This is a genomic window from Rhodococcus sp. IEGM 1351 (assembly GCF_030056875.1).
Taxonomy (GTDB): domain Bacteria; phylum Actinomycetota; class Actinomycetes; order Mycobacteriales; family Mycobacteriaceae; genus Rhodococcus_F; species Rhodococcus_F opacus.
Window position 1 is genome coordinate 1 of the sequence record NZ_JASHKU010000020.1, and the last position, 57,671, is coordinate 57,671.

General features: G+C 68.3%; 55 protein-coding genes, 2 tRNA genes, 1 pseudogene and 1 riboswitch. Of the genes and pseudogenes, 38 read left to right on the forward strand and 20 right to left on the reverse strand.

Translation table 11 applies throughout. From position 1 onward, the window contains the following. The first annotated feature begins 100 nt into the window (after window positions 1-100). The 18 genes from QM806_RS28970 to QM806_RS29055 all read left to right on the forward strand — a co-directional run bounded on the left by QM806_RS28970 (window position 101) and on the right by QM806_RS29055 (window position 17,713). The gene (locus tag QM806_RS28970; protein ID WP_210460742.1) at window positions 101-1,117 is read left to right on the forward strand and encodes a tetratricopeptide repeat protein; all 1,017 of its coding nucleotides are present in this window, start codon (window positions 101-103) and stop codon (window positions 1,115-1,117) included. Beyond that, on the forward strand, window positions 1,114-2,109 hold the full coding sequence (locus QM806_RS28975) for an HAD-IIA family hydrolase (protein WP_054246658.1): 996 nt from the start codon (window positions 1,114-1,116) through the stop codon (window positions 2,107-2,109). Before QM806_RS28970 ends, QM806_RS28975 begins: the two co-directional genes overlap by 4 nt. Window positions 2,110-2,186: 77 nt before the next feature. After that, window positions 2,187-2,414: a hypothetical protein gene (locus tag QM806_RS28980; protein ID WP_043943807.1), complete on the forward strand. Its 228-nt coding sequence runs from the start codon at window positions 2,187-2,189 to the stop codon at window positions 2,412-2,414. A gap of 1 nt (window position 2,415) precedes the next feature. Beyond that, window positions 2,416-3,246 carry a TlyA family RNA methyltransferase gene (locus QM806_RS28985; protein WP_054246659.1) on the forward strand — a complete coding sequence of 277 codons (831 nt, stop codon included), beginning with the start codon at window positions 2,416-2,418 and terminating at the stop codon, window positions 3,244-3,246. Beyond that, on the forward strand, window positions 3,243-4,205 hold the full coding sequence (locus QM806_RS28990; RefSeq protein ID WP_005560437.1) for an NAD kinase: 963 nt from the start codon (window positions 3,243-3,245) through the stop codon (window positions 4,203-4,205). The genes QM806_RS28985 and QM806_RS28990 overlap by 4 nt, the downstream gene beginning before the upstream one ends. Before the next feature lie 2 nt (window positions 4,206-4,207). Continuing rightward, window positions 4,208-5,980, forward strand: coding sequence for a DNA repair protein RecN (gene recN / locus QM806_RS28995; protein WP_005560439.1), 1,773 nt, complete (start codon window positions 4,208-4,210; stop codon window positions 5,978-5,980). Window positions 5,981-6,090: 110 nt separating this feature from the next. Then, window positions 6,091-7,275 carry a putative cytokinetic ring protein SteA gene (gene steA / locus QM806_RS29000; RefSeq protein WP_005243185.1) on the forward strand — a complete coding sequence of 395 codons (1,185 nt, stop codon included), beginning with the start codon at window positions 6,091-6,093 and terminating at the stop codon, window positions 7,273-7,275. Next, window positions 7,272-8,222 (forward strand): copper transporter, encoded by a 951-nt coding sequence (locus QM806_RS29005; RefSeq protein ID WP_043786794.1) that lies wholly within the window; start codon window positions 7,272-7,274, stop codon window positions 8,220-8,222. Before steA ends, QM806_RS29005 begins: the two co-directional genes overlap by 4 nt. A gap of 141 nt (window positions 8,223-8,363) precedes the next feature. Next, window positions 8,364-10,142 carry a CTP synthase gene (gene pyrG, locus QM806_RS29010; RefSeq protein ID WP_283293684.1) on the forward strand — a complete coding sequence of 593 codons (1,779 nt, stop codon included), beginning with the start codon at window positions 8,364-8,366 and terminating at the stop codon, window positions 10,140-10,142. Window positions 10,143-10,155: 13 nt separating this feature from the next. Continuing rightward, entirely contained in the window at window positions 10,156-10,824 is a 669-nt protein-coding gene (locus tag QM806_RS29015) for an NUDIX domain-containing protein (RefSeq protein WP_167119165.1), read from the forward strand. A 1-nt stretch (window position 10,825) separates the two neighbouring features. Then, a complete protein-coding gene (gene xerD, locus QM806_RS29020; RefSeq protein ID WP_167119161.1) occupies window positions 10,826-11,752 on the forward strand; it encodes a site-specific tyrosine recombinase XerD in 927 nt (308 codons plus the stop codon). Between the two features lie 160 nt (window positions 11,753-11,912). After that, entirely contained in the window at window positions 11,913-12,812 is a 900-nt protein-coding gene (locus tag QM806_RS29025; RefSeq protein ID WP_007295573.1) for a ParA family protein, read from the forward strand. Next, complete coding sequence (locus tag QM806_RS29030; protein ID WP_120660725.1) at window positions 12,813-13,673, forward strand: segregation and condensation protein A; 861 nt, start codon at window positions 12,813-12,815, stop codon at window positions 13,671-13,673. Next, window positions 13,670-14,362: an SMC-Scp complex subunit ScpB gene (gene scpB, locus QM806_RS29035; RefSeq protein WP_005264174.1), complete on the forward strand. Its 693-nt coding sequence runs from the start codon at window positions 13,670-13,672 to the stop codon at window positions 14,360-14,362. Before QM806_RS29030 ends, scpB begins: the two co-directional genes overlap by 4 nt. A 16-nt stretch (window positions 14,363-14,378) precedes the next feature. After that, window positions 14,379-15,440, forward strand: coding sequence for a pseudouridine synthase (locus tag QM806_RS29040; RefSeq protein ID WP_005562872.1), 1,062 nt, complete (start codon window positions 14,379-14,381; stop codon window positions 15,438-15,440). Next, the gene (gene cmk, locus QM806_RS29045) at window positions 15,437-16,126 is read left to right on the forward strand and encodes a (d)CMP kinase (RefSeq protein ID WP_005562874.1); all 690 of its coding nucleotides are present in this window, start codon (window positions 15,437-15,439) and stop codon (window positions 16,124-16,126) included. Before QM806_RS29040 ends, cmk begins: the two co-directional genes overlap by 4 nt. Next, the gene (gene der, locus QM806_RS29050) at window positions 16,123-17,550 is read left to right on the forward strand and encodes a ribosome biogenesis GTPase Der (protein WP_005243157.1); all 1,428 of its coding nucleotides are present in this window, start codon (window positions 16,123-16,125) and stop codon (window positions 17,548-17,550) included. The genes cmk and der overlap by 4 nt, the downstream gene beginning before the upstream one ends. Before the next feature lie 86 nt (window positions 17,551-17,636). After that, window positions 17,637-17,713: transfer RNA gene (locus QM806_RS29055), tRNA-Pro, on the forward strand. Window positions 17,714-17,807: 94 nt separating this feature from the next. Here QM806_RS29055 and QM806_RS29060 read toward each other — a convergent pair. After that, window positions 17,808-18,569: a L,D-transpeptidase gene (locus tag QM806_RS29060; protein ID WP_133986723.1), complete on the reverse strand. Its 762-nt coding sequence runs from the start codon at window positions 18,567-18,569 to the stop codon at window positions 17,808-17,810. 183 nt (window positions 18,570-18,752) lie between these two features. Here QM806_RS29060 and QM806_RS29065 point away from each other — a divergent pair, with 183 nt between their 5' ends. Further along, window positions 18,753-19,631, forward strand: a complete 879-nt coding sequence (locus QM806_RS29065) for a sigma-70 family RNA polymerase sigma factor (protein ID WP_054246662.1) — start codon at window positions 18,753-18,755, stop codon at window positions 19,629-19,631. A gap of 266 nt (window positions 19,632-19,897) precedes the next feature. On the opposite strand, the pseudogene QM806_RS29070 reads toward QM806_RS29065, so the two are convergent. Further along, window positions 19,898-21,118: pseudogene (locus tag QM806_RS29070) on the reverse strand (MFS transporter); the annotation flags it as partial. A gap of 154 nt (window positions 21,119-21,272) precedes the next feature. Between QM806_RS29070 and QM806_RS29075 the strand changes: the two are divergent. Next, complete coding sequence (locus QM806_RS29075) at window positions 21,273-21,713, forward strand: SRPBCC family protein (RefSeq protein ID WP_283293689.1); 441 nt, start codon at window positions 21,273-21,275, stop codon at window positions 21,711-21,713. Window positions 21,714-21,719: 6 nt separating this feature from the next. On the opposite strand, the gene QM806_RS29080 is transcribed toward QM806_RS29075, so the two are convergent. Continuing rightward, window positions 21,720-22,355, reverse strand: coding sequence for a TetR/AcrR family transcriptional regulator (locus tag QM806_RS29080; protein ID WP_005562883.1), 636 nt, complete (start codon window positions 22,353-22,355; stop codon window positions 21,720-21,722). 208 nt (window positions 22,356-22,563) lie between these two features. Between QM806_RS29080 and QM806_RS29085 the strand changes: the two genes are divergently transcribed. The 15 genes from QM806_RS29085 (at window position 22,564) to gcvP (ending at window position 37,372) form a co-directional block, all read left to right on the forward strand. Beyond that, window positions 22,564-23,367 (forward strand): SDR family NAD(P)-dependent oxidoreductase, encoded by an 804-nt coding sequence (locus QM806_RS29085; RefSeq protein ID WP_005562885.1) that lies wholly within the window; start codon window positions 22,564-22,566, stop codon window positions 23,365-23,367. A gap of 41 nt (window positions 23,368-23,408) precedes the next feature. Further along, window positions 23,409-24,530, forward strand: a complete 1,122-nt coding sequence (locus QM806_RS29090) for a DUF5938 domain-containing protein (RefSeq protein WP_054246663.1) — start codon at window positions 23,409-23,411, stop codon at window positions 24,528-24,530. A gap of 34 nt (window positions 24,531-24,564) precedes the next feature. Continuing rightward, window positions 24,565-26,085 carry an AMP-binding protein gene (locus tag QM806_RS29095; protein WP_283293691.1) on the forward strand — a complete coding sequence of 507 codons (1,521 nt, stop codon included), beginning with the start codon at window positions 24,565-24,567 and terminating at the stop codon, window positions 26,083-26,085. Window positions 26,086-26,157: 72 nt separating this feature from the next. Further along, entirely contained in the window at window positions 26,158-26,775 is a 618-nt protein-coding gene (locus QM806_RS29100) for an NUDIX hydrolase (RefSeq protein ID WP_005264193.1), read from the forward strand. 40 nt (window positions 26,776-26,815) lie between these two features. After that, complete coding sequence (locus QM806_RS29105; protein ID WP_054246665.1) at window positions 26,816-27,874, forward strand: SMP-30/gluconolactonase/LRE family protein; 1,059 nt, start codon at window positions 26,816-26,818, stop codon at window positions 27,872-27,874. A 115-nt stretch (window positions 27,875-27,989) separates the two neighbouring features. Further along, window positions 27,990-28,613, forward strand: coding sequence for a CDP-alcohol phosphatidyltransferase family protein (locus tag QM806_RS29110; protein WP_005562894.1), 624 nt, complete (start codon window positions 27,990-27,992; stop codon window positions 28,611-28,613). Further along, entirely contained in the window at window positions 28,613-29,476 is an 864-nt protein-coding gene (locus QM806_RS29115; protein ID WP_005264196.1) for a DUF881 domain-containing protein, read from the forward strand. The genes QM806_RS29110 and QM806_RS29115 overlap by 1 nt, the downstream gene beginning before the upstream one ends. A 32-nt stretch (window positions 29,477-29,508) precedes the next feature. Continuing rightward, entirely contained in the window at window positions 29,509-29,871 is a 363-nt protein-coding gene (locus QM806_RS29120) for a small basic family protein (protein ID WP_005264197.1), read from the forward strand. Window positions 29,872-29,878: 7 nt separating this feature from the next. Further along, window positions 29,879-30,625, forward strand: a complete 747-nt coding sequence (locus QM806_RS29125) for a DUF881 domain-containing protein (protein ID WP_005562896.1) — start codon at window positions 29,879-29,881, stop codon at window positions 30,623-30,625. A 42-nt stretch (window positions 30,626-30,667) separates the two neighbouring features. Next, window positions 30,668-31,072, forward strand: a complete 405-nt coding sequence (gcvH, locus tag QM806_RS29130; RefSeq protein WP_283293694.1) for a glycine cleavage system protein GcvH — start codon at window positions 30,668-30,670, stop codon at window positions 31,070-31,072. 297 nt (window positions 31,073-31,369) lie between these two features. Further along, on the forward strand, window positions 31,370-31,894 hold the full coding sequence (odhI, locus tag QM806_RS29135) for an oxoglutarate dehydrogenase inhibitor Odhl (RefSeq protein WP_206032940.1): 525 nt from the start codon (window positions 31,370-31,372) through the stop codon (window positions 31,892-31,894). After that, the gene (gene ftsR, locus QM806_RS29140; RefSeq protein ID WP_120660727.1) at window positions 31,891-32,631 is read left to right on the forward strand and encodes a transcriptional regulator FtsR; all 741 of its coding nucleotides are present in this window, start codon (window positions 31,891-31,893) and stop codon (window positions 32,629-32,631) included. Before odhI ends, ftsR begins: the two co-directional genes overlap by 4 nt. A gap of 142 nt (window positions 32,632-32,773) precedes the next feature. Beyond that, window positions 32,774-33,247 carry a bifunctional nuclease family protein gene (locus QM806_RS29145; RefSeq protein WP_005264201.1) on the forward strand — a complete coding sequence of 158 codons (474 nt, stop codon included), beginning with the start codon at window positions 32,774-32,776 and terminating at the stop codon, window positions 33,245-33,247. Window positions 33,248-33,531: 284 nt separating this feature from the next. Next, a complete protein-coding gene (locus QM806_RS29150; protein ID WP_005243116.1) occupies window positions 33,532-34,152 on the forward strand; it encodes a MerR family transcriptional regulator in 621 nt (206 codons plus the stop codon). Between the two features lie 69 nt (window positions 34,153-34,221). After that, window positions 34,222-34,345, forward strand: a riboswitch (glycine riboswitch). Between the two features lie 174 nt (window positions 34,346-34,519). Then, the gene (gene gcvP / locus QM806_RS29155; protein ID WP_265146155.1) at window positions 34,520-37,372 is read left to right on the forward strand and encodes an aminomethyl-transferring glycine dehydrogenase; all 2,853 of its coding nucleotides are present in this window, start codon (window positions 34,520-34,522) and stop codon (window positions 37,370-37,372) included. 45 nt (window positions 37,373-37,417) lie between these two features. Here the strand turns inward: gcvP and QM806_RS29160 are convergent, their stop codons facing one another. The 9 genes from QM806_RS29160 to QM806_RS29200 form a co-directional block, all read right to left on the reverse strand. After that, complete coding sequence (locus QM806_RS29160; protein ID WP_283293697.1) at window positions 37,418-38,572, reverse strand: metallophosphoesterase; 1,155 nt, start codon at window positions 38,570-38,572, stop codon at window positions 37,418-37,420. Beyond that, window positions 38,569-40,299, reverse strand: a complete 1,731-nt coding sequence (locus tag QM806_RS29165) for a substrate-binding domain-containing protein (RefSeq protein ID WP_259465784.1) — start codon at window positions 40,297-40,299, stop codon at window positions 38,569-38,571. Before QM806_RS29165 ends, QM806_RS29160 begins: the two co-directional genes overlap by 4 nt. Before the next feature lie 191 nt (window positions 40,300-40,490). Continuing rightward, a complete protein-coding gene (locus QM806_RS29170) occupies window positions 40,491-42,674 on the reverse strand; it encodes a malate synthase G (RefSeq protein ID WP_283293699.1) in 2,184 nt (727 codons plus the stop codon). A 131-nt stretch (window positions 42,675-42,805) separates the two neighbouring features. Further along, window positions 42,806-43,771: a sulfite exporter TauE/SafE family protein gene (locus tag QM806_RS29175; protein ID WP_005243104.1), complete on the reverse strand. Its 966-nt coding sequence runs from the start codon at window positions 43,769-43,771 to the stop codon at window positions 42,806-42,808. 262 nt (window positions 43,772-44,033) lie between these two features. Next, window positions 44,034-45,278, reverse strand: coding sequence for a saccharopine dehydrogenase family protein (locus tag QM806_RS29180; protein WP_120660732.1), 1,245 nt, complete (start codon window positions 45,276-45,278; stop codon window positions 44,034-44,036). 35 nt (window positions 45,279-45,313) lie between these two features. After that, a complete protein-coding gene (locus QM806_RS29185) occupies window positions 45,314-45,718 on the reverse strand; it encodes a DUF2784 domain-containing protein (protein WP_005256373.1) in 405 nt (134 codons plus the stop codon). Window positions 45,719-45,795: 77 nt separating this feature from the next. Beyond that, on the reverse strand, window positions 45,796-46,212 hold the full coding sequence (locus QM806_RS29190) for a universal stress protein (RefSeq protein WP_005243098.1): 417 nt from the start codon (window positions 46,210-46,212) through the stop codon (window positions 45,796-45,798). Window positions 46,213-46,317: 105 nt separating this feature from the next. Continuing rightward, on the reverse strand, window positions 46,318-47,772 hold the full coding sequence (locus QM806_RS29195; RefSeq protein ID WP_007299021.1) for an SDR family NAD(P)-dependent oxidoreductase: 1,455 nt from the start codon (window positions 47,770-47,772) through the stop codon (window positions 46,318-46,320). A 72-nt stretch (window positions 47,773-47,844) separates the two neighbouring features. Then, window positions 47,845-47,930, reverse strand: a tRNA-Leu gene (locus tag QM806_RS29200). A 111-nt stretch (window positions 47,931-48,041) separates the two neighbouring features. Here QM806_RS29200 and QM806_RS29205 point away from each other — a divergent pair. Further along, a complete protein-coding gene (locus QM806_RS29205) occupies window positions 48,042-49,394 on the forward strand; it encodes a M20/M25/M40 family metallo-hydrolase (protein WP_120660733.1) in 1,353 nt (450 codons plus the stop codon). Window positions 49,395-49,428: 34 nt separating this feature from the next. Further along, window positions 49,429-49,959 carry a YbhB/YbcL family Raf kinase inhibitor-like protein gene (locus QM806_RS29210; RefSeq protein WP_005243092.1) on the forward strand — a complete coding sequence of 177 codons (531 nt, stop codon included), beginning with the start codon at window positions 49,429-49,431 and terminating at the stop codon, window positions 49,957-49,959. A gap of 76 nt (window positions 49,960-50,035) precedes the next feature. On the opposite strand, the gene QM806_RS29215 is transcribed toward QM806_RS29210, so the two are convergent. From QM806_RS29215 to QM806_RS29225, 3 genes are read right to left on the reverse strand one after another with little or no spacing between them, the layout of a single operon-like run. After that, window positions 50,036-51,106 (reverse strand): quinone-dependent dihydroorotate dehydrogenase, encoded by a 1,071-nt coding sequence (locus QM806_RS29215; RefSeq protein ID WP_005256369.1) that lies wholly within the window; start codon window positions 51,104-51,106, stop codon window positions 50,036-50,038. A gap of 10 nt (window positions 51,107-51,116) precedes the next feature. Beyond that, window positions 51,117-51,356, reverse strand: a complete 240-nt coding sequence (locus QM806_RS29220) for a DUF5703 family protein (RefSeq protein WP_005243088.1) — start codon at window positions 51,354-51,356, stop codon at window positions 51,117-51,119. Next, complete coding sequence (locus QM806_RS29225; protein ID WP_043787368.1) at window positions 51,357-52,367, reverse strand: YncE family protein; 1,011 nt, start codon at window positions 52,365-52,367, stop codon at window positions 51,357-51,359. 184 nt (window positions 52,368-52,551) lie between these two features. Here QM806_RS29225 and QM806_RS29230 point away from each other — a divergent pair, with 184 nt between their 5' ends. After that, window positions 52,552-52,905, forward strand: coding sequence for a hypothetical protein (locus QM806_RS29230; protein WP_005243085.1), 354 nt, complete (start codon window positions 52,552-52,554; stop codon window positions 52,903-52,905). A 10-nt stretch (window positions 52,906-52,915) separates the two neighbouring features. On the opposite strand, the gene QM806_RS29235 is transcribed toward QM806_RS29230, so the two are convergent. The 5 genes from QM806_RS29235 to QM806_RS29255 all read right to left on the reverse strand — a co-directional run bounded on the left by QM806_RS29235 (window position 52,916) and on the right by QM806_RS29255 (window position 57,612). Continuing rightward, window positions 52,916-53,794, reverse strand: a complete 879-nt coding sequence (locus QM806_RS29235; RefSeq protein WP_283293705.1) for a heme ABC transporter ATP-binding protein — start codon at window positions 53,792-53,794, stop codon at window positions 52,916-52,918. Next, window positions 53,791-54,864, reverse strand: coding sequence for a FecCD family ABC transporter permease (locus QM806_RS29240; protein ID WP_005256362.1), 1,074 nt, complete (start codon window positions 54,862-54,864; stop codon window positions 53,791-53,793). Before QM806_RS29240 ends, QM806_RS29235 begins: the two co-directional genes overlap by 4 nt. After that, complete coding sequence (locus QM806_RS29245; protein WP_222820981.1) at window positions 54,861-55,901, reverse strand: heme/hemin ABC transporter substrate-binding protein; 1,041 nt, start codon at window positions 55,899-55,901, stop codon at window positions 54,861-54,863. The genes QM806_RS29240 and QM806_RS29245 overlap by 4 nt, the downstream gene beginning before the upstream one ends. Next, complete coding sequence (locus QM806_RS29250; RefSeq protein ID WP_120660734.1) at window positions 55,898-56,584, reverse strand: biliverdin-producing heme oxygenase; 687 nt, start codon at window positions 56,582-56,584, stop codon at window positions 55,898-55,900. The genes QM806_RS29245 and QM806_RS29250 overlap by 4 nt, the downstream gene beginning before the upstream one ends. Window positions 56,585-56,682: 98 nt before the next feature. After that, window positions 56,683-57,612: an aldo/keto reductase gene (locus tag QM806_RS29255; protein WP_039952119.1), complete on the reverse strand. Its 930-nt coding sequence runs from the start codon at window positions 57,610-57,612 to the stop codon at window positions 56,683-56,685. Between the last annotated feature and the right edge of the window lie 59 nt (window positions 57,613-57,671).

A 57,671-nucleotide genomic window follows, 5' to 3' on the forward strand; every position in this document is an offset into this window, starting at 1 on the left:
TGCACCCGACAGGGTGTGGGAGAGTAGGACACCGCCGAACATCCGTTACCGAAAGGGGACCCAATATACTGGGTCCCCTTTCGTGGTTTGTGTGAAAGGAATGACTGTGTCGGAGAGTGACGACGGACGTCGGTCCTTCCGCGGAGGCGGCGCCTCCAACAGCAATCGTGGCGGCGCCTCCAACAGCAATCGTGGCGGCGCCTCCAACAGCAATCGTGGCGGTCCGTCCAGCAGCAATCGTGGCGGTGCGTCCAGCAGCGACCGCGGCGGCGCCGGAGGTTCGGGTCGTGGTGGCTCGACCGGTGGTCCCCGTCGCGATTCGCGCGACAACCGTGGCGGTGCCGGTGGTGATCGTCGCGGTGGCGGACCCCGTCGTGGTGGCGAGGGCGGCTTCGCGCCTCGCGGACGTGACGGTGACCGTCCGCAGCGGCAGCAGGCCCGTCCGGACGAACCGGATCTGCCCGAGAACGTCGAGGCCGGCGAGCTCGATCCCGCTGTGCGCCGCGACCTGCTGAGCCTGGACAAGACGAATGCGAACACGGTGGCGCGTCACCTGGTGATGGCCGGCAAGCTCGTCGACGACGATCCGCGACTTGCGCTCGCGCATGCCCGCGCCGCACGCCAGCGTGCGGGCCGAATCGCCATCGTCCGTGAGGCCGCGGGTATCACCGCGTATCACGCCGGCGAATGGGCGGAGGCGCTGTCGGAACTGCGCGCCGCTCGTCGCATGGCCGGTGGTCCCGGACTGCTCGCGGTGATGGCGGACTGCGAACGCGGACTGGGCCGCCCGGAGCGGGCAATCGAACTCGGGCGGAGCGACGAAGCTGCTGCGCTGTCCGGTGACGAGGCAGCCGAACTGCGCATCGTGGTCGCCGGAGCGCGCATGGACCTCGGTCAGTTCGACCAGGCCGTGGTCACACTGCAGACCCCCGATCTCGACGCCTCGCGAACCGGTCCCGGCGCCGCTCGCCTGTTCTACGCGTACGCGGATGCCTTGGTGGCGGCCGGTCGCATCGAGGACGGACTCAAGTGGTTCCTCAATTCCGCCGCGGCGGATCTCGAGGGTGACACCGACGCGGAGGAGCGTGTGGCCGAGCTGACCGGAGACGATCAGTGACGGCTCTGCGCGACGGCTACGACGCACTGCTGCTCGACCTCGACGGCACCCTGTACCAGGGGCCGCAGGAAATCCCCGGTGCGCGAGAGGCTTTGGCGGCCGGGGAGCAGTCCTGCTATTACGTGACCAACAACGCCAGTCGCAGGCCGGGTGAGGTCGCGGAACACCTCACGGAACTCGGTTTCGACGCTGACGAGTCGACGGTGGTGACGAGTTCACAGACCGCGGCCAGGCTGCTCGCGGAGAACGTCGCCCCCGGTTCGCCGGTGCTCATCGTGGGCACCGAAGCGCTTGCCGACGAAATCCGACACGTCGGACTGCGTCCGGTGCGGTCGTTCGAGGACGCGCCCGCGGCTGTCGTCCAAGGACATTCGCCGGCGACGGACTGGGCGATACTCGCCGAGGCGACCCTCGCGATCCGGGCCGGCGCGGTCTGGGTGGCGGCGAACCTGGACACGACCCTCCCCACCGAACGCGGACTCGTCCTCGGCAACGGATCGATGGTCGCAGCGCTCCGCACGGCGACGTCCCGCGAACCACTGGTGGCGGGTAAACCGGCCGCGCCGCTGATGGAAGACGCGATGCGCCGCAGCAAGTGTGTGCGCCCGCTCGTCGTGGGCGACAGGCTGGACACCGACATCGAAGGCGCCAACAACGTCGGCCTCGATTCGCTGCTGGTGCTCACCGGAGTGAGCACCGCGGTCGACGTGCTGCGCGCCGCCCCGGAGCAACGGCCCACCTACCTGGCGTCCGAACTGGACGCGCTCAACCGGCCCGCCGAGGAATCCCTCATCGGCGAGGACAACCGGTGGTCCGTCGAGTTCGACGGCAGCGATCTGGTGATCGAACCGACAAGCGAATCCGCTGCGCCGGTGGATTCGGCTGCGCTGCTGCGGGCTGTGACCGCCGGCGCCTGGAAGTTCCCCGACTTCTCGCGGATCACGTCGACGACGCCCACGGTGAGTGCGGTCGTCTCCGGCTGGGGTGCCTGAAACCCGGCAGACCCGCGTTGTCCGTCACGCGATTCGCTGTATGCGTATCGGAACGCGATGGACTAGCGTTGTGCCCGATGAGCACGCCAATACCGCGCCCGGGAGCCCATCTACCTGGGCCTCCTCAGAGTGTCGACCCCGAGAAGATTCACACGGAGGTCGACGGATTGTTGTCGCGGCTCGGAGCCGTCGAACCTGATCCTGACGACGAGCACGGCGTCGGGGTCATCCCGCGCAAAGCCCATCTTCTCGAGAAGGCGCACGACGTGCTGGTGGAGGCGCTTGCCACCGTGGACAAGATCTGACGTGGCCCGTCGAGCACGGGTGGATGCCGAACTCGTTCGGCGGGGGCTGGCCCGGTCCCGCGAACACGCGCAAGAACTCATCGCCTCCGGCCGAGTACTGATCTCGGGAGCGGCAGCGACCAAACCGGCCACCGCAATCGAAGCGGGAACTCCGCTGCGGGTGGTCGAGGTCGACAACGAAGTGACCTGGGCATCGCGCGGGGCGCACAAACTCCTCGGTGCGCTCGAGGCGTTCGGCCCCCGCGGACTCGAGATCGAGGCCAAGCGCTGCCTCGACGCCGGCGCGTCCACCGGCGGCTTCACCGACGTGCTGCTTCACCACGGCGCGCGAGAAGTCGTGGCGGTGGACGTCGGATACGGCCAGCTGGTGTGGCGGCTGCAGTCCGACGACCGCGTCCACGTCGTCGACCGGACCAACGTGCGATCCATCGACGCCGAGCAGATCGGCGGCCCGGTCGATCTGGTGGTCGCGGACCTCTCGTTCATCTCCCTGAAGCTCGTCCTCCCGGCGTTCGTCGCCTGCGTGGCCGACGGCGCAGATCTGATTCCGATGGTGAAGCCGCAGTTCGAGGTCGGCAAGGACCACGTGGGCTCCGGTGGTGTGGTGCGTGACCCGGAGCTGCGCGTCGCCGCGGTACTGGACGTCGCGAAGACCGCAGAGTCGCTGGGACTGCGTACCGTCGGTGCAGTGGCCAGTCCGCTGCCGGGACCGTCGGGGAACGTCGAATACTTCCTGTGGCTCCGCGCGGATGTCACACCCGGGACGGATGATGTACCGGTCGAGTCGGTTGAAGAGTTGATCCGCACCGCGGTGCAGGAGGGACCACAGTGAGCGGGGGAAGCAGCGGCGCCCAGCAACGCGAGCGGGAGATCCTGCTCGTCGCGCACCCGGGCCGCGCCGAGATCACGGAGACGGCGCGGCGCGTTGGCAAGATCTTCGAGCGGGCCGGGATCGGACTGCGCGTCCTCGTCGACGAGGTCGACAGCACCCGCATCGAACCGATGGACGGCATGGCGGCCGACGAATTCCTGGTTCCCGGGCTGGAAGTCACCATCGTGCAGGCCGGCCCGGACGCCGCCGTCGGTTGCGAGATGGTGCTCGTCCTCGGCGGAGACGGAACGTTCCTCCGGGCAGCGGAACTCGCCCAGGCCGCGTCCATTCCGGTACTGGGCATCAATCTGGGCCGCATCGGGTTCCTCGCGGAAACGGAGGCCGAGCACCTCGACGAGGCGCTCGCCCAGGTCGTGCGTCGTGAATACCGCATCGAACACCGTATGACGCTGGACGTGCTGGTCCGCGTGGACGACGAGATCATCGAACGCGGCTGGGCGCTCAACGAGGCGAGCATCGAGAACCGGTCCCGGCTCGGTGTCCTCGAGGTGGTGCTCGAGGTGGACGGCCGCCCCGTGTCGGCCTTCGGCTGCGACGGCGTCCTCATCTCCACCCCGACCGGGTCGACGGCATACGCGTTCTCGGCCGGCGGGCCCGTGGTGTGGCCGGAACTGGAGGCCCTGCTGGTGGTCCCGAGCAATGCGCACGCGCTGTTCGCGCGCCCCCTCGTGACGAGCCCGAATTCGCTGATCGCGGTCGAGACGGTGGCAGGCAGCCACGACGGCCTGGTGTTCTGTGACGGTCGCCGGACCCTCGAGCTGCCCGCGGGCGCCCGCGTCGAAGTGGTGCGTGGCAAGGAACCCGTTCGTTGGATACGACTGGATTCGGCGCCGTTCGCGGACCGGATGGTGCGAAAGTTCGAGCTGCCCGTCACCGGGTGGCGAGGAAGGAAGCCCTAGACGTGCTGGCAGAGATCAGGATCGACAACCTCGGTGTGATCTCCGAGGCGTCGGCGCAATTCCACGAAGGTTTGACGGTGCTCACCGGTGAGACCGGTGCGGGCAAGACGATGGTGGTGACGAGCCTGCACCTGCTCAGCGGTGCGCGAGCGGACGCCGGCCGGGTGCGTCTGGGCGCGCCCCGTGCCGTGGTCGAGGGCCGGTTCATGACGGACGAGGGCTCGGAGCACGTCGAACGTGCCGTGTCTCGGCTGCTCGAATCGACCGGCGCGGAGCGGGACGAGGACGGCACCATCATCGCGGTGCGGACCGTCGGCAGCGACGGACGGTCCCGCGCCCACCTCGGTGGGCGCAGCGTTCCGGCGGGCGTGCTGTCCGAGTTCACCGATCCACTGCTCACCGTTCACGGTCAGAACGATCAGCTGCGGCTCCTCCGGCCCGACCAGCAGTGCGCCGCCCTGGACAGGTTCGCGGACAAGACGGTCGGCCCGCTGCTGGCGCGGTACCGCAAGCACCGCGACGAATGGGTGACCGCACGGTCCGAACTGATCGAACGCACCGGCCGTACCCGGGAACTCGCGCAGGAGGCCGACCAACTGACGTTCGCCCTCAACGAGATCGATGGCATCGCGCCCACTCCGGGTGAGGACGAGTCGATCGTGTCGGAGGTCCGCAGGCTCAGCGAACTCGACTCGCTGCGCTCGGCGGCCGAGGAAGCGCACGCCGCGCTCACCGGCGGCGACGACATGGACGGCGACGGTGTGGGCGCACCCGCGCTGGATCTGTTGTCCGAGGCGCGGGCCCGGATCGAATCGGCGACCGACCCCGAACTCGACGGGCTCGGACCGCGTCTCGCCGACGCGATCGCGGTGGTCACCGACGTCTCCGCCGACCTGACCACGTATCTCGCCGGGCTTCCGGCGGATCCGGGGGCACTGGACTCCTTGCTGTCGCGGCAGGCGGAACTGAAGAACCTCACCCGCAAATACGCCGCCGATGTCGACGGCGTACTGGAATGGGCAGACAACGCCCGTGCGAGGCTCGAGAAGATCGACGTGTCCTCCGATGCTCTGGCGGCGCTGACGAAGCAGGTCGAGGAGTCGGCGGCGTCCACCGCGGAGGCCGCGTCGAAGCTGACCGCGGCGCGCGTCAAGGCGGCGGCCAAACTCGCCAAGGCAGTCAGTTCCGAACTCGCAGGTCTGGCGATGGGCCGGGCCGCTCTCGAGGTGTCGGTCCGCCCCCGGATCGCCGGACCTCAGGACACGGCACCGCTCACCATCGACGGGACGGAACTGCACGCGGGATCGTCCGGCGTCGACGAAGTGGAATTTCGGCTGTCGGCGCACAGCGGCGCTCAGTCGCTGCCCATCAGCAAGAGCGCGTCCGGCGGTGAACTCTCGCGCGTGATGCTGGCCCTCGAGGTCGTGCTCGCCGGGTCCGATTCGGGCGCGACGATGGTGTTCGACGAGGTCGACGCCGGCGTCGGCGGTCGGGCCGCGGTCGAGATCGGCCGGCGGCTGGCCCGGCTCGCCCGGACACACCAGGTCATCGTCGTGACGCACCTGCCGCAGGTCGCGGCATTCGCGGACACCCACCTGGTGGTCGACAAGGTCGACGACACGGACGGGGTCGTCAGCAGCGGTGTGCACGCACTCACCGACGACGAACGGGTGGTGGAACTGGCGCGCATGCTCGCCGGACTCGACGACACCGAGACCGGTCGGGCGCACGCGGAGGAACTGTTGGCCACCGCCAACGCCGAGCGTTCCGTCTGAACCGGCCCGGCGGACCGTCAGCCGCACGCGTGGTAATGGTGTGACTGATGTGGTAAACGGTTCGGCGCGCCTCCACAGGTCGGTCCTGCTTCCGGTCCATCATCGAACTCATGAAGATGCCGGCACTGCTGTCACGTAACACCGAAACTTTGCCTGGGGTCAGCGGCATCGCCAGGGTGGATCGCAACACGGCCAAGTTGCTGCGACGCGTCGGACCCGGTGACATCGTCGTTCTCGACGAGCTCGACCTCGATCGCGGGACCGCGGACGCCCTGGTGAAGGCCGGCGTTCTCGCAGTGATCAACGCATCGCCCTCGATCTCGGGGCGTTATCCCAACCTCGGTCCGGAGGTGATCGTCGCCAACGGCATCCTCCTGGTGGATTCGGCCGGCGCCGAGATCTTCAAGAGCATCAAGGACGGCAGCAAGGTCCGGGTGAACGGGGGAGGTGTCTACTCCGGGGAACGGCGCATCGCCAAGGGTGACGAACAGACCGAGGCGGAGATCTCCGACCGGATGATCGAGGCGAAGACCGGGCTGGTCGACCACCTCGAGGCGTTCTCCGGCAACACCATCGAGTTCATCCGCACCGAGAGTCCACTGCTGATCGACGGCGTCGGAGTCCCCGACGTGGACGTCGACATGAAGGAACGGCACGTCGTGATCGTGTCCGACGGCCCGGATCACGCCTCCGACCTGAAGAACCTCAAGCCGTTCATCAAGGAGTACTCGCCGATCCTCATCGGCGTCGGGGCAGGCGCCGACGTCCTGAAGTCGGCGGGCTATCGCCCGGATCTCATCGTCGGCGACCCCGAGGACATCACGAGCGCGACGCTCAAGTCGGGCGCCGAGGTTGTACTTCCCGCCGACCAGGACGGTCACGCACCCGGCCTGTCACGGATCCAGGACCTCGGCATCGGAGCGATGACGTTCCCCGCCTCCGGATCCCCGTCCGACCTGGCGCTGCTACTGGCCGATCATCACGGCGCGTCGCTGATCGTCACGGTCGGGAGCACTGTCTCCCTCGACGAATTCTTCGACCGCGGCCGCCGCGACAGCAACCCGTCGGCGTTCATGACCCGCCTGAAGGTCGGGCCGAAACTGGTGGACGCGAAGGCCGTGGCGACCCTGTACCGGAGCCGGGTGTCGGGCGGCGCGATCGCGCTGCTCGTACTGGCCGCACTGGTCGCGGTGATCGTGGCCCTGGTGGTGTCGAACATCGGTGGTGAGGCACTGGACTGGGCCGTCGCGACATGGAACAGCTTCGCGTTATGGGTCCAGGGGTTCTTCAAGTGATTTCTCTGCGTCAACATGCCATTTCCATAGCGGCGATCTTCCTGGCTCTGGCAATCGGCGTGGTGATGGGTTCCGGCCTGTTGTCGAGCGGTCTCGTGTCGGGGTTGCGCGACGACAAGGCCGACCTGCAGACCGACGTGGAGAAGGCGAACGAACGCAACAACCAGCTGACCGAGCAGTTGAACTCGGCGGACGGCTTCGATTCCGCGGTCGGCGGCCGGGTGGTGGCCGACTCTCTCGCGCAACGCACCGTGATGGTCGTGACGACCCCGGATGCCGACCCCGCCGACCTCGACGGGGTCAACCGCATGATCGCGCAGGCCGGTGGATCGGTGACCGGCCGGGTGTCGTTGACCGATTCGTTCGTGGATGCCACGGGCGGTGACCGGCTGCGGACAGTCGTCAACAACGTGATCCCCGCGGGTATCACGCTGAAGACCGGGGCCGTCGACCAGGGCAGCCTGGCCGGTGACCTGCTGGGCTCGGTCCTCATGCTCGGCAAGGAGACGGGCCAGCCGCAGAGTTCCGCGCAGGAGATGGCGCTCGCCCTCGAGACCCTCCGCGGGGCGGGATTCGTCAGCTACGACGACGGTGCGGTCCAACCGGCGCAGGTCGCGGTGGTGCTGACCGGCGATCGCGACGTGGAGGACGGCGTCAGCGGCAACCGCGGTGCCGTGGTGGCCAGGTTCGCGGGTGCGCTGGATTCGCGCGGTGCCGGGGCGGTTCTCGCCGGGCGTCCGGCCTCGGCGCAGGGCAACGGTGCGGTCGCCGTGGCGCGGGCCGATGCCGCCCTCTCCGCGGCGCTGACCACGATCGACAACATCGACCGGGAAGCGGGCAAGATCACCGTCCCGCTCGCGCTGCAGGAGCAACTGAACGGCGGCGCCGGCCGGTACGGCACCGGGCCCGGTACCACCGGAGTCACCGTGGGGGCCATCCCGGCGTAGCGCGCGTCACATCGGGGCGGGCAATCGCGACGCGTTGTTTCCGGGACGTACGTCAAGGTGTTACCGTGAAGTCCCGTGGGTCGGCAGGCCCCAGCATTGCTCGAACAGACCAAGCCCTGCACAGTCGTCACGGGAGCCCCTTTGCCACAGTCACGCACTCATTCGCGTACCGCTACCAAGCACATCTTCGTGAGCGGCGGCGTCGCCTCCTCACTCGGCAAGGGCCTCACAGCCTCGAGCCTCGGGCAATTGCTCACCGCGCGGGGAATGCGCGTGACCATGCAGAAACTGGATCCGTATCTCAACGTCGATCCGGGCACGATGAACCCCTTCCAGCACGGTGAGGTGTTCGTCACCGAGGACGGCGCCGAGACCGACCTCGACGTCGGTCACTACGAGCGCTTCCTCGACCGCGACCTGTCCGGTCAGGCGAATGTGACCACCGGCCAGGTGTATTCGACGGTCATCGCCAAGGAGCGGCGCGGCGAATACCTCGGCGACACCGTCCAGGTCATCCCGCACATCACGGACGAGATCAAGAGCCGGATCCTCGCCATGAGCGGACCGGACCTCCAGGGACACCGGCCCGACGTCGTCATCACGGAGATCGGTGGCACCGTCGGTGACATCGAGTCGCAGCCGTTCCTCGAGGCCGCCCGTCAGGTGCGCCACGACGTCGGTCGCGACAACGTCTTCTTCCTCCACGTCTCCCTGGTGCCGTACCTGGCGCCGTCGGGCGAGCTCAAGACGAAGCCCACCCAGCACTCGGTCGCGGCCCTGCGGAACATCGGTATCCAGCCCGACGCGCTGATCCTGCGCTGCGACCGCGAGGTTCCCCCGGCGCTGAAGAACAAGATCGCGCTCATGTGCGACGTCGACGTCGACGGCTGCATCTCGACCCCCGACGCGCCCTCGATCTACGACATCCCGAAGGTGCTGCACAGCGAGGGCCTCGACGCGTACGTGGTGCGGCAGCTGGGTCTGCCGTTCCGCGACGTGGACTGGACCGTGTGGGGCAACCTGCTCGAGCGCGTCCACCAGCCGCGCGAGACCGTGCGGATCGCCCTCGTCGGAAAGTACGTCGACCTGCCGGACGCCTACCTGTCCGTCACCGAGGCGCTGCGTGCCGGTGGGTTCGCGAACCGCTCGAAGGTGGAAATCTCCTGGGTGCCGTCCGACACGTGTGAGACGGAGGCGGGCGCGCAGGCCGCCCTGGGCGACGTCGACGGCGTGCTGATTCCCGGTGGCTTCGGAATCCGCGGTATCGAGGGCAAGCTCGGCGCGATCAGGTACGCGCGCCACCGGAAGATCCCGCTGCTCGGACTGTGCCTCGGCCTGCAGTGCGTCGTGATCGAGGCCGCGCGCAGCGTGGGTCTCGACGACGCCAACTCCGCCGAGTTCGAGCCCGAGACCACGCACCCCGTGATCTCCACGATGGCCGACCAGGAAGACGTCATCGCCGGCGAGGCGGACCTCGGTGGCACGATGCGCCTCGGCGCGTACCCCGCCGTCCTGGCGAAGGGGTCCGTCGTCGCCCGGGCGTACGGCAGCGAAGAGGTGTCGGAGCGCCACCGTCACCGCTACGAGGTCAACAACGCGTACCGCGACCGGATCGCGAAGAGCGGACTCCGGTTCAGCGGGACCTCGCCGGACGGTCACCTCGTCGAGTTCGTCGAGTACCCGGCCGACCAGCACCCGTTCTTCGTCGCGACGCAGGCGCACCCCGAGCTGAAGAGCCGTCCGACGCGCCCGCACCCGCTGTTCGCGGCGTTCGTCGACGCGGCGTTGAAGCACAAGCTCGAAGAGCGGCTTCCCGTCGACGTGCACGGCGAGGAGCGGGCCGCCACCGTCGCCACCGATGACGAGCTCGCCGACTCCGCCGACCGCGACGAGGTCGCGTCCGTCGACAGCGCGGGATAGGGCGAGACCGACCATGACCGACACCGGCCGGCACGAATTCGAGACTCTCGACTCGCGCACCGTCTACAGCGGCGCGATCCTCGCCCTGCGGGTGGATCACGTCGCGATGCCGGACGGCCGGACCGCCGAACGTGAGGTCGTCGAGCACCACGGCGCCGTCGCCGTCGTGGTGCTCGACGACGAGGACCGGGTCGTCCTGATCCATCAGTACCGGCACCCGGTGGGGCGCCGCTTGTGGGAGATCCCGGCGGGCCTGCTGGACGAGCCGGGGGAGGACCCCGTCGACGCCGCCGGGCGCGAGCTGGCGGAGGAGACCGGACTCGGAGCCCGTCGCTGGTCCGTTCTCGTGGACGTCGTTCTCTCGCCCGGATTCACGGACGAGTCGGTGCGCGTGTTCCTCGCCGAGGACCTGTACGACGTGGACCGGCCCGACCCGGAGGACGAGGAAGCCGACCTCGAGATCGAGCGGATTCCACTCGACGAGGTCGTGTCGATGGTGCTGAACGGGACAATCGTGAACGCCACGGCCGTAGCCGGTGTGATGGCACTGGCGGCCGCCCGGTCCCGGCCGGGCGGTCGCGGCGAACTCCGCGACGTGACCGCGCCCTGGGTCGATCGCCCCGACAGGTTCAGCGAGAGAAAACGCTCGCGCGCGGCCGGGGACGAGGCCGCGCGGGCATGACATGGTGATTGCGCGGCAGGTGGATTCGTACCTCGACCACCTGGCCGTCGAGCGCGGAGCTGCGCGCAACACCCTCGGTTCGTATCGCCGCGACCTCGAGCGGTACACGCAGTTCCTCGCGGACCGGGAGGTCACCGACATCGGGCGCATCCGCCAACAGGATGTCAGTGACTTCGTGATCGCTCTGCGAACCGGCGATCCGGCTCGCGAACTGTCGCCGCTGGCCGCGAGCTCGGCGGCCCGTGCCCTGATCGCGGTGCGCGGATTCCACCGCTTCGCCGCGGCCGAGGGGATGACCGCCGTCGACGTCGCCCGGGACGTGCGGCCGCCGTCGCCGGCGAAACGGCTCCCCAAATCCCTGCCGGTCAACGAGGTGCTGGCGCTGTTGGAGGCGGTCGGAGGCAGCGGACCCGCAGACGGACCGCGGGCGGTCCGCGACCGCGCGCTGCTCGAGTTGCTGTACTCGACGGGCGCCCGCATCTCCGAAGCCGTCGGCCTGGACGTCGACGACGTCGACACCGAGACCCGGTCGGTGCTGCTGCGGGGCAAGGGCGGCAAGCAGCGGGTGGTGCCGGTGGGCCGGCCCGCCGTCGAATCCCTCGACGCCTACCTGATCCGGGGCCGGCCGGCACTGGCGTCACGCGGAACACCCGCACTGTTCCTCAATGTCCGCGGCGGACGGCTGTCCCGCCAGAGTGCGTGGAAGGTACTGCAGGCCGCGGCGGACGCGGCGGGCATCTCGTCGGCGGTGTCACCGCACACACTCCGTCACTCGTTTGCGACGCACCTGCTCGACGGCGGCGCCGACGTCCGTGTCGTCCAGGAGCTGCTGGGACATGCCTCGGTGACGACCACCCAGATATATACGCTGGTGACAGTGGGTGCGCTACGCGAGGTGTGGGCCGGAGCGCACCCTCGGGCGAGGTGACGGAAAGCGTGTCGAGGGGAAAATTCACGGTACGAGGCGGTAGCGTTCGTATAACGATGTGGGATCGGCAGCGATCATCGAGAGAACAGGGGATCATCGGACCGTGGTGACACCGCAGCCGCCAGCGGCGGAGTCAGAGCACTCGCAACAGGAGGGCGACATGTTCGTGCGGCAAACCGAATCCGCAGCCTTGTTCGAGGACACTGCCGTGGTCGTGGAGGAAGAGCTCGGCCCCACGGGGCGGCCGACGCGCGAGGTGCCGGAACCGGCCCCGTTGCCCTCGCACGGCCCGGCAAAGATCATCGCGATGTGCAACCAGAAGGGTGGCGTCGGCAAGACGACGTCGACGATCAACCTGGGAGCGTCGCTGGCCGAGTTCGGCCGCCGTGTCCTGCTCGTCGACCTCGATCCCCAGGGGGCGCTGTCCGCGGGCCTCGGCGTCGCCCACCACGACCTCGAACTGACCGTCCACAATCTGCTCGTCGAGCCCCGTGTCGCGATCGATGACGTCCTGATGCGGACACGTGTCGAGGGCCTCGACCTCCTGCCGAGTAACATCGACCTGTCGGCGGCGGAGATCCAGCTCGTCACCGAGGTCGGGCGGGAACAGACGCTCGGACGTGTGCTGCATCCGGTGCTCGACCGGTACGACTACGTCCTGATCGACTGCCAGCCTTCCCTCGGTCTGCTCACGGTGAACGCGCTTGCCTGCGCGGACTCGGTGATCATCCCGATGGAATGCGAGTACTTCAGCCTGCGCGGCCTGGCGCTGCTCAACGACACGGTCGAGAAGGTTCACGACCGGCTCAACCCGCGGCTCGAACTCGCCGGCATCGTCGTCACGATGTTCGACTCGCGCACCCTGCACGCGCGTGAGGTGATGGCCCGTGTGGTGGAGGTGTTCGGGGATCTCGTCTACGACACCGTGATCAACCGCACCGTGCGCTTCCCGGAGACCTCGGTCGCCGGGGAGCCGATCACCACCTGGGCGCCGAAATCGACCGGCGCCGAGGCGTACCGTGCTCTGGCACGCGAGGTCATACACCGGTCCGGCCGGTAAGTGGTGAATACGCAAGACATTTCGGCTCCACCGCAGACCCAGGTATCGCATGCCGACGATCAGCAGGCGCCCGCGGTCAAGCCCGGCTTCCGGGTGACGCTGCGGAATTTCGAGGGACCGTTCGACCTGCTCCTCACCCTGATCAACCAGCGACAGCTGGACGTCACGGAAGTCGCGTTGCACCAGGTGACGGACGACTTCATCGCCTACACCCGCACGCTGGGCGCGGAGATGGGTCTCGATCAGACCACCGAATTCCTGGTGGTCGCGGCGACGCTGCTCGACCTGAAGGCGGCCCGTCTGCTCCCCGCGGGGCAGGTGGAGGACGCCGAGGATCTCGCGCTCCTCGAGGCGCGCGACCTGCTGTTCGCCCGGCTGCTGCAGTACCGCGCGTACAAGCAGGTGGCGCAACTGTTCGGCGAGCTCGAGGCGGCCGCGCTGCGCCGGTACCCGCGGTCGGCGGCACTGGAGGACCAGTTCACCCAGTTGCTGCCGGAAGTGCTGCTCGGTGTCGACCCGCAGCGGTTCGCGGAGATCGCCGCGACCGTGTTCACACCCCGCCCGAAGCCCACCGTGGGACTGGACCATCTGCACGACATGCACGCGGTGTCGGTGCCGGAACAGGCGGCGCGGATGCTGGAACTGCTCCGCGAACGCGGGGCCGGGGAGTGGGCGACCTTCGGCGACCTGGTTTCGGAGTGCGAAGTGACCACCCTGATCGTGGCAAGATTCCTCGCGCTGCTCGAGCTGTATCGCGAGCAGGCGGTGTTGTTCGAACAGCCCGAGCCGCTCGGGGAATTGCTGGTGAGCTGGACCGGGGAGGGCACACACGCCCCGGTGACCGAGGAGGATTACGGATGAGTTCGGCCCCGTTCGACGAGTCGGACGACCAGGGCGCCGTCGACGCAGAACCCGAGCTGTCGGACACCGAACTCGAAGCCGTTCTCGAGTCGCTGCTGCTGATCGTCGACTCTCCCGCCGGAGCCGAACAGCTCGCCTCCGCGACCGGCGCTTCTGTGAATCGCATCACGGACGTGCTGAACCGCATGTCCGCCGAGCTCACCGCCCGTGGAAGCGGGATGGACCTCCGATATGCCGGTGACGGTTGGCGTCTCTACACGCGCACCGCGTACGCGCCCTACGTGGAACGTCTCCTGCTCGACGGTGCCCGGTCCAGACTGACGAGGGCGGCTTTGGAAACTCTGGCCGTGGTGGCATACCGTCAACCGTTGACCCGCGCACGGATCAGTGCGGTGCGCGGCGTCAACGTGGATGGTGTGGTGCGCACACTTCTCGCTCGCGGATTGATCGCCGAAGCCGGCGTCGATCCCGATACCAACGCCACGCAGTATTCGACGACGGAGCTCTTCCTGGAACGGCTCGGCTTGGCGTCTCTCGCCGATCTTCCCGCCTTGGCCCCGCTGTTGCCGGACGTGGATCTGATAGATGACATCAGTGACAGTCTGGAATCTGACCCACGATTTGCGAGAATGAATAAAGCTACGGCTTCCACAGAAGAGTTGGACACCGGGCTGGACACCGAAGACTGACAGGGATAGTACAAAAGTGAAGAAACCCGCTCGCCGAGATGGCACACCGGATCGCAACAACAAGAAGCAGCGCCCCACCAGGTCGGAGACCGGGGGTCGCTCGGACAGGTCGGAGGCCGGAGGGCGACCGAGCCGCTCCGAGACCGATCGGCGTCCGACCAGGTCGGACGCCGTCAAGGGCAAGTCGGGCAGGCCCGACTCCGCGGCTGCGAAGAACAAACGCGGCAAGCCCAAGTCGGCCAAGCCGCAGCGCGCCCAGGCCCACGCGCCCAAGATCAGCAACGCCAAGCCGGCCCGGCACCAGTACGCCGACGCCGCCGATCGGCCCGCCGGCCCGCCGCAGGGCGACGGCATGCGACTGCAGAAGGTTCTCGCCCAGGCCGGCGTCGCGTCGCGCCGTGCGGCCGAGGAACTGATCTCGCAGGGTCGCGTCGAGGTCGACGGCCGCATCGTCATCGAGCAGGGCCTGCGCATCGACCCCGAGAACGCGGTGGTGCGCGTGGACGGGGTCCGCGTCGTGGTGCAGAAGGACCTGGTCCACCTCGCGCTGAACAAGCCCCGCGGCTGGCAGTCGACGATGTCGGACGACCTGGGTCGCCCGTGCGTCGGCGACATCGTCTCCGAGCGGGTCGCCGCAGGTCAGCGGTTGTTCCACGTCGGTCGACTGGACGCCGACACCGAGGGACTGCTGCTGCTCACCAACGACGGTGACCTGGCGCACCGGCTGATGCACCCGTCCTTCGAGGTGTCGAAGACATACCTGGCGACCGTGTCGGGTGCCCTCGAACGCGGTGTCGGCAAGAAGCTCAAGGAGGGTGTCGAGCTCGACGACGGACCGGCGAAGGTCGACACGTTTACGCTCCTCGACATCAACGAGGGCAAGTCCCTCGTCCGCGTCACCCTGCACGAAGGCCGCAAGCACATCGTGCGCCGCCTGTTCGAGGCCGTGGGACACCCCGTCATCCGGCTCGTCCGGACGGACATCGGCGCCGTCGCTCTCGGCGACCAGCGTCCCGGCACGCTCCGCGTACTCGGTCGAGGCGAGGTCGGCGGTCTCTACGGGGCGGTGGGCCTGTGAGTACGTCGTCGCTGGTCGTCGCGATGGACGGCCCGTCCGGAACCGGGAAGTCGAGCGTCTCGCGGATGCTCGCGCAGCGGCTCGATGCCCGGTACCTCGACACCGGCGCCATGTACCGGATCGCGACGCTGCATGCGCTGCGCAAGGGCGTGGACCTCACCGATCCCGCAGCGATCGCCGACGCGACCGCCGGTCTGCCGTGGTCGATCGGCACCGACCCGTCGGGCGAGCAGGTCCTGCTCGACGGGGAGGACGTGGGGGAGGAGATCCGCGGCGACGCGGTGACCAAGGCCGTCTCGGCGGTCTCCGCCGTTCCCGCCGTGCGTGAACTGCTCGTCGCGGCGCAGCGCCGTCTCGCGGGCGAGGCCGAACGGATCGTCGTCGAGGGCCGGGACATCGGCACCGTCGTGATCCCGGACGCCGACGTGAAGATTTACCTGACCGCCTCGGCGGAAGCCCGGGCCCAGCGCAGGAATGCGCAGAATCTCGCGGAAGGACGAGGCGACGACTACGCGGCCGTGCTGGCCGACGTGCAGCGTCGTGACCACCTCGACTCCACGCGCGCCGTGTCGCCGCTGCGGCCGGCCGACGATTCCGTGCTGGTCGACACCAGCGAACTCGGAATCGACGACGTGATCGGCAGGTTGCTGCTGGTGGTAAGCGAAAGAACTGGAGCAGGGCAGTGACCGAACAATTCACCACCGAGTTCGCAGGCGACGGCACCTGGAGTGAGGAATCCGACTGGGAGGTCCTGGACCTCGAAGACGGCGGCGACGGAGAGTCCCACGTCCCGGTTCCCACCCTCGCAGTGGTCGGGCGCCCGAACGTCGGCAAGTCGACGCTCGTCAACCGGATCATCGGCCGACGCGAGGCCGTGGTCGAGGACATTCCCGGTGTCACCCGGGACCGCGTCTCGTACGAGGCGAACTGGAGTGGCCGCCGCTTCATGGTGCAGGACACCGGCGGCTGGGAACCCGACGCCAAGGGCCTGCAGCAATCGGTGGCCCGGCAGGCGGAACTGGCGATGCAGACCGCGGACGCGATCCTCCTCGTCGTCGACGCCGTCGTCGGCGCCACCGCAACGGACGAGGCCGTGGCCAAGGTGCTGCGCCGGTCCAAGACCCCGGTTCTGCTGGTGGCCAACAAGGTGGACGACGGCCGCACCGAATCCGAGGTGGCCGCACTGTGGTCGCTCGGTCTCGGACAGCCGCACTCGGTGAGCGCCACGCACGGCCGCGGTACCGGCGATCTCCTCGACGAGGTGCTCGCCGCACTCCCGGAGACCCCGCGTGAAGGCATTCCTGGCGGTGGGCCGCGACGCGTGGCTCTGGTCGGGAAGCCGAACGTCGGGAAGTCGAGCCTGCTGAACAAGCTGTCGGGCGACGAGCGTTCGGTGGTCCACAACGTCGCGGGCACCACCGTCGATCCGGTCGACTCGATCGTGGAGCTCGGCGGCAGGCCGTGGCGTTTCGTGGACACCGCCGGTCTGCGCAAGCGGGTCAGCCACGCCAGCGGCGCCGAGTTCTACGCGTCGCTGCGGACGAAGAGCGCGATCGAGGCCGCCGAGGTCGCGATTCTGCTGATCGACGCATCCGAGCCGATCTCGGAGCAGGACCTGCGCGTGCTGAGCATGGTGGCCGACGCCGGCCGGGCCCTCGTCATCGCGTTCAACAAGTGGGATCTCGTCGACGAGGACCGGCGCCTCCAGCTCGACCGGGAAGTCGATCGGGACCTGGTGCGGGTGCCGTGGGCGCAGCGCGTCAACATCTCGGCGCAGACGGGGCGCGCGGTGCAGAAGCTCGTCCCCGCCCTGGACACCGCACTGGAGTCCTGGGACAAGCGCATTCCCACGGGCCGGCTCAATACCTGGCTCAAGGAAGTCGTCGCCGCGACGCCGCCGCCGATGCGCGGTGGTCGGCTGCCTCGCGTGATGTTCGCCACGCAGGCCGGAACACGTCCGCCGACGTTCGTGCTGTTCACGACTGGGTTCCTGGAGGCGGGCTACCGCCGGTTCCTGGAGCGGCGTCTGCGCGAGGAGTTCAATTTCGACGGCAGCCCCGTCCGCATCTCGGTGCGGGTGCGGGAAAAGCGTGAGCGGCGAAATCGTTGATCCGACAGAATGCGCTCTGACCAGGCGATTAGCTTTACGGACTGCCCCTGATGTAATCTCATCGAGCACCTGAACGAGGGTGTGGACGGGCTGTGGCGCAGCTTGGTAGCGCACTTGACTGGGGGTCAAGTGGTCGCAGGTTCAAATCCTGTCAGCCCGACCAGATGATCAGAAAAGGCGGTTTCCCGGAAACGGGAAACCGCCTTTTCTGTGTCTTCGGCCCCGCGCATTCGGGTGTCTCTGACCCCGTGCGGGACTCAATCCGTGACGATGACCGGATCGCCGATCTTGGCGTTGTCGTAGAACCACCGTGCGTTCTCGGTGCTGAGATTGATGCAGCCGTGGCTGACGTTCTCGAAGCCCTGCGAGTTCACCGACCATGGTGCGGCATGCACGAAGATCCCGCCCCACGTGATGCGGGTGGCGTACTCGACGTAGAGGCGGTAGCCCTCCTCGTCATCGATCGGGACGCCGTACGTCGACGAATCCATGATCATGTCGCGGAACTGCTCGATGACGGGGAACGTCCCGAGCGGTGTCTCGTATCCGGGTTTGCCCATCGACGCCGGCATGGTCTGCACGACTTGATCGTTGATGCTGACCGTGAACTGGTGCGTCGTCGTGTTCGCGACGGCGACGAGTGCGTCACCGACCTGGAACTGCGTCCTCGTGCCCGCCGCCTCGACGGTCACCCGGGTGTCGGCCGGCCAGAACCGGTCCGGGGTCCACTGCACGGTGCGGTCGTCGATCCAGGAGAACTGCCCGGGCACGGGTTTCGAGGGGGTGATCTGGACACCACGCTCGGCGAGCGCGCGATCGGACACCGGTGACGCGAACCGGACGACGACAGGATGCGCGATGCCGACGACCTGCCCGCTCGCGGGGGAGAAAGTCGGCGCGACGACCTTCCCCGTCACTGTCGGGGAATGCGCCGACGCGGTGGCGCTTACTCCGCACACGGCCAGAGCCGCGAGCACCGAGACGAGAAACAGACGTCCGACCTGCTGTGCTTTCCACATGCCGTCCAGCCCTTCAGAGACTGTGAGCGTCATTTCAGTTAACCACGGCGATATCGGACAGCGGAACCAGGGAAACTGGATGCACTACGCGCATCACAGGGCGACGGACGACGCATCCGCCGTCACATCGGCTGCGTTTCGCCGGTCACACAGTTGACAGACCGCGACGGAAGGACGTGACCGATGAACGAGAACGACATGCTGGCGCAGCAGTTCGAGGCCCATCGCACACACCTGCGGGCGGTGGCCTACCGGATGCTCGGCTCGATCGGCGAGGCCGAGGACGCCGTGCAGGAATCCTGGCTGCGACTGAGCCGCACCGACGCCGGCACCGTCGAGAACCTGGGCGGCTGGCTGACGACGGTGGTGGCACGAGTGTGCCTGAACATGCTGCAGTCCCGCAGGTCACGGCGGGAAGATCCCCTGGATGCGGCAGTGCCCGACCCGATCGTGACCCGGGCGGACGGCAGTGACCCCGAACACGAGGCGGTGCTCGCCGATTCGGTCGGTCTCGCGCTGCTCGTGGTCCTCGGCACGCTCACTCCTGCGGAGCGACTGGCATTCGTGCTGCACGACATGTTCGCGGTGCCCTTCGAGGACATCGCCCCGATCGTGGAGCGAACCCCGGCGGCCGCCCGGCAACTGGCCAGCCGCGCACGCCGGCGTCTGCAGGGAGCCCCCGTTCCCGACACCGATCCGGTCCGCCAGCGTGCGGTCGTCGACGCGTTCCTGGCGGCCGCGAGGAGCGGCGACTTCGACGCGCTCGTGGCCGTGCTCGATCCGGATGTCGTGCTCCGCGCCGATACCGGAGCGTTGCCGGCGGGAGCCTCCACGATGGTGCGCGGCTCGGAGACGGTCGCGGGCCGGGTCCTCGGGTTCGCCCGGCTGGCTCGATTCGCGCATCCGGCGCTCGTCAACGGTGCCGCAGGAGTGGTCGCGATCTCCGACGGGCAGCTGCTGTCGGTCATGGGCGTCACGATCCGGCGCGGCAAGATCGTCGAGATCGACATCCTCGCCGACCGCGAGCGCCTCGCCGGGCTCGTCGTCGAGAACCTCGACTGACGAGCCCACCGGGGTCAGTTCGTGCGGTGCTCGACGTCTCCGTGTGCGTTGCCGGTGCGCAGGCCGATCAGGGCCGCGGCGACGAGGAAGATGCTGCCGGTCAGCAGCGCTCGCTGGAAGCCGAGGGTGAGTGCCTCGGGCACAGGCGAATTCGCTGCGAGCAGATGCTGTGAATGTGACGTGGCGATCGCGGCGAAGATCGCGAGACCGAGTGCGCTGCCGACTTGCTGTGAGGCGTTCAGCAACGCTGCCGCGAGCCCTGCCTCGCCGGCAGGCACACCGGCGTTGGCTGCGGTCGTGACGCCGACGAAGACGGCGCCGAGACCGAACGACACGATCATCAGCCCGGGCAGTAGATCGCTGAGATAGGAGCCGTCGACGGGGATCCGGGACAGGAGGTAGAGGCCGGCGGAGGCCACCAGCGCTCCCGCGACGACGACGGGACGGGTTCCGGTCCGGGTGAGCACCTGGGAGGAAATCCCGGCGGCGACACCGACACCCAGGCAGAGCGGGAGGTAGGCCGCACCGGTCTGGATGGGGGAGTAGCCGAGAACGTTCTGCATGTAGAGAGTCAGGAAGAAGAACATCGCGATGAGACCCGCAAAGGCGATCAGCCCCGTGACATTCGCGGCGGCCAGACCTTTGACGCGGAAGATCGACAGCGGCAGCAGGGGGTGCGGGCTGCGCTGCTCGTTGATCACGAACGCCACGATCAGCACGAAGGCACCGACGAACCCGGCGATCGTGCGGGCGGTGCCCCATCCCTGGTCGGGTGCCGTCACCAGGGCGTAGACGAGCAACAGCATCCCGCCGGTGCCGAGCACACTGCCCGCGACGTCGAAGTCCGCGAACCGGGCGCGGCGCCGGTCGCCGGGAATGAGCGCGAAGACCGCCGGAAGCACGAGCGCGCACGCGACAGGGTTGACGAACAGCACCCATCGCCAGCCCGGCCCCTCGGTGAGCACGCCGCCGAGAAAAACACCGACGGCGGAAGCGAGACCACCCACTCCGGCCCAGACGCCGAGCGCGGTATGCCGTTCGGGGCCCTCCTCGAATGTCGTCGTCAGAATCGACAGCGCAGCCGGAAGCATCAGTGCCGCACCGACACCCTGGGCGAGTCGCGCCCCGATCAGGACTTCCGCGCTCCCGGCGAACCCGCCGATCAACGACGACAGCCCGATCACGACGGTGCCGGTGACGAGCACACGACGGCGACCGAGCAGGTCGGCCAGGCGGCCGCCGAGCAGCATGAATCCGCCGTAGGTGAGGAGGTACGCGCTCGGGACCCATTGCAGTTCCTGAACCGAGATGTCCAGGTCGCTGCGCATGTCGGGCAGGGCGATGTTGACGATGGATGCGTCGACGAAGTCGAGAAATGCCACGGCGCACAACAGCGTCAGCGTGAGTGTGCCGCGAGCGGTGGAGAGAAACGGGCGTGCCGGGGTCGATCGCCCGACCCGGGAGGTGTCGCTGACCGGGATGTTCATGTCCAAGCCTTCCTGTGCTCAGGGTCCGTGTGGGAAGACGCCGCGTTGCGCGCCGTCACTTCTATGACCGTCAGCCCGGCGGCGATGTGACCGCGCCGCGACTGCGTCGCGAGTACTGTCGGAACCCGGCAGATCACGGAAACGGGAGGCTGGCATGGCTGGACGGTTCGAAGGCACTGTTGTGATCAACCGCTCCGTCGAGGAAGTGTTCGAGTACCTCGCTGCCGGGGTCAACGACCGGGACTTCAGTCCCCGGGTGCAGGAGATCGTGAAGAAGACGGACGGTCCGCCGGGTGTCGGCACCATCTTCGTCAGCACCGTCAAGGACGCCGGGATGACCACGAAGCGGGAGTTCGAGATCACCGAATTCGAGGTGCCACGGAAGATTCGCTGGGCGGAGCGTTCGAAGAATTCCATCACCGCGAAAGAGGGTGGTTACGACCTCGAACCCTCGGGCGCAGGCACCAAGGTGACGATCTTCAACGTGCTGGAGGGTCACGGAATCGGAAAGCTGATCGCACCTCTCGCCCTTCGAGCGGCCCGGAAGGACGCACCCGCTTTCGCACAGCGGATCAAGGCCGCCGCGGAAAGGTGACCTGCCCTACCGTGCCGGAATGACGAGCGCCAGTACCTGATCGACGTTGTCCGCGAGGCTGTCCGCCGCGGTGTCGTCGCCCGACAGATGCCGTCCGAGGCTCTGCTGGAACAGTCCGTCGAAGACCGCGTACATGGTGGCCGGGGCGATGGTGATCGTGCGCCCCGCCAATTCCGCGTACCGGGACACGATGCGCCAGATCATGTCTTCGAGACTCTTGTCGATCGCCGCGACGTCTGCGCGGAACGACTCCTCGAACAGCGACTGCGAGCGCAGGTCGTACCAGAGGCGATGCATGGTGGCCTCGTCGCGGAGCGAATCCACCAGCACCCGGCCGAATCCTGCCTTCAACTCCTCGGGAGTGTGCGCTGTGGCGACCACGCCGTCGTATCGCGTGACGCACCGGGCCTTGTAGTGCCGCACGCAGTGCGTGATCAGATCGACCTTGTCGCTGAAGTAGTAGTGCAGGACGCCGTGGGAGAACTCGGAGTTCTGGGCGATCTCCCGGAGGCTGGTGCGGGCGTAGCCGAGTTCCGAGAGCGTCTGCAACGCGGCCTCGGCGAGCTGATCCCGGCGCTCGGCGAATTTGTCGACCTGGCGGCGCGAGACCCGATCGGCGTTCTTCTCGGCGACGGGTGTCACGGCTTCTTCCTGTTCGGCTCACATGGTCCAGCACGGTGTGCATCAGTCTAGCCCGCGTTCCTTGACGACTGTGTAACAAAAACTTGACAGTCGTCAAGAGAATTCTTGACAGTCGTCCAAACTCGAATACTCTGTGATCCACACCACATTGCGGACTCGATCTCGTGACGTGGTTTCCGCGAATCGTCTCGTACGAAGGCAGGTCGGAATGAGCGTGAGTGATCTTGCAGGACGGAAAGCGCTGGTCACCGGTGGTGCGAAGGGGTTGGGCGCCGGTATGGCTGCCGCCCTCGCCGACGCCGGTGCGGCGGTCGTGATCGGCGACGTCCTCGAGGAGGAAGGTCGCGCGACTGCCGACTCCGTCGGGAAGTCCGGTGCCGCCACCGGATTCGTGAAACTCGACGTCACCGACGACGGCAACTGGGAGCGTGCCGTCGCTGCGACCGTGGAGCAACTCGGCGGATTCGACCTCCTCGTCAACAACGCGGGCATCGAGATCTCGTCCCTCGTGGTCGACATCGACCCCGCCGACATTCGCCGGATGTGCGACGTCAACATTCTCGGTGTCGCACTCGGCCTGAAACACGGTCTGCGCGCCATGCGTCCCGGAGGCGCGGCGGGAGCGGGCGGGGCGATCGTCAACGTCTCCTCGGTGGCCGCGACGATCCCGTTCCCGGGCATCGCCGGGTACTCCGCCACCAAGTCGGCCGTCGACCGGCTGACCAGGGTCGCGGCCCAGGAGGCCGGCAAGCTGGGGTACGGCGTCCGCGTGAACTGCGTGTACCCCGGGCTGGTCGCCACGGAGATGGGACTCGGGCTGGCTGCCGACATGGAGAGGCTCGGGCTGTGGCCCAGCGCCGACGCCGCGGTCGCCGACGTGATCGGCCTGACTCCGCTCGGGCGGCTCGGCGAGGTCGCGGACATCGCCGACACCGTCGTCTTCCTGGCCTCCGACGCCGCTCGCTTCGTCACCGGGATCGGCCTGCCGGTCGACGGTGGCATGGGCATGTAACCGATCTCCCCGGACTTTTCTCCCATTCTGAAAGGCGCGTCATGACCGACAAGAAGCCCGTCATCGTCTACGGAGTCTCCGGTTACACCGGGCGGCTCGTGTGTGAATACCTGCGCGAGTTCAACATTCCGTTCATCGCTGCGGGACGGGACAAGAAGCGGATCCAGGAAGTGCTCGACCGCATTCCCGGGCTGGACACCGTCGACCACGAGGTGGTCGAGGTGGAGCACACCGTCCCGGCGCTGACCGAACTGTTCAGCGGTGCACGGGTTGTCAGCAACATGGTCGGCCCGTTCATCAAGCACGGTGCCGTCGTCGTCGAGGCGGCTCTTGCCGCGGGTTGTCACTACACCGACACGACCGGTGAGCAGGACTGGGTTCTGGACGTGCAGGCGAAGTTCGGCGACAAGTTCGCGGAGAAGGAGCTGCTGCTGTCTCCGGGCGTCGCGCAGATGTACACCACGGGTGAGATCGCCGCGAACATCGCGCTGGAAACGCCGGGGTTGGACACTCTCGACATCCTGGTGTTGTGGAAGGGTTTTCCCACCTACGCGTCCACGCAGACGATCTTCACGATCCTCAAGGCCGACTGGTACTACCTGGAACAGAACCGATACCAGAAGTGGGACCCTGGTACCACATTCGAGGTCGTGGTGCCGGGGCAGCACCAGATGGCCCTCGCGCTGCCGTGGGGCGGCACCTGTCATCCCGTGTGGTTCAAGGACGATCCGCGGGTGGCGAACGTGAAGGCGGCAGGCGGCGTGTTCGACCGTTCCGTGATGGAGGGTGTCGTCGCGACGCAGAAGATGGTCGAGGAGCAGATCAAGACCCTTCCCGCGGACGAGCAGGACGCGGCGCTCGCGGAGATCGCCGGCTCCGTGCAGGCGGGAATGCCGCCGAGGGAGAACCCGCGCGTCAACACGTCGCTCGACTCCGTGTACGCGTCGGGCCCGCTGGGTCGGGCGCACTGCGTCATCCACGGAAACTGCAATTACAAGCAGACGGGGCTCCTGCAGGCGTACGCCGCGTACTCCCTGTTGCAGCAACCCCCGAAGCGAACCGGTCTCGCGTCGGCGTGCCAGGCGTTCGGGCATCGCGAACTCCTGGGAGTCCTGCGCAGCTTCGGTCTCGTGATGGAGCCGGTTCTCACCGTGCAGAGCTGACCGTCCCGGCCGCGACTTCGAGGAGGACCGCACCATGCGCTTGACCGACTACCTCGACAAGGGTGCCTCGCTCGGTCCGTCGTCGCCGTGCCTGACGATGGGCGACCGGACACTGACGTACGCCGATGTCCAGGACCTGAGCCGGCGCGTCGCGGCCGGGCTGGCACGGTCGGGGATCGGCGCGGGCGACAAGGTGGCCGTCCTGTCCGGCAACGACCCGGCCGCGTTCTCCTGCGTGTTCGGGATCAGCCGGGCGGGTGCGGTGTGGTGCCCGATCAACCCGCGGAACGAGGCGGCGGAGAATCGGGACCTGCTCGACCTCTTCGACTGTCGCTGCCTGATCTTCCAGAAGGCGTTCGCGCCCCTGGTCGATCGGATCCGGCAGCAGTTGCCGCTGCTGACGACCCTTGTGTGTCTCGACGGCGACGAGGAGTACGCCCACCCGTTCGACGACTGGCTGGGCACCGAACGTCTCGACGTCGCTCCCGTCGACGACCTCGCGCTGATCGTCGGCACCGGCGGGACGACGGGGAAGCCGAAGGGGGTGATGCTCACCGGCCGGAACATCGAGACGATGTCTGCGCTGACCCTGATGAGCTACCCGTTCGACGGCAGACCGGTCTACCTCGCCCTCGCGCCGTTGACGCACGCGGCCGGTGTCCTGTGTTTCCCGATCCTCACCCTCGGCGGGCAGGTGGTCATCATGCCCGCGCCCGACCTGGGGCAGTTCCTCGCACACATCGACCGGGACCGGGTCACCCACACCTTCCTTCCGCCGACCCTGATCTACATGCTGCTGGACCACGCAGACCTGGAGACGACGGACCTGAGTTCGCTGCAATGCTTCTGGTACGGCGCGGCGCCGATCTCGCCGACCCGGCTCGAAGAAGCGCTGACCCGCATCGGGCCGGTGATGGCCCAGCTGTTCGGGCAGAGCGAGGCGCCGATGATGATCGCGACGATGGCGCCGAAAGACCATTTCCATCCGGACGGGTCGGTCGCGACCGCCCGGCTGAGCTCCGCGGGCAGGCCCTCCCCGCTGGTCACCGTCGCGATCATGGACGGGCAGGGGACGCTGCTACCTTCCGGTGAGCGCGGCGAAGTGGTGCTGCGCAGTTCGCTCGTCATGACGGGGTACTACAAGAATCCCGTTGCGACGCAGGAGGCGTCGGCGCACGGCTGGCATCACACGGGCGACATCGGGTACCTCGGCGAGGACAACTTCCTGTACATCGTCGACCGGGCCAAGGACATGATCATCACCGGCGGATTCAACGTCTATTCCGTCGAAGTGGAACAGGCGCTCATGGCGTACCCCGGAATCCAGGACTGCGGGGTGATCGGGCTCCCCGACGAGAAATGGGGCGAACGTGTCGTCGCCGTCGTCCAGTCCCGAGCCGGAACACCGATCGAGGCCGAGGCACTCACGGCGTTCGTGAAAGCGCGCATCGGCAGCGTGAAGACCCCGAAGGACATCCTGGTCTGGCCCGATCTGCCTCGTTCCACACTGGGGAAGGTCCTCAAGAACGAGATCAGGCAGCAGCTGCTCGACTGACGGCGGGCGCGGGGTTCGAAACGCGGGGGTTCGGAGCGTGGGTTTCGCCGCGACTGGCGATACTGTCGGGTGATGGTGAATGGGCACGCACTGAGCAGGGGACGGCTCGCCGACGCGCTGGCACGCTTCGAACCACGGATCGTGGACCCGACGAATCGGCGGTCCGCGGCGGTCGTGATCGCCGTGATGAACGACGGCGCCGACGGTCAGGCCGTTCCGCTGACCATGCGCCCGAGCAAGATGCGCGCGCACCCTGGGCAGTTCGCGTTGCCCGGCGGCGGAGTGGATCCGGGGGAGACCGGTGAGGACGCCGCCCGGCGTGAGCTGCACGAGGAACTCGGCCTCGACGTGGAGCCGTCCGCGGTACTCGGCAGGCTCGACGACTACGTCACCCGCTCCGGGTACGTCATCACACCGTTCGTCGTGTGGTCGGACCAGCCGATCACGTCGCTCGTCCCCAATCGGGAGGAAGTGGCGGAAGTGTTCTCGGTGGGCGTTCCCGAGATCGACGCGGAGCCGCGCTTCGTCGAGATCCCCGAATCGTCGAAACCGGTGATCCAATGGCCGTTCCGGCGTCACCTCGTGCACGCCCCGACAGGCGCGGTCGTGTACCAGTTCCGGGAGGTCGCGCTGCACGGCAGGCACACCCGGATCGACGGTTTCGACCAGCCGGTCTTCGCCTGGCGTTAGCGAGACCACGTCGAGGGGGAGGCGACTAATCTCACGGTTCGTGACCTTCTTCGAGTCTCTCGCCCGCAAGCTCGACCGCACCGGTGTCGACCCCGTCGTCTGGCACGCCCCGCCGCCACCACCTCAGACGGGAGTGCTCGCGCCCAACGGGATGCTCGACGACGCGCATCGCTGGACCCTCCCCACCGGGGAAGGCCCGGAGGACGTTGCTGTCGATCACGACGGCCGGGTGGTCACCGGAGGCAACGACGGCCGGATCTGGCGGTTCGACAGCCGCGGACACGCCACCGAACTCGCGAACACCCACGGTCGGCCCCTCGGGGTCGAGATACTCGACGACGGCCGATTCCTGATCTGCGACGCCGAGCGCGGTGTGCTGCGAGTCGACGACACGGGACGCATCGACGTGCTCGCCGACGCCGCGGCCGGGCGTCCGCTCGTGGCGTGCAACAACTCGGCGGTCGGCCGGGACGGCATCGTGTACTTCACCGACTCCTCGGCGCACTTCACGATCGCCGACCACCGCTACGACCTTCTCGAGCACCGCGGGACCGGCCGCCTGCTGCGTCTGGACCCGCGGACGGGGGAGACCGACCTCCTGGCCGAGGGACTGCAGTTCGCCAACGGCGTGGGACTGGCCTCGGACGAATCGTTCGTCCTCGTCGCCGAGACCGGCTCGTACCAGATCTCCCGCGTCGACCTGACCGGCCCGTCGCAGGGCAGGACGTCGGTGTGGGCCGCGAATCTGCCCGGCATACCGGACAACATGACGTCCCAGACGTCTGACGGCCTGTTCTGGGTGGCGCTCTACAGTCCGCGGATGCGGTTGCTCGACCTGCTCGCGCCCTACCCCACGCTGCGCATCGTCGCGGCGAACCTGCCGGAGTCGGTGCAACCGAATCCGGAGCACACCGGCTGGGTGATCGCCCTCGATCACCGCGGCGAGATCGTGCACAGCCTGCGCGGAGGGAAGGGCAGCTATTCCCCCATCACAGGTGTGCGGGAGCACGACGGGTGGCTGTACCTGGGAAGTCTGACCTCGGACGCCGTCGCGCGCGTCCCGGCCCCACCCCGACCGGGGCTCGCGCCGGGCGAGTGACACGGTCGGACGGACGGGACGATCGACTGAACACCAACCCGGTTGTGGAAGAGTGGCGAGAGCGGTGCGACGAGCGCCCGAAGACAGGTCCGCACTCGACGCTGGGGAGATTTTGGTGAATTCGGTGGACCGGGACACTGCGCGGTCGGACCGGATCGTGACCGTCCCGAACCTCCTGAGCGTGGTTCGACTCCTCGGCGTGCCGCTGTTCGTGTACCTGCTGCTCGTCACCCATTCCGATGGGTGGGCGCTCGCGATCCTCATGATCAGCGGCTTCACCGACTGGCTCGACGGCAAGCTCGCGCGGATCCTCGACCAGTCGTCGAAGCTGGGCGCGCTGCTCGACCCCTTCGTCGATCGCCTCTACGTCGTCACGACGCTGGTGACATTCGTCCTGCGTGGATTCATCCCGTGGTGGGTGGCGGCCATCCTGATCGGCCGCGACGCCGTTCTCGCGCTCACGCTGTTGATCTACCGACGGCGCGGTCTGCCACCCCCCGACGTGATGTACCTCGGCAAAGGTGCCACGTTCCTGCTGATGTTCGCGCTGCCGATGACCCTCGCGGCGCACGGTGACTGGAGCATCGCGACCGTGGCGCAGCCGCTCGGCGCTGCGCTCCTGATCTGGGGCACGGTGCTGTACGTGTGGACCGGAATGCTCTACACCGTGAACGCGCTGACCGTCGCGCGCACCGTTCCCGTGCGAGGACCGGGCGGCGAGGAACGCGAGGGCCATTGATGAAACGGACAGATTCCGGCATTCGCAGGAATCCGGTGCCGTCCCTGCTGCGGTCTCTGATGAACGATCATCTGGACCCCGGGTACGAGGGTGCGGCCGAGGATCGTGAGCAGGGACATTCACGACAGACGCGGGTCGGTCAGCAGGTGTGGATCGCGATCGGCGCGCTGCTCGTGGGGCTCGTGCTGTCGGTCGCCTACCGGCAGGCCACCGAACGTATCCCCGGCACCGAGCAGGTGCGGTCCGAACTCCTGAGCAAAGTGCAGGACGCCGAGGATCGGGCGGGCGCCCTCGCCGCCACCCGGGACACGCTGTCGACGCAGACCGACGACGCGCGCGCCACCGCGCTGGCCGGCGACGCCCGAGGTGCGGCACTGCTCGACGAGCTTCGCGGACTCGAGGGAGATGCCGGAGTCGAGGCCGTGCACGGTCCCGGCCTGACCGTGACGTTGACGGATCCCGCGGCCAAGCCCAACCTGTCCGACTCGTCCCAGCGCAGTGTCGGGGGGAAGGCCGTGGTGCTCGACCGTGACCTCCAGTCGGTGGTCAATTCGCTGTGGGCGAGCGGCGCCGAGGCCATCGCGGTCGGCGACGTGCGGATCGGCCCGTCGGTGACGATCCGCCAGGCGGGTGGCGCGATGCTCGTGGACAATCAGCCGGTGTTCTCGCCGTACGTGGTCTCGGCAATCGGCCCGCAGGGGCCGATGCAGACCGGATTCGTGGTGAGCGACGCCTATCTCAGGATGTCCAGCGTGGCGCAGTTGTACGGCATCGGCTTCGCGGTGGCGGAGGCCGACGATCTCCACCTGCCCGCCGCCCCGGCGCGGGAAGTGCGGGCAGCCCGGGAAGTGGGAACACGATGACAACGGCGGAGTCGAATGGAGGCGTCACACGAATGAAGGCAGCACTGAAGGGCGGATCCGCGATCTACGGGGTGCTCGCCCTGATCGTGGGCATCGTGCTGGGCGTGGTGTTCAGCCCGCAAGTGCCCGACGCCGTGCAGCCCTACCTGCCCATCGCCGTCGTCGCCGCGCTCGACGCGGTGTTCGGCGGACTACGCGCGTACCTCGACGAGATCTTCGACTCGAAGGTGTTCGTCGTCTCGTTCGTGTTCAACGTCCTGGTGGCGGCCCTGATCGTGTGGCTCGGTGACCAACTCGGTGTGGGAACCCAGCTGTCCACCGCGATCGTCGTCGTGCTGGGCATCCGCATCTTCGGCAACGCGGCCGCGCTCCGGCGACGTCTGTTCGGGGCGTGATCGCGACGTGAGCGGACACGAGGGCAGACACGAACTCCACGGGAACGAACCGGCGACGTCGCAGCGATCGCACGTCGTCTTCGCCCTGCTCGCCGCGCTCCTGCTCGGCGGGCTGGGAATCGCGATCGTGACGCAGGTGAAGAACACCGGGTCCGGCGACACCCTCGACTCGGCGAGCCCCGCGGATCTGCTGGTCGTCCTGGACACGCTGAACCAACGGGAGGCGGCCCTGCGGCAGGAGATCGCATCGCTGGAACAGACCTTGGCAACGTTGCAACAGAGCGGCAGCTCCGGGGCGGCGCTCGACGAGGCGCAGGCCCGGTTGACGGCGCTGTCGATCCAGGTCGGCAGCGCACCGGCCACCGGCCCCGGGGTGACGATGCGCGTCACCGACCCCAACAAGGGGGTCGGCTCCGAGGTTCTGCTCGACCTCGTGCAGGAATTGCGTGCCGCCGGTGCCGAAGCCGTCCAGATCCAGGGGGCGGACGGCCCGCCCGTCCGGATCGGCGTCGACTCCTGGGTGTCCGGTTCGGCCGGCGGTGTGTCGGTGGACGGCCGGAAGGTGAACGCCCCCTACGGGGTGGTCGCCATCGGCGATCCGCCCACGCTCGCGGCGGCCCTGAACATTCCCGGCGGGGTGGTCGACACGGTCGCGCGCAGCGGCGGGCAGCTGACGATCGAACAATCGCAGCAGGTCACGATCTCCGCCTTGCGAGAGGCGAAACCTCGCCAATACGCTCAGCCCGGAAATTGATCTTCGCATCCGCCCGCGGATTGCCATCGAAAGGAAGCCACTGTGAGTGAGCTCGAAATCCCCGCCGATCGTCGGTACACCGCCGAACACGAGTGGGTCGAGCGGACGGGGCCCACGACGGTACGCGTCGGCATCACCGATTTCGCGCAGTCCCAGCTCGGCGACGTCGTGTTCGTCCAGCTTCCGGCGGTCGACGAGGCAGTGACGGCGGGCGAATCGTTCGGCGAGGTGGAATCCACCAAGAGCGTCTCCGACATCTTCGCCCCGCTGACGGCGAAAGTCGTTGCCGCCAATGCCGATCTGGACGGCAACCCGGAACTCGTGAACTCCGCGCCCTACGGGCAGGGGTGGCTGGTGGACCTCGGCGTCGACGACGAGGCGACCCTCGTCGCGGCACTGGCCGAAATGCTGGACGCCGCCGGCTATGCAGACATCACGGCAGGATAATTTCCCGACAACACGCGAAGCGGTAATCGGATAGTTTCGGAAGATGCCGACAGCCCGGAAAACGGGGTTGCCGGACAAAATCCGCTGTCGGAATACCGGTTCGTAATGTGCTGGCGGCCTGTCTCACTACACGCACCGGCGTGCGCAGGGTACGGTCGATGTTGAACGCATGTGCCGTGTCGGGGCGCAGGTCCGTAGTTTGAATGTGATCGTGGGAGTTTGCACAGAAGTTAATGTGCACGGGAACCGAATTATGTAGTACCGAGTGGCATTGCGTAGTCCAGCGAATCTTGCTGGATGATCGAACTAGGAGGAGAAACGGTGAGCGAGAACGGCAACGACGCGGTCTATGGGGAGACGCCGGCGGAAACCACGTCGGTCTTCCGCGCGGACTTTCTCAATGAGCTCGACAGCTCCTCGGCAACCCAGGCTCCGGAAGCCCCGGTGTCGGGTGTGGAGGGACTGCCCGCGGGCTCTGCTCTGCTCGTCGTCAAGCGTGGACCGAACGCAGGGTCGCGCTTCCTGCTCGACCAGCCGACGACGTCCGCAGGACGGCACCCCGACAGCGACATCTTCCTCGACGACGTGACCGTCAGCCGTCGTCATGCGGAGTTCCGCCAGGAGGACGACGAGTTCCAGGTGGTCGACGTCGGCAGCCTCAACGGCACCTACGTCAACCGCGAGCCGGTCGACTCGGCTGTCCTGGCGAACGGTGACGAGGTCCAGATCGGCAAGTTCCGACTGGTCTTCCTGACCGGACCCCGGACCACGGCCGGTGGCTCGCAGATCGGTGAGACGTCAGCTGGTGCGGGTAGCCAATGACCGCGGTGCGGCAGCAGCAGGCGCAATCGGGGATGTCGATCGGCACCGTGCTGGATCGACTGCGCCCCGATTTTCCTGATGTGACGATCTCGAAGATCCGATTCCTCGAAGCCGAGGGTCTCATCAGCCCCCAGCGCACACCCTCGGGGTATCGGCGTTTCTCGATCGCCGACTGTGAACGACTGCGCTACGTCCTCACTGCGCAGCGTGATCAGTATCTGCCGCTGAAGGTCATCAAGGAGCAGCTCGAGGCCATCGACAGAGGTGTGGCCACGGTCGGCGCAGGCGATTCGTCGCCGCGCCGGCCGCGCGCGCTCACCGTGGCCCCGGGCGAGGTGTCCCCGGAGGAGTTCCGCACCGACCGCGAGGTGCGGATCAGTCGCGACGACCTGATCTCCCGGGCGGGAATCGACGAGAAGTTCCTCGGCGAACTGACCCGCGGAGGGCTGGTCGTTCCCGGGCCGGCGGGGTTCTTCGACGAGGACGCGGTGACCCTTGCGCGCACCGCGAGGGCGATGTCCGAATTCGGACTCGAGGTGCGGCACCTGAGGGCGTTCAAACTGGCGGCCGACCGCGAGGCCGGGTTGGTCGCGCAGATCGCCGGACCCGTCGCCAAGGGCCGCGACGCCGGCGCACGTGATCGCGCCGAGGAGATGGTGCGCGAACTGGCGGCCCTGTCTTTGACGTTGCACACCTGCCTGGTGAAGTCGGCAGTCCGGGGTGCGCTCGATCGGTGAGCTGAGCTCGCCGACCGTCCCAACTTCCCAACGACGCTGCGCTCGAACGGCTGTACGGTCGAAGAGCAGACACGAATCGAATAGAATCCTGGTACGGCATTGTGTGCCGCGGACGGACCATTGCAGGGTGGAGGCAGACGCGATGAGCGAAATGCACGTGATCGGAGTTCGTGTCGAGCAGCCCCAAAACCAACCTGTTCTGCTGTTGCGTGAAACCGACGGCGAGCGGTACCTGCCCATCTGGATCGGCCAGACCGAGGCCACCGCGATCGCACTCGAACAGCAGGGCGTCGAGCCGGCGCGTCCGCTGACCCACGACCTGATCAAGAACCTGATCGAAGCCTTCGGCCGCACGCTGAAGGAAGTTCGCATCGTGGACCTGCGCGAGGGCACGTTCTACGCCGACCTCGTGTTCGACCAGAACACCCGCGTCTCGGCCCGCCCGTCCGACTCCATCGCCATCGCACTGCGAATCGGGGTACCGATCTTCGCCGAGGAGGCGGTACTCACGGAGGCCGGTCTGGTCATGCCCGACGAGCGCGAGGACGAGGTCGAGAAGTTCAAAGAATTCCTCGAGTCCGTGTCGCCGGACGATTTCAAGGCCACTGACGGCTAGATTGCACCTGCGGAAGAGCCTCGGGCGCGCAGTAACGGTTGAGGTTCTTCCGGCGCGTTGCGTTGACCCCGTCTCTTCGGAGTCATAGCGTTCGGTGCAGTGATTATCTGCCCTGCAGATTGTATCGGGCGTACGCTGAGTAGGTTCAGGGTACGGACTTGCTCGATGTCACTGGTGGCGCTTGCGCCGCTCGATGTGCTGCGGCTGTGCCGCGGACACTGGCGACGCGCGTCACAGGCGCACTGATCGTCGGGTTCAGTGCAACATGCGAGAGGGAGTAGTCAGTGGGAGATCGGCCGCAGGAGAATGCGCTGAATCTTGCGCCCGGCGACAACGTTGCCGAGTCCGAATTCAGCTCCGAGGAGATCCAACCGGGCCTCTTCCCGGACGATTCCGTGCCCGACGACCTCGTCGGATACCGCGTCCCCATCGCCTGCCAGATCGCGGGAATCACCTACCGCCAGCTCGATTACTGGGCTCGCACATCCCTCGTCGTGCCGTCCATTCGCGGCGCAGCAGGTTCGGGCAGCCAACGGCTGTACTCGTTCAAAGACATCCTCGTCCTCAAGATCGTCAAGCGTCTGCTCGACACCGGAATATCCTTGCAGAACATCCGAGTGGCCGTCGACCACCTCCGTAAGCGCGGAGTGCGGGACTTGGCCAAGATCACACTTTTCTCGGACGGGACCACGGTCTACGAGTGCACCTCGCCCGAAGAGGTCGTCGATCTGCTCCAGGGCGGGCAGGGCGTCTTCGGTATCGCGGTGAGCGGTGCAATGCGCGAACTGACCGGCACCATCGCCGATTTCCCGGCCGAGCGCGCGGACGGCGGCGCGAGCGAGCAGAGCCCCGAGGACGAACTGGCGTCGCGGCGCAAGAACCGCGCGAGCCGCAAGACGGGCTAGCCCGCATCCATCGGAGCGCGGCGCTGCCTGCGCCGCCCTCTGCAGCCGTGACATAGACTGGCGGTGCGTCGACGCCGTGCGGGAGAGTTCCGGGCACTGCAAACACAGAAACATCGTGTGTGCGGGAGTTCGGGCGCCGAAGGAGCAACACCTCCCCGTCAATCTCTCAGGCAGACAGGACCGTGCGGGCTCCGACGTCTCTGGAAAGCGGTGGGAGCACCCACCCGCCCACGGGGAAAGGGCCGTCTTCACACGTGAACGACGGTACCGAATCTCTCAGGCGCTCGACTCGAGCAGGCGACAGAGGGGGAGGGACGTTCCGCTACGCGGGGCGTGTCCTGATCCTCCGAACTGCTTGGGAGTTGTCGTGATCGACGCTGGAAGCCGTACATTCGCCGATCGTCATGTCGGCCCGAACGCTGCGGAACTCGCGCACATCCTCGAGCTGGTCGGAGCCGATTCGCTCGACGACCTCGCATCGAAGGCCGTCCCCGCCGTCATCCTGGACGGGGTCACGGGCGGCATCGCCGACGGCCTCGACTCACTGCCCGCACCGGTGTCCGAGCACGAAGCGCTCGCCGAACTGTCCGCACTCGCCGCGCAGAACACCGTGGCGACGTCCATGATCGGTCTCGGCTACTACGACACCCTCACCCCGCCGGTCCTGATCCGGAACATCATCGAGAACCCGGCCTGGTACACGGCCTACACGCCGTACCAGCCCGAGATCAGCCAGGGCCGCCTCGAAGCCCTCCTCAACTTCCAGACGATGGTCGCCGACCTGACCGGCATGGAGGTCGCCAACTCGTCGATGCTCGACGAGGCCACCGCCGCCGCCGAGGCGATGACACTGCTGCGCCGGGCGAGCAAGAGCAAGTCCCCGCGGTTCGTCGTCGACGCCGACCTGTTCCCGCAGACGCTGGCCGTCGTCGAGACCCGGGCCGAGCCGCTCGGCATCGAGATCGTGGTGGCCGACCTGTCCGCCGGCCTGCCGGACGGTGACTTCTTCGGCGTCCTCGCGCAGATGCCCGGCGGGTCCGGCCGCATCGTCGACTACACCGATGTGATCGCCGCCGCCCACGAGCGCGGCGCACTGGTCGCCGTCGGGGCAGATCTGCTGGCGCTCACCCTCCTCACCCCGCCCGGCGAGATCGGGGCCGACGCCTGCTTCGGCACCACCCAGCGGTTCGGTGTCCCCATGGGCTTCGGTGGCCCGCACGCCGGCTACCTCGCCGTGCACACCAAGCACGCACGTCAACTCCCCGGGCGTCTGGTGGGCGTCTCCGTCGACGCCGACGGTGACAAGGCGTACCGGCTGGCGCTGCAGACCCGGGAGCAGCACATTCGCCGCGAGAAGGCGACGTCGAACATCTGCACCGCACAGGTGCTGCTGGCGATTCTGGCGGCCATGTACGCCAGCTACCACGGCGCCGAGGGACTGAAGGCGATCGCCCTGCGCGTCGCGAACACGGCGCACTCCCTGGCGGCCGCGCTCCGCAAGACCGGGGCGGTCGTCGTCCACGAGCACTTCTTCGACACCATTCTCGTGCGAGTCGACGGCCGGGCGGCGGACGTGGTGGCGAAGGCGAAGGACGCGGGCATCAACCTGCGGCTCGTCGACGCCGATCACGTCGCCATCGCGTGCGACGAAGCCACCACCGCCGACGACGTCGCCCACGTGCTGGCCGCGTTCGGCGGCGAAGGCGCCGTGACCGAGGACGCGGGCACGTCCGTCCCCGACTCGCAGCTCCGCGGATCCGACTACCTGCAGCACGAGGCGTTCACCCGGTACCGCACCGAGACGGCGATGCTGCGCTACCTGCGGGCGTTGTCCGACAAGGACATCGCACTCGACCGCAGCATGATCCCGCTCGGTTCCTGCACGATGAAGCTCAATGCCACCGCCGAGATGGAGGCGATCACCTGGCCCGCGTTCGCCGGACTGCACCCGTTCGCGCCGACCGGGGACACACCGGGAATTCTCCGCATCATCAAGGACCTCGAGAACTGGCTCGTCGCCGTCACCGGCTACGACGCGGTCAGCCTGCAGCCGAATGCCGGTAGCCAGGGCGAGTACGCGGGGCTGCTCGCGATCCGCAACTACCACCTCAGCCGCGGAGACGACCACCGCGACACGTGCCTCATCCCGTCGAGCGCCCACGGCACCAACGCCGCATCCGCGGTCATGGCCGGGATGCGCGTCGAGGTCGTCGGGTGCCGCCCGAACGGTGACGTGGACCTGGACGACCTGCGGGCGAAGATCGCCGACCATGCCGAGCGTCTCGCCGCGATCATGATCACCTACCCGTCCACGCACGGTGTGTACGAGCACGAGATCGCCGACATCTGCGCTGTCGTCCACGACGCCGGCGGCCAGGTGTATGTCGACGGCGCCAACCTCAACGCCCTGGTCGGCCTGGCCCGTCCCGGCCGGTTCGGCGGCGACGTGAGCCACCTCAACCTGCACAAGACGTTCTGCATCCCGCACGGTGGCGGTGGCCCCGGTGTCGGTCCGATCGGTGTGCGGTCCCACCTCACGCCGTTCCTGCCCGGACATCCGCTCGCACCCGAACTCGGCACCGCCGGACCGATCTCGGCGGCCCCGTACGGCAGTGCGTCGATCCTCCCGATCACGTGGGCGTACATCCGGATGATGGGCGCCGTCGGGCTGCGTCGCGCAAGCCTGACCGCCATCGCCTCGGCCAACTACATCGCGCGCCGCCTGGACGAGTACTTCCCCGTCCTCTACACCGGCGAGGGGGGAATGGTGGCCCACGAGTGCATCCTCGACCTCCGGCCGATCACCAAGGACACCGGTGTGACCGTGGACGACGTCGCAAAGCGCCTCGCCGACTACGGTTTCCACGCACCGACGATGAGCTTCCCGGTGGCGGGCACCCTGATGGTGGAGCCCACCGAGAGCGAGAACCTCGAAGAGATCGACGCCTTCTGTGAGGCGATGATCGCGATCCGCGCCGAGATCGACCGCGTGGGTGCGGGGGAGTGGCCGGTGGACGACAACCCGTTGCGCGGCGCCCCGCACACGGCCGGATGCCTCGCAGCGGAGTGGAACCACCCCTACACCCGTGAGACGGCGGTGTTCCCCCGCGGCAAGGCACGGCCGAAGGTGTGGCCGGCGGTCCGGCGCATCGACGGCGCGCACGGCGACCGCAACCTCGTGTGCTCCTGCCCGCCGATCTCCGCGTTCGAAGGCGCCTGACACCGACGATGCCCGGCCTGCTCACGCGGGGCGGGCATCGCTCGCTCAGTCCTCGCGCACCAGCTCGAGGATCGTGATCTCCGGTGGGGCGGCCACGCGCACGGGCGGCCCCCACGTGCCCACACCGCGAGTGGTGTACAGGACGGTGTTCCCGATGCGGTCCAGTCCCGTCACCGACGGCTGCTGCAGCGGCACCAGATAACCCAGCGGCCACATCTGCCCACCGTGGGTGTGCCCCGACAGTTGCAGGTCGACACCGAGGTCGGACGCTTCCAGTGCCTGCCGCGGTTCGTGCGCGAGCAGCACGACGAACGTCGACGGATCGCGTCCGGCGAGCGCGGCGGATAGATCGGGTTCGTACGGGGCGGGCGAGGAGTAGTCGTGGATGCCCGCGATGTCGAGAGTGGCGCCGCCTCGGGTGATCGTCGCGCGCTCGTTGCGCAGCGTCCGGATGCCCAGTCGGTCCCACACGTCCAGCCATCGGCCACCGTCGTCGGCGTAGAACTCGTGATTGCCGCTGACACCGAACACCCCGAGCGGGGCCTCGACGTCGCCGAGCGGTTGCAGATCGGGCGATACCTTCGCGACGGTCCCGTCGACCAGATCGCCCGCGATCGCGACGAGATCCGGCTGCTCCGCGTTCACCAAATCGACGACACGCCGAGTGAAATCCACTCCTCGCGCCGGGCCGACGTGGAGGTCGGACACGAGCGCCACAAGCACACCGTCGAACTCGGCGGGGAGACGTTTCAGCGGCACCCGAACCCGCACGATCCGCGGCCGCGCGGCCTCCGACACCCCGTAGCCGGCGGCGCCGACGGCACCCACCACGACGACGGCGGTGGCGATGCGAAGGCCGCGCCGCCGTGACAGATCGACCTGTTCGCCGTTTCCGGTACCGCGCAGGCGGCCGAACAGCCGCGTCAGCAGTGATACCAGTGCGACCAGCAGAAGCCCGAGCACCAGATAGAACATCGCGCCGAGCCACACCCAGCCCACCCACCCCGGGGGACGCGCCCATCCCGGGTCGAAGGCTTCGCCGCTGCCGACGCCGATGACCGCGAGAACCCACAGGACCACGAGGGTCACGTCGACGACCACCGACCAGGGACGGCCGAGCCCGGTGGCCCGGACGAGTCGCCTGTGGAGCCACCAGCTGACGAGTGCGAGGAAGACCGCGAAGACCAGGAGCCTCGTCACGACAGCAGCCTGCTGATCGCGGTCGGCAAGGCCGCTCCCTCCGAGGATGCGACCTTCTCCAGCGACCCGCCGGTGCGATCGGCCAACGCCTGCAACGTGTTGAGGTCGGAATTCTCGCCGATCGTCACCACGTCGATGCGCACCGGCTTCGACGTGTTCGAGGCCGCGGCGATGGCCGACAGCAGATCCGCGCGCGCGACGGAGTCGTCGTTGGCGCCGTCGGTGACGAGCAGCACCGAGTTGGTGAGGCCCGGCGTGTATCCGTCGACCGCACTCTTGTAGGCAGCTTCGAGCGCCGTGTACGTGGAGGTTCCGGTGGCGGGTGTCGCCCTGGCGAGCCGGGCGTCGAGGGCCTGCCTGCGGGTGCCCTCGGTGAAACCGCCCGCCGAGAGCGGACCGGTCGCGACCACGGTCGTGTACGGGCGCGACCCGTCGAGTGTCGTGCTGTACTCCCACAGTCCGAGGTTCGACGAGTCCGGAGCACGGTCGACGTGGGCTGCGAGCGCTGCCGTCGTGTTCGCCAGGCGCGTCGCCGTTCCCTCGCGCTCACCCATCGAGCTGGAAACATCGAGCAGGACGGTGGAGGTGCGGGGCGTGATCGGATTCCGGATCACGTGCATCAGCTCGGCCGCAGCCGCCGCATCCGCGGGAACCAGGGTGGATTCGAAACCGGGAAAGGCCAGCGCGGTGTCGTCGGGGCGGGCCAGTCCCTCGACCCGGAATCCTGCGTCGGCCAGGACCTGCGCCTGTTCGGGTCGACGGACGAACTCCGCGAACTGCGCGGCGGCGCGGCTCTGCGTCTCGTCGACGGATGGGCCGGCCAGGACGGCCGCCGGGTGATCTGCCACGGGTGTCGGGCCTTTCGGCATCGATGTGGTGATGTCGGCTCCGGGTGCGTCGCGCAGGGCCTGGTAGACCTGCTGTTCGGTAGCCGCGACCGCGTGGACGTCGGAGGTCGCGGGATCGCCCTGCTCGGCCAGCGCGGTGAGTGCCTCCCGCGTCGTCGCGGGCTTCGTCCCCGACGACGCCTCGTAGCCGAGCGCCAGACCGGTGAGTGCCGACGTGACCGGAGCGGAACGTGCCTGCTCCTCCGTCACCGGACCCGTGCTGCTTCCCGTGACCGCGGCCGCGACCGCCTCGACTGCCATCTCCGTACTCTCGGCGCCGGGGCCGACGGGGAGCGCCATGCCCAGGCTGCCCCAGCCCGGCAGACCGAGAGCCGCGAGGGAATCGCGGCCGGTCTGCAGTGACGGCAAGTCCTTCCAGTCGATCGCCGGCGTGCCCGGCGCATTCGCGAACGCCGTCCGGACCGCGAGCACCACCGGGCTGGTCGCCACGGGACGCGCTTCGCCGCTGATGACGCCGGTTGCCGACACCTGCTTGACGGAATGCGAGCTGGACGGAATCCACAGAGCGGGGCGAGGTCCGAGTGCCGCTGCGTCCCACGGGCCGTCCGGCCCCGCGGACAAGGCGTCGCGCACGGTGTCGGACGCGACGGCAGTGACCGTCACCGACACGCATTGATCGCGTATCACCGGCGCCGTCTCCGTGAAATGGTCGGCAAGCGTCTGCAGCTGGGGTGCGATATCGGGATCCGCCGCGACCGCGAGTACGGATTCGCCTTCGACGCAGGCGCCCGCGGCGGCCACTCCCTGATCGTTGATCCGGTCACGCAACTGGAACCAGCCCACCACGCCCAGCACGAGCACGACGACGAGACCGAGCACGATCAAAGGCCCCCTGCTGATACCCCTGGCGCGCGATTCGCCGCGATGCTGCCCCACGTGCTTTCCAGCCCCTGTCCGACGAGTTCGACGTTGACCCTCGCAGTGTAGTGATGCGCAGGATCACCCCGGCCTGACACGTGAGTGGCGAAGCGTGCCGGGGCACGCTTCGCCACTCACGTGGGGCGACCGGGTCAGGCGTTGGCTGCTTTGTATTCGCGGCGGCGGCGGTGCAGGATCGGTTCGGTGTAGCCGGAGGGCTGGCGGGTGCCGTCGAGGATGAGTTCCTTCGCGGCCTGGAAGGCGATGTTGGTGTCGAAGTCCGGGGCCAGCGGCCGGTAGGTGGGATCGCCCTGGTTCTGCCGGTCCACCACGGGGGCCATCCGCTGCAGCGATTGCACGACCTGGTCGGCGGTGACCACACCGTGCCGGATCCAGTTCGCCAGCAACTGCGACGAGATGCGGAGGGTGGCGCGGTCCTCCATCAGGGCGACGTCGTGGATGTCGGGGACCTTGGAGCAGCCGACGCCGGCGTCGATCCAGCGGACCACGTACCCGAGGATGGACTGGCAGTTGTTGTCGAGTTCTTCCTGCTTCTCCGCCTCGGACCAGTCGGTGTCGGGGGCGAGGGGGATGGTGAGGATCTCGTCGAGGGTGGCCCGCCGGGTGCCCTCGAGCCGGTTCTGGACGGCGACGACGTCGACCTGGTGGTAGTGGGTGGCGTGCAGGGTGGCCCCGGTCGGGGACGGCACCCACGCGGTGTTCGCGCCGGCCTTGGGGTGGCCGATCTTCTGCTCGAGCATCTCGGCCATCAGCTCGGTCATCGCCCACATGCCCTTGCCGATCTGCGCCCGCCCCTGCAACCCGCAGGCGAGCCCGACGTCGACGTTCCAGTCCTCGTAGGCGGTGATCCAGGTCTGCTTCTTCATCTCGGCCTTGCGGATCATCGGCCCGGCCTCCATCGAGGTGTGGATCTCGTCGCCGGTGCGGTCGAGGAACCCGGTATTGATGAACACCACCCGCTCACTGGCTTCCTTGATGCAGGCGGCGAGGTTGACGGTGGTGCGGCGTTCCTCGTCCATGATGCCGACCTTGAGGGTGTTGCCGGGCAGGCCGAGGACCTGCTCGACGCGGCCGAACAGTTCGGTGGTGAACGCGACCTCGTCGGGGCCGTGCTGCTTGGGTTTGACGATGTAGATCGACCCGGTGCGGGAGTTGTCCAACGGCCCCGTCGCCTCGGACCGGGACAGCCCGTGGACCGCGCACAGGGAGGTGATCAGGGCGTCGAGGATGCCCTCCGGGATTTCGGTGCCGTCGCCGTGCAGGATCGCCGGGGTGGTCATCAAATGCCCGACGTTGCGGACGAACAGCAGCGACCGCCCGTGCAGGGTGAGCTCGGACCCGTCCGGGGCGGTGTAGACCCGGTCCGGGTTCAGCCGGCGGGTGAACGCCGTGCCGCCCTTGGTCATCTCCTCGGTCAGGTCCCCGCGGTTGAGGCCGAGCCAGTTGCGGTAGCCGATCACCTTGTCGTCGGCGTCGACGGCGGCGACGGAGTCCTCGAAGTCCATGATGGTGGTGACCGCGGATTCGAGCACCACATCCTTGACCCCCGCCGCGTCCGTCTGGCCGATCGGGGAGGTGGGGTCGATCTGGATTTCCGCGTGCAACCCGTGGTTGCGCAGCAGCACACTGGTCGGGGCGGCCGGGGTGCCGAGGTAGCCGACGAACTTGCCCGGCTCGGCGAGGCCGGTGATCGTGCCGTCGGCGAGCTGCACGGTCAGGGCGGTGCCGTCGACGGTGTAGGCGGCGGCGTCGGCGTGCGACCCGGTCGCGAGGGGGGCGGCGGTGTCGAGGAAGGTGCGGGCCCAGGCGATGACCCGGTCGCCGCGGACCTTGTTGTAGGAGGCGCCCGCCTCCGCGCCGCCGTCGTCGGGGATGGCGTTGGTGCCGTACAGGGCGTCGTACAACGACCCCCACCTCGCGTTGGAGGCGTTCAGCGCGAAGCGGGCGTTGAGGACCGGGACCACCAGCTGCGGTCCGGCGGTGGCGGTGATCTCGGTGTCCACGTTCGCCGTGGACACCTCGAACGGGGCCGGTTCGGGCACCAGATACCCGATCTCGGTCAGGAACGCCTTGTACTCGGCCGGGTCGATCACGGCACCGGCCCGGTCGCGGTGCCAGCCGTCGATCCGCGCCTGCAGGTCGTCGCGGGTGGACAGCAGCGCCGTGTTCTTCGGCGCCAGATCGTCGATCACCTTCGCCGCACCCGACCAGAACCCGTCGACGTCCACCCCGGTCCCCGGCAGCGCCTCCTCGTTCACGAAGTCGTAGAGCACCTTCGCGACCTGCAGACCGCCGACCTCAACACGCTCAGTCATGAAATGCCTCACTGTTCCGCACTTGGAGCACCGGACGGGTGCCATGAACCGCACCCAATGTTACCCGCTGGTAAGCGGCGTGGCCGGATGTCCTGCGGAGGTTCGCCCCGAGGTGAGGGCGGGAGGTGAGGTCAGGCCTTCTCGCCGGTGGACGGCTCGAGGGACGGGGCTTCCGACTCGACGGGCGTGTCGTTCTCGGCGTCGATCCGGTGCAGATCGCCAGCGGCCTCTGCCGCGCTGAGACGGGAACGACGCCAGGCGACGACCAGCAGTCCGGCCCACACCGCAACGAGAGCGAGGTACCCGAGGGTGGCGGCGACGCCGGTGACGTCGAACGTCTTGAACAGCTTCTGCGCGTTGGTGATGATGATGATGCCGCCGACGCCGGTTCCCAGAAGGGTCGCGGGCACCCGGCTGACGAGCCAGGCGGCGAGCGGTGCGGCGATAATGCCGCCGAGAGCCAGCCCCGCGATGATGGGGATGTTGTCGAAGAAGTCGCTGCCGAGACCGAAGATGAACCCGATGCTGGCCGCGGCGGACACCAGGAACTCCGACGCGCTGACCGAACCGATGACGGTGCGCGGTGCGGTCTTGCCGCGCGAGAGCAGCGTGCTGGTGGTGATCGGCCCCCAGCCGCCGCCGCCGCTCGCGTCGATGAATCCACCGAACAGTCCGAGCGGTGACAGGAACTTCGCCGTGTGCGGCGACGTCCGGGCGTCGTTGACGGCGGGAGGGCGGATGGAGAAGCGGAGCAGGACGTACACACCGATCGCCAGCAGGATCGTCGACGTCACGGGGACGGCGGCGGCCGTCGACAACTGGGACAGCACCGTCGCACCGAGGAACGCACCGATGGCGCCGGGGACACCCAGGCGCAGTACGAGAGCCCAGTCGATGTTGCGGAACCGCCAGTGCGACGCACCGGAGGCGAGCGTCGTACCGACCTCGGCGAAATGCACTGCTGCGCTGGCGTGTGCCGGTCCGACGCCGCTGAACACGAGCAGGGTGGTCGCAGTCACGCCGAAGGCCATGCCGAGAGCGCCGTCGACCAACTGGGCACCCACGCCGACCAGCGTGAAAATCAAGAGCTTGAACATCGAGACTCCGACCGAGAGAGCGAACCGTCAGGGCAGCAAAGACCAGCGAGCAGGCTGGTCAGCAACATCCCTGGTCGAAGGCATGGCCTCGGCGGGAGGGCCAGAAGGGCATGAGGGCGAGCGAGGCCGCGGGGCCTGCCTGCGCGCTCGTGCCGTTCACTCGGACTCCCACATCTCTCGTCGCATGCGCGGCCGTCCGCGCACAAGGTTCGACACTAGCTGGAGGGGTGGGCGCGTGTCATCTTCACACGCGCCCAACCGCTCACAGTTTTCGCGCAGAGATCTCGAAGCCCACGTCGCGCAGCCGTGTCACCAGGACGTCGCCGAGTGCCGTGGCGGGGGTGAGGACGCCGGCCGAATCCGGCAGTGCGTCGCCGCCGAGGACGAGGCTCAGCGCGGATTCGCCGAGCATCACCGCGGTGGCGCTGTATCCGGGATCGCCCTTCGCCTTCACTCGCGACGTGTAGCGCGCGCCCGTGGTGGTGGTCGTGTACACGTCGATGGTGAAGTGGCCCTTGCGCTGCGCCTCTTCGCTGGGGCCGTCGCCCGGTGAGGGCAGAACGCGGTCGAGGACGTACCGGGTGGGCGGGAGGGCCATTCCGACGATCAACCCGCCGAGGCCGGCCGCCACCGCACCCGCGATCACCGGTGTGATCGGGGAGCTTCCGACGTTCATGACCTCGCGGTACTTGAACTCCCGACCGTAGGCCCAGTCGCGGAGCGCGTTGCTGCGCCGCACGACCCGGGTGTTGTAGGGACCCATGAAGAAGGGGGCCTTCCACCCCTTCAGGCCGGGTGCGATGTCCTCGCCGTTGACCACGCTCATGTCGGACTGCTTGCCGAGGTCCGGTTCCTTCGAGCGGTCGGGGCTCAGCGAGTACGGCGACGCCGCGAGATGCCGCGACGCCGGATTCTTCTTCGACACGTCCACCTGTGTGCGCAGCGAATCGATCGTGCCGCCGCTGACGCCGCCGCGCACGGACGTGACCACCAGGGTGGTGTCGGTGAGTTCGCCGGCGCCGTCCTCCCGGACCTTCTCGTACAGGACGTGCACCCCGAGGTCGGACGGAATGGAGTCGAACCCGCAGGAGTGGACGATCCGGGCGCCGGTCTCGCGGGCCCGATCGTGGTTGGCGTCGATGCTCTCGCGGGCGAACAGCACCTCTCCGGTGAGGTCGACGTAGTCGGTGCCCGCCTCGGCGCATGCCGCGGCGAGGGCATGTCCGTACTTGGCGTACGGCCCGACCGTCGTCGCGACCACCCGGGTGCGTCCCGCGAGGGCTGCGAGCGACGCGGCGTCGTCGGAGTTCGCGACGATGACGGGCCACTGCGCCGCGCGCGGACCGAGCGCGGACCGCACCGCTTCGAGTTTGGCGGCTGTCCGCCCCGCGAGCGCGATCCGCACGCCGTCCGGAGTGTGCTGTGCGAGATAGTCGGCGAGAAGTTTGCCGACGAAGCCGGTGGCCCCGTAGACGACGAGATCCAATTCACGTGCGTTGTCTGTCATGGCACGACCCTACTCGGCGGTAGGGAAGCGGGAGCTCAGAGTCCGGTACCGGGGTGGGTGGGTGCGAGGGGTACCCGGGTGCGGAGCCGCAGGACGACGTAGCCGACCCACGAGGTGACGACACCGAGCGCGACGAGAGTTTGGATCGCTCCCGCGGCGGATTCCGGGTAGACGACCCCGGTGAGGTAGTGGGAGATGAACCCGGACGAGGGGAGCGGGTCCTGCCCGGCGCGGACCCGGGCCCAGCTCTCCAGGTGGGTCAGCGGGCAGTCGATGCCGACGAGGACGCCGGTGAATCCCCAGGCCACCGCGGCGAGGTGGAGGGCGATGGTGCGCGGCCAGTGCCAGGCGAGAAACCCACCGCACACGACGTAGAGGATGAAGATCAGGTGTGCGACGGCAGTGGCGTCGGCGACGACCTCGTAGAAGACGCTCCCCATCGATGCACCCCTGACATCCGAATTTCCCCCATACGCCATCGTAGGCGTCGCCCGGCCGGGTCCGCCGGGTAACGGGCTCAGGCGGTGCCGCGCACGTCTTCCTTGACCACCAGGATCGGAATGTCGACCTCGAGAAGGAGGCGTTGCAGCCATCGTTCCAGGAGGAACTTGCCGATCGGGGACATGCGCCGGGTACCCACGACGAGCAGATCCGCGCCGCTGCTGTCGACCAGCGCGCGCAGAGCGCTCACCTGATCACCGTCGTGCTCGTTGGTGCGCAGCTCCCACGACGACTCGCCGACCCCGCCACTCTCGAGCGTGGCCTGGATCTCGGCGCGCAGGGCGGACCGGTCGGACTCGGCGTCCTGGCCGGGGTCGTCGTCGAGGACGTGGAGGACGAGCAGCTGTTCCCGTCGTTGCACAGCCTCACGGGCGGCGTGAACGATGGCCGCCCGGCCTTCCGGGCTGTCTCGGTGGACAACGGCTATCGCCATGAAACGCCTCCATTTGCAGGTATCGGTACGACCCCTATTATCCCCGTGCCGGAGTGTGCTCCGGCTGTGTCGATGCTCTCGTACGGAGATCCGAGCGGTGCTCGATCACCAGGGTGAGGGCTCGTAGTCCTTCAGGAAGCAGCCGTGCAGATCGACGCCCTGCTCGCCCTGGACGATCGGGTCGTAGACACGGGCGGCACCGTCGACCAAGTCGAGAGGGGCGTGGAAGCCCTCGTCGGCCAGGCGCATCTTGGTGTAATGCGGCCGCTCGTCGGTGATCCACCCGGTGTCCACCGCGGTCATGAGGATGCCGTCCTCGAGCATCTCCTTGGCGCTGGTGCGGGTGAGCATGTTCAGCGCGGCCTTCGCCATGTTGGTGTGCGGATGCCCCGGACCCTTGTAGGCGCGGCTGAACTGGCCCTCCATCGCGGAGACGTTCACCACGTACTTGCGGCGGGCGCCTGCCGCCGCCATCGCGGGCCGCAGCCGGGACACGAGGATGAACGGGGCGACCGAGTTGCACAACTGCACCTCGAGCAGCTCGATCGGGTCGACTTCCTCGACCGTCTGGACCCAGCTGTTCGTGTGCGCGAGGTCGGGCAGGAGTCCGCCGGCGTCGATCGCGAGACCCTGGTCGATGCGATCGGGGGATGCCGACTTCGCGACCAGTGCGAGCGAACTCACCGCGTCGGGGGACAGTGCGGCGCCCGCCATCGCGGACACGTCGGACAGTGAACCGGCGAGTGCCGCCGGGTGGGCGTCGCTCGTCTTGCCGAACGTCAGGACGTCGGGCAGGTCGCCCGAGGGAAGGGCCCCGGACTCCGCGTCCGCCAGCGCGCTGTAGGCGCCGGGGGAGCGCCGCACCGTCTGCGCGGCGTTGTTGATCAGGATGTCCAGCGGGCCCTGCGCGGCAACGGAGTCGGCCAGCGCGACGACCTGCGCCGGGTCGCGCAGATCGATACCGACGACACGCAGCCGGTGGATCCACTCGCTGCTGTCCTCCATCGCCTTGAACCGGCGGATGGCGTCGTTGGGGAAACGTGTCGTGATCGTCGTGTGGGCTCCGTCGCGGAGCAACCGCAGGGCGATGTACATGCCGATCTTGGCGCGACCGCCGGTCAGCAGCGCCCGGCGGCCGGTGAGGTCGGCGCGCGCGTCCCGCTTGGCGCGGCTCTTGGCCGCGCAGTCGGGGCACAGCTGGTGATAGAAGGCGTCGACCCGGGTGTAACGCTGCTTGCAGATGTAGCACGGGCGGGGTCGGATGAGGGTGCCCGCGGATGCGCCGTCGGCGTTCGACGTGAGCGGGATGCCCGCGGTCTCGTCGTCGATCCGATCGGGGGAACCCGTCGCGGTGGCGGCGACGACCTGACGGTCGGCCTCGGAGACGGCGTCGCGGGCCGCGAGTCGCCTGCGTTTCTTCAATTTCTTGAAGAGGTGACCGACGGCGCGCTGGACCGTGACGGAGTCGGGATCCGCGTCGTCGAGTTCCGCCGCCTGATCGAGAACCTTCAGGCAGATCTCGAGATCCGCCGGATCGATCGTCGTCGTTGTTTCACCCATCGAACTTCGCCCTCTCACGAAGAAGGCCCCGGTTCGATGAACCGGGGCCTTTTCGTCTGTCTCAACTCAGAGTGTCCGAGGGGGGACTTGAACCCCCACGTCCGTTAATAGGACACTAGCACCTCAAGCTAGCGCGTCTGCCATTCCGCCACTCGGACTTGCTTGCCCCCATTTGCTGGGTGCTGCAAAAGATTAACCGATGAACCGCCACGGCCCAAATCGCCCCTCTCACCTGAGCGTTTCCGCTGCTGCGGTGGTAGGAACGTGGAGTGCCAACTACACAGGAAACCCCAGGCCAGGGTCGCGCCGAAGCCGAAGTCGTGGATCTCGTCAGTTCACTGATCCGCTTCGACACGTCCAACACCGGAGAGCTCGCCACGACGAAGGGCGAACGCGAGTGTGCGGAGTGGGTGGCGGCCCAGCTGCAGGAAGTGGGCTACGAGACCGCGTACGTGGAGTCGGGTGCACCGGGCCGCGGCAACGTGTTCGCCCGGCTGAAGGGCTCGAACCCCGACCGCGGCTCCCTCATGCTGCATGGCCACCTCGACGTCGTTCCCGCCGAGCCCGCCGACTGGCGTGTGCACCCGTTCTCCGGAGCCGTCGAGGACGGTTACGTTTGGGGTCGCGGCGCCGTCGACATGAAGGACATGGTCGGGATGATACTGGCGGTCGCCCGCCAGTTCAAGGCCGAGGGGATCGTTCCTCCCCGCGACCTCGTGTTCGCCTTCGTCGCCGACGAGGAGGCCGGTGGCAAGTACGGTTGCCAGTGGCTCGTCGAGAATCGGCCCGATCTGTTCGAGGGTGTCACGGAGGCGGTCGGTGAGGTCGGCGGTTTCTCCCTGACCGTTCCGCGACCGGACGGCACCGACCGCAGGCTCTATCTCGTCGAGACCGCCGAGAAGGGTCTCGGATGGATGCGGCTGACGGCCAAGGGTCGCGCCGGGCACGGCTCGTTCCTGCACACCGACAACGCCGTCACCATCCTGGCGCAGGCGGTCGCCCGGCTGGGTGCGCACACGTTCCCGTTGGTCATCTCCGATTCGGTGGCCGAATTCCTCGAAGCGGCGGGTGAGGAGACCGGACTCGACTTCGACCCGAAGTCGCCCGACCTCGACGGCACCCTCGCGAAACTCGGCACCATCGCCAACATCATCGGCGCCACCCTCCGCGACACCGCGAACCCGACCATGCTCTCGGCCGGCTACAAGGCCAACGTCATCCCGCAGACCGCGGAGGCGGTCGTCGACTGCCGGATCCTGCCTGGCAGGCAGGCCGAGTTCGAGGCGGCGGTCGACGAGCTCATCGGGCCGGACGTCCAGCGCGAATGGATCACGAAACTCGACTCCTACGAGACGACGTTCGACGGACATCTCGTGGACGCCATGAACGACGCGATTCTCGCGCACGATCCCGGTGCCCGGACCGTGCCCTACATGCTGTCGGGTGGAACCGACGCCAAGGCGTTCGCGAAGCTCGGCATCCGGTGCTTCGGGTTCGCTCCGCTGCAGCTGCCCGCCGACCTGGATTTCAGCGCGCTGTTCCACGGTGTCGACGAACGGGTACCGGTCGACGCACTACTGTTCGGTACACGCGTGCTGGAACATTTTCTGCTCCACAGCTGATCCGAGAACCGATACGCGACAAGAGAGGAACCGCATGTCACACGACCCGTACGAGGCACTTCCCGACCTGCCGAGTTTTGAGCTGACCTCCACCGACGTCACCGACGGACAGCCGCTGAACAAGGAACAGGTCAGCGGAATCTTCGGCGCCGGCGGCTACGACAACTCGCCGCAGCTGTCGTGGTCGGGGTTCCCCGCCGAGACCAAGAGCTTCGCGGTGACGGTGTACGACCCCGACGCGCCGACGGCGTCCGGATTCTGGCACTGGGCGGTCGCCAACATTCCGGCCGACACGACCACGCTGGTGAGCGGCGCAGGCGACGACGACGGAACCGGGCTGCCGAGCGGTGCGATCACGCTGAAGAACGACGCCGGATTGCGTCGTTTCCTCGGCGCGGCCCCGCCGGAAGGGCACGGACCGCACCGCTACATCTTCGTGGTCCACGCGCTCGACGTGGAGACTCTCGATGGGGTCACCGCCGACTCGACGCCGGCGTTCCTGGGTTTCAACCTGTTCTCGCATGCGATCGCTCGCGCGAAGATCCAGGGGACGTACGAGCAGTAGCTCGGTAGCTCCGGAAGACGTGGGTGGCCGGCGAATCCTCGGGATTCGCCGGCCACCGGTCTGTGTACGGTCCGTGTCAGCGCACGGCGCCGGCGCCGACCGCATCGGCGACGGAGGAGTAGCCGGCCTCGCGCACCTTCCGGGCCAGCCCCTTGTGGATGCGGCGAGCCCAGAACGGCCCGCCGTAGATGAAGCCGGTGTAACCCTGCACGAGCGACGCCCCGGCCAGGATCCGTTCCCACGCCTGGTCGACCGTCTCGATGCCGCCGACGGAGATCAGCACCAGGCGATCACCTACCCGCGCGTGCAGGCGGCGGAGGACCTCGAGGGATCGTTCGGCGACCGGAGGTCCCGACAACCCGCCCGCGCCGATCGCGGACACCTCGTCGTCCGGGGTGTTCAGCCCGTCTCGGCGGATGGTGGTGTTGGTCGCGACGATGCCAGCCAGGCCGAGTTCGAGCGCGAGATCCGCGACCGCGTCGACGTCGTCGTCGGACAGGTCGGGGGCGATCTTCACCAGAACCGGGACGGTAACGCAGTCGAGAACGGCACGCAGGAGAGGCCGGAGAGATTCGACGGCCTGCAGGTCCCGCAGTCCCGGGGTGTTCGGTGAGCTGACGTTGACCACCATGAAATCGGCCAGCGGGCCCAGTAGTTGCGCGCTCGCCGTGTAATCGGCCGGGGCGTCCGCGGCGTCGACGATCTTGGTCTTGCCGATGTTCGCGCCGATCGGGACACCGGCCCGGCGCTGACGGAGGTGGTTCGCGGCATTGCCTGCGCCGTGGTTGTTGAAACCCATCCGGTTGATCAGGGCGCGGTCCGCGGGCAGCCGGAACAGGCGGGGAGCCGGGTTGCCGGGCTGGGCCTGGGCGGTGACGGTGCCCACCTCGGCGAACCCGAAGCCGAGGGGACCCCACGCGTCGACGCCGGTCGCATCCTTGTCGAACCCGGCGGCCAGACCGAGCGGCGCCGGGAAGTCGAGTCCGAACACGGTGTTCCGCAGTACCGGATCGTCCACGACGAGAACCTTGCCGACGAGCTGACGCAGCGGCGAGAACCGCGTGACCAGGCGCATCGCAGCGAAGGCCAGGTGATGAATCCGCTCCGGAGGAACGCGGAACATCACCCGTAAGAGCAGGTGGTACAAGGAGGTCTCCCTAGATTGCGGGGTCGGGGACATGGTGAGCGGTCTTCCTTCGTTTGAGCAGCACACGGCGGCTACCGTCGGAGTACAGGCGGACCCGGGACAGCTCCCAGCCACCGAACTCCGCCTGGATGGCCAACCTCATCGAAGCGCTGATGCGGGTGACGTCGGGTGGCAGCCGGAGCGGCACGTACTCGAAGTCCTCGGATTCGATCTCCCACCCGGAGGGGAGTCGACGTGAATGCGATGCCATCTACGAACTCCTCGTCGGGATCTGCTGCAGGCCGTCTCCCGTCGCGGAACCGATCAGGAGGTCACCGTTCACGGTATCCACAGTGACAGAGTTCGGCTGCCGGACGGTGGGATACCGTGCCGTTTCCACGCCGACACCGCTCGACAGGTCGAATCCGACCACTTCGTTGGTCTCGGTCAGCGTGACCCACGCCCGGTCGGCGGTGTCGTCGTAGGCGACGGCGTACGGCGCGAGCCCGGCGGGGAACCGCTGGCGGAGCATCAGTGTGTCGGTGGTGTAGGCGAGCAGTTCGTCACCGGTGGTGTCGGTGACGAGGATCCGTCCGTAGTGATCGGTCGTGAGCTGCGTCGCGCCTTCCCCGGCGCGCAGCGCGACACCGAGCGCGGCAGCGGGGACGTCGATGGCGGTGACGGACGTCTGACCACGGTCGAGGGCGGTGAGTGAGTCGCCGACGACGGCAAGCCCGTCGACGGACGTGAGACCGCCGATCACCTGTGACTCGTTCGTGTCGGTGTTCACGATGTGAATCTCGCCATTGCCCAGGCCCATCGCCAGCCGCCCGTCGGGCAGTTGGGCGACCGATCGGACGTCGCCGTCGGCCGGGACGAACACCAGCTCGCCGGTTCGCAGGTCCAGGCGTCCTACCTGCGTGTTCATGGCGAGTAACGCCACACCGCCGGGGGCGAGGGAGACCTGGGCGACGGTGTCGTCCAGCGGAATCACCCGCGGAGGCGCTGTGAAATCCCCCGCCGGGAACAGCAGGACCTGGTTGCCTTCGCCGCCCAGGACGACGGTCGTGCGGGTCTCGGGGTCGAATGTGGTGGACTCGATGGGCAGTCCGAGAGGGTGGACGACACCCGCAGGCGTGGTGTTCTGGGCCGGGGACTGTGCGGCACTCGCGGGCGCGATCGTGATTGCCTGATCCTCGTCGGAGTTCGACGAACAGCCCGTGACCAGTAGAAATGCGACTCCGATACACGAGGCGACGACGCGCGCTCCCGGTCTACCCATGTGCTGCTCCTCGGGGTTCTCTCATCGACCTACACCTGTACAACTGCCCACAAGCATCCCTGATCCGCGAAACGCCCACGAATGCGGTCGGTGCCGAGCGGGTGCCGAGGCGATACCGTGAGAAACATCGACCCCGCGCCCGGCGGTCTTCCGATCGCCGGCCCAGGTCATCGAGGAGAAGACCGTGGAAATACCCGAAACACCGACGTTCACCGTCGAAGACATCTCGGTAGGACCGCACGCACACGGCTTCGGCCGGACCGCAGAAGGTAACTCCTACGCATTCCGGGTGCGCAAGAGCACGATGCACGTCGAGGTCTACCGCGCCGACGTCGAAACCGAGGTCCCGGCTCCCGACGACATCGTGGCGTCGGCGCGACGCTCGGTCCGGGAGATCGACCTGACCGATGAGCGCAGCATCGTCGCCGTCGTGAGAGATGCCGTGTCCGATCCCGATTCCCACGTGGCAGGGCCGGAGGACGGAATCACCGTGCGTGCGGTGCTCAGCCGCCTCGGCGCGGTCATCGACGGGCTGTGAACCCCGCGGTCTAGCGCTGATCGCGGCGGGGGAGGACGAGGGTCGCACCGGTCACCGGGTGCTCGATGACCTCGACGGGGTGCCCGTACACCCGGGTCAGCAATTCCTCGGACAGGACGTCGCCGGGAGGCCCGTCGGCGGCGACGCGTCCCTGCTCGAGGACCACGATCCGGTCCGCGTACGCGGCGGCGAGCGCGAGGTCGTGGAGGACGACCACCACCGCGGTGCCCTGCTCCGCACGGGAGCGGGCGAGACGCATCACGGTCTCCTGGTGGCCGAGGTCGAGGGCGGCAGTGGGCTCGTCGAGCAGGATCGTCTCGGTGCGCTGCGCGAGCACCCGCGCCAGTGCCACCCGGGCACGTTCGCCACCCGAGAGCGCCGTGAACGGCCGGTCGGCGAACGCCACGACGTCGCAGATCCGCATGGCCTCGGCGATGGCGGCGGCGTCGTCGTCGGAGCGGGGTGTGCGTGCCCACGGTGAGCGGCCCATCGTGATCACCTGACGGGCGGTGAACGAGAATCCGACAGTGTTCTGCTGGGGGAGGACCGCGCGGCGCTGAGCCATCTCGAGCGCCGTCCAGTCACCGAGGTTCCGGTCGTCGAGGTGCACGGTTCCCGAATGCACGTCCTGATCGCCCGACAGCGCCGCGAGGAGCGTCGACTTGCCCGCCCCGTTGGGGCCGACGAGAACGAGGACCTCCCCGATCCGCACGTCCACGGAGACGTCCTCGAGCACGGGCCTGCCCCCGCGGGTGACCGCGATGCCGTCCGCCCGCAGCGTCACGGCCCCCGAGGAGCGCGGCGGGGGCATCGGGTCGGTCCGTCGGAACAGGCTCTGCTCGATGGCTTCGCCGATGCGGGTGCGGAGAGAGCGGGATGCCGGACTCATGCCCACCCACCCTGGCTGGCCCGGGTGCGGCGCAGCAACCAGAAGAAGAACGGCCCGCCGACGAGGGCTGTCAGCATGCCGAGCGGGAGGTCCGCGTTCGCCACGAGCGACCGGGCGCCCAGGTCGGCGAGGAGCAGCACGAGCGAGCCGCACAGCGCGCTCGCCGGAATCAGGGCCCGGTGGCCGGGCCCGACGGCGATGCGCATCAGGTGCGGGACCACCAGTCCGACGAACAGGATGATGCCGGTGAAGGCGACGCTGGACGAGACGAGCAGGGCGACGATCAGCACGGCGATCTGACGCAGCCGCTCGACGTCGAGGCCGAGGTGCCGGGCCGCGCTCTCGCCGAGGGACAGCAGGTCGAGTTTCCCGGCGATCATCATCGTGGCGGCGATCCCGGCGACGGTCATCGGCGCCACCACCGCGACCGCGTTCCAGGTGGCCCCGTTGAGGCTGCCCAATTGCCAGAAGACGATCTGATCGCGCGCCGCGGGGGACGCGACGAACGTGAAGAAGGCGATGAGGCCGCCGGCGAACGCGTTGACCGCCACACCGGTGAGGACGAGGGTGACCACCTCGGTGCGGCCCTCGTGCCGGGCGAGGACGTAGACGGCGACGGTGGTGATCAGTCCGGCGACGAATGCGGCCGCGGCTACCGTCCACCCGGCCGCGAACGCGCCGCCGACCACGATGGCGGCGCTGGCGCCGACCGCGGCGCCGGCCGACACCCCGATGACACCCGGTTCGGCGAGCGGGTTGGCGAACACACCCTGCAGCAGCGCACCCGCGCATCCGAGCGCCGCCCCGACCAGGATGGCGAGGACCACCCGCGGGAACCGGACCTCCCACAGCGTCACCTCACCGCTGGGGTGCGCGGGCATCGGTCCGAGATCCAGTCCGATGCGGTGGAGGATGCTGCCGAGAACCTCTCCTGGTCCGGTCGGCACCTGTCCGATGCAGGCCGAGAACACGGCGGCGACAACGAGGGCGATCAGCAGGCCGCCGAGGACGGCACCGGTTCGAGTGCGTGAGGAAGGCTTACCCGGAGCGCGGAGGTCTTCGACGGTCATGGATTGGCGGTCGGGTAGACGGCGTCGGCCAACGCGCCGAGAACACGGCCCGTGTTGGGGCCGAAGCTGAGCAGCACCCCGTCCTGCATGTCGACGACGCGCTGATTCTTGCCCGCCGGAGTCTGCGCCACCCCGGGAATCTTCTCGAGTCCCTCGATGCCGCCGATCGATTCGAGCCCGCCCGTCATCATCAGGAGGACGTCGGGGGCGGCGGCGATCAGGGCCTCGCTGGTGATCGGCGCGAACTGCTGCGTGATGCCCGAGGCGGTGCCGGCGTCGACGGCGCCGAGCGCGTCGATCAGCGAGTCGGCACCCGAGCCCGGGCCGCCGATCATGGTGATCGCGGTGCCGCGCAGATACAGGAACGCGATCTTCAGCGGCTCGTCGCCCTGCGGGGCGCGACTCAGGGCGGCCGCAATCTCACTCTCGGTGCGGGCCGCGAGTTCGCGGCCCTGCTCGGGCACACCGAGCGCATCCGCCACCGCCGTGATCTGGCCGGGCACACCCTCGAGCGTCCGCGTCGGATCGAAATAGACGACCGGAACTCCGGCGGCCCGCAACTGATCCTGCACGGCCTGCGGTCCGATGCTGGTGTCGGTGAGGATCACCGTCGGCGCCAGGTCGAGGATGGCCTCGGCGTTGAGGGACTGCCCGCCGGGGGTCACCACCGGCACGTCCTGTGCGGCGGGGAACTCGGAGGCGATGTCCCGGCCCACCACGTTGTCACCGAGTCCGAGCGCGAAGACCGTCTCGGTGAGCGTTCCGTAGCGGTCCGCGGTCACGATCCGGCTCGCGTCCGTGATCGTCACGTCCACCCCGTCGAAACTGCGGACCGTGACGGGCAGCACCGGCGTGGCGGGGGACGCGAGAGGTTCGGGATTCAGGTCGTCGAGGACCGCCGTGCGCGCACCGCCGGTGCCGCCGGCGCTGTCACCGGCGCCGGAAGCGCACGCCGACACCCCCACCGCGGACACGAGAAGCAGGACGAGAACGGCGAACAGCAACCTGTCCGTGCGGGTCCGGAACACCGATCTCATCGTGCGAGGTACCGGTCGATGTCCGCTTCGAGGGCGGCGAACAGGTCGCCGTTGAGACGGTAGGCGAAGTTGACCTCGTCGATCACCCGTTGCTGGTCCTCCGGAGTCAGGGGCGCGGCGTCGAGTTTCGCGCGGTAGGTGTCCTTGAACACCTTCGGTTTCGGGATGTCGTCGAAGATGTAGAACTGCAGGCCGTCGGTGGTGTACCCGTAGGCGCGTTCGAGCATGCGCCGGATGATCTGCCCACCGGACAGGTCTCCCATGTACCGGATGTAGTGGTGCGCAACGAAACCGGCGGGCCACTCGTACGCCACCTCGCGGAGCCGCTCCACGTAGCGGGTGGTGGCGGGCAGCGCGGACACGGTCTCGCGCCACGACGACCCGCGCAGGAACTCGAGATCCGCTTCCAACGACGGGACCCGCAGCAGTTCGTCGTGGAGAAACGGCGACGCGACGGGGTTGCCGGTGTGGGTGCGCCCGGCGTCCTCGAGTTCGCGGTAGACGAGGTACGTCTGTGCGAGCAGTTCGGCGTAGCCGTCCGAGGTGAGTTCACCGGCGAGGAGGGCTCCGACGAACCGGGACTGCTCGGTCTCCCGGTGAGCGGCGTCCGTCCCGGCCTTGATGCGCTCGGCGAAGCCGACGGTTCGGCGGTCGGCCGCGTCGGCCTCGTTCAGCGTGGTCATGGACTCTCCTGCAGATCTACGGGCGTCGGCCGGTGGGCACCAGGTTAGCCTGCCCTGCACGTGAACTGCAGGTGCACGTCTGCCGGCTCCTGCACACGCTAGGCGCTGACGTCGTCGAGCGCCGCCGCGATCGCGGCGGGCAACTCCAGTTCCTCGGCGACGAGCACACCGGTCAGCTGTGCGATGTCCCTGGCCCCGACGACCGCGCTCGCGACACCCGGACGGTCGCGCGCCCACGCGAGCGCGACGGCCAGCGGGGAGGTGCCGAGCCCGTCGGCCGCGGTCACGACCGCGTCGACCACCCGGACGGAGGAGTCGGTGAGGTAACTCTGGACGTCCTGCGCGTGCGCGTCGTCGGCACCGCGTGAATCGACGGGGATGCCGTTGCGGTATTTGCCGGTCAGGACCCCGCGGGCGAGCGGAACGGCCGCGAACACCCCGATGCCGTGATGCGCCGCGGCCGGAACGAGCTCCTCCTCGACGCCCCGGGCGAGCAGCGAGTACTCCACCTGGGTGGCGACGAGCGTGGTGCCGCGGGACGCGCCTGCCGCAGTGGCCAGTTGCCACCCGAGGTAACCCCGCGCCCCGACGTACCGGACCCGGCCGCTCGCCACCGCGAAATCGAGAGTGGCGGCGACCTCGTCGACCGGCGTGAACGGATCCCACGTGGCGACCTGCCACATGTCCAGGTAGTCGGTGCCGAGCTCGCGCAGGGTGGCGTCGAGCTGGGCGACGAGACCCCGTCGCGAGCAGTCGATCCGCGAGGGGCCCGACGGGTTGATCCCGGAACTCGAGCTCAGGACGAGTTCCGTGCGCGGCACCACGTCGTCGAGCAGTTCCGCCAGGATCCGCTGCGCCACACCGTCGCCGTACGCGGGCGAGGTGTCGACGAGCGTTCCGCCCGCATCGACGAACGCCGCGATCTGCGCCGCCGCCTCGTCGCCGTCCGTGTCCCGACCCCACGTGAGCGTGCCCAGGCCGAGCCGTGACACTCGTAACCCGCTTGCTCCGACCGATCTCTGTTCCATAACCGCCTGCGTCTCGTACCGTAGCTGCAATCCCGGCGTCGCCCCCGAAGATGCTGGTG

Bases quoted from the DNA above. Each gene is read 5' to 3' on its own strand.
- QM806_RS29180 (WP_120660732.1), bottom strand. From the start codon at position 45,278: ATGACAGACAACGCACGTGAATTGGATCTCGTCGTCTACGGGGCCACC.
- QM806_RS29245 (WP_222820981.1), bottom strand. From the start codon at position 55,901: ATGAGATCGGTGTTCCGGACCCGCACGGACAGGTTGCTGTTCGCCGTT.
- ftsR (WP_120660727.1), top strand. From the start codon at position 31,891: ATGACCGCGGTGCGGCAGCAGCAGGCGCAATCGGGGATGTCGATCGGC.
- QM806_RS29235 (WP_283293705.1), bottom strand. From the start codon at position 53,794: ATGAGTCCGGCATCCCGCTCTCTCCGCACCCGCATCGGCGAAGCCATC.
- QM806_RS29090 (WP_054246663.1), top strand. From the start codon at position 23,409: ATGACCGACAAGAAGCCCGTCATCGTCTACGGAGTCTCCGGTTACACC.
- QM806_RS28970 (WP_210460742.1), top strand. From the start codon at position 101: ATGACTGTGTCGGAGAGTGACGACGGACGTCGGTCCTTCCGCGGAGGC.
- QM806_RS29060 (WP_133986723.1), bottom strand. From the start codon at position 18,569: ATGTGGAAAGCACAGCAGGTCGGACGTCTGTTTCTCGTCTCGGTGCTC.
- steA (WP_005243185.1), top strand. From the start codon at position 6,091: ATGAAGATGCCGGCACTGCTGTCACGTAACACCGAAACTTTGCCTGGG.
- QM806_RS29065 (WP_054246662.1), top strand. From the start codon at position 18,753: ATGAACGAGAACGACATGCTGGCGCAGCAGTTCGAGGCCCATCGCACA.
- QM806_RS29170 (WP_283293699.1), bottom strand. From the start codon at position 42,674: ATGACTGAGCGTGTTGAGGTCGGCGGTCTGCAGGTCGCGAAGGTGCTC.
- QM806_RS29085 (WP_005562885.1), top strand. From the start codon at position 22,564: ATGAGCGTGAGTGATCTTGCAGGACGGAAAGCGCTGGTCACCGGTGGT.
- QM806_RS29195 (WP_007299021.1), bottom strand. From the start codon at position 47,772: ATGGGTGAAACAACGACGACGATCGATCCGGCGGATCTCGAGATCTGC.
- scpB (WP_005264174.1), top strand. From the start codon at position 13,670: ATGAGTTCGGCCCCGTTCGACGAGTCGGACGACCAGGGCGCCGTCGAC.
- QM806_RS29220 (WP_005243088.1), bottom strand. From the start codon at position 51,356: ATGGCATCGCATTCACGTCGACTCCCCTCCGGGTGGGAGATCGAATCC.
- QM806_RS29240 (WP_005256362.1), bottom strand. From the start codon at position 54,864: ATGACCGTCGAAGACCTCCGCGCTCCGGGTAAGCCTTCCTCACGCACT.
- QM806_RS29210 (WP_005243092.1), top strand. From the start codon at position 49,429: ATGTCACACGACCCGTACGAGGCACTTCCCGACCTGCCGAGTTTTGAG.
- QM806_RS29025 (WP_007295573.1), top strand. From the start codon at position 11,913: ATGTTCGTGCGGCAAACCGAATCCGCAGCCTTGTTCGAGGACACTGCC.
- QM806_RS29015 (WP_167119165.1), top strand. From the start codon at position 10,156: ATGACCGACACCGGCCGGCACGAATTCGAGACTCTCGACTCGCGCACC.
- QM806_RS29225 (WP_043787368.1), bottom strand. From the start codon at position 52,367: ATGGGTAGACCGGGAGCGCGCGTCGTCGCCTCGTGTATCGGAGTCGCA.
- QM806_RS29175 (WP_005243104.1), bottom strand. From the start codon at position 43,771: ATGTTCAAGCTCTTGATTTTCACGCTGGTCGGCGTGGGTGCCCAGTTG.
- QM806_RS29120 (WP_005264197.1), top strand. From the start codon at position 29,509: ATGAAGGCAGCACTGAAGGGCGGATCCGCGATCTACGGGGTGCTCGCC.
- QM806_RS29185 (WP_005256373.1), bottom strand. From the start codon at position 45,718: ATGGGGAGCGTCTTCTACGAGGTCGTCGCCGACGCCACTGCCGTCGCA.
- QM806_RS29255 (WP_039952119.1), bottom strand. From the start codon at position 57,612: ATGGAACAGAGATCGGTCGGAGCAAGCGGGTTACGAGTGTCACGGCTC.
- QM806_RS29145 (WP_005264201.1), top strand. From the start codon at position 32,774: ATGAGCGAAATGCACGTGATCGGAGTTCGTGTCGAGCAGCCCCAAAAC.
- QM806_RS29100 (WP_005264193.1), top strand. From the start codon at position 26,158: ATGGTGAATGGGCACGCACTGAGCAGGGGACGGCTCGCCGACGCGCTG.
- QM806_RS29075 (WP_283293689.1), top strand. From the start codon at position 21,273: ATGGCTGGACGGTTCGAAGGCACTGTTGTGATCAACCGCTCCGTCGAG.
- QM806_RS29095 (WP_283293691.1), top strand. From the start codon at position 24,565: ATGCGCTTGACCGACTACCTCGACAAGGGTGCCTCGCTCGGTCCGTCG.
- odhI (WP_206032940.1), top strand. From the start codon at position 31,370: ATGATCGAACTAGGAGGAGAAACGGTGAGCGAGAACGGCAACGACGCG.
- QM806_RS29190 (WP_005243098.1), bottom strand. From the start codon at position 46,212: ATGGCGATAGCCGTTGTCCACCGAGACAGCCCGGAAGGCCGGGCGGCC.
- QM806_RS29115 (WP_005264196.1), top strand. From the start codon at position 28,613: ATGAAACGGACAGATTCCGGCATTCGCAGGAATCCGGTGCCGTCCCTG.
- xerD (WP_167119161.1), top strand. From the start codon at position 10,826: ATGGTGATTGCGCGGCAGGTGGATTCGTACCTCGACCACCTGGCCGTC.
- QM806_RS29250 (WP_120660734.1), bottom strand. From the start codon at position 56,584: ATGACCACGCTGAACGAGGCCGACGCGGCCGACCGCCGAACCGTCGGC.
- QM806_RS28980 (WP_043943807.1), top strand. From the start codon at position 2,187: ATGAGCACGCCAATACCGCGCCCGGGAGCCCATCTACCTGGGCCTCCT.